Origin of the sequence: Vibrio sp. 10N.247.311.13, from assembly GCF_041467595.1 — a bacterium.
In the GTDB taxonomy this organism is placed as follows: Bacteria; Pseudomonadota; Gammaproteobacteria; order Enterobacterales; family Vibrionaceae; genus Vibrio; species Vibrio crassostreae_C.
On record NZ_JBFSUX010000013.1, the window covers coordinates 1 to 57,671 of the forward strand.

The 57,671-nt window shown below is 44.8% G+C and carries 41 protein-coding genes and 1 riboswitch; of the genes, 31 read left to right on the plus strand and 10 right to left on the minus strand.

What is annotated here, in order from left to right:
- Positions 1-92: 92 nt before the first annotated feature.
- Complete coding sequence (locus tag AB6E52_RS07840) at positions 93-1,373, minus strand: sodium:proton antiporter (RefSeq protein ID WP_102321228.1); 1,281 nt, start codon at positions 1,371-1,373, stop codon at positions 93-95.
- 168 nt (positions 1,374-1,541) lie between these two features.
- On the opposite strand from AB6E52_RS07840, the gene metH reads away from it, so the two are divergent.
- Positions 1,542-5,219 (plus strand): methionine synthase, encoded by a 3,678-nt coding sequence (gene metH / locus AB6E52_RS07845; RefSeq protein WP_372134454.1) that lies wholly within the window; start codon positions 1,542-1,544, stop codon positions 5,217-5,219.
- A 111-nt stretch (positions 5,220-5,330) separates the two neighbouring features.
- On the opposite strand, the gene lysC is transcribed toward metH, so the two are convergent.
- A complete protein-coding gene (gene lysC, locus AB6E52_RS07850) occupies positions 5,331-6,698 on the minus strand; it encodes a lysine-sensitive aspartokinase 3 (RefSeq protein ID WP_102321226.1) in 1,368 nt (455 codons plus the stop codon).
- Between the two features lie 108 nt (positions 6,699-6,806).
- Positions 6,807-6,984, minus strand: a riboswitch (Lysine riboswitch).
- A 176-nt stretch (positions 6,985-7,160) separates the two neighbouring features.
- On the opposite strand from lysC, the gene AB6E52_RS07855 reads away from it, so the two are divergent.
- Positions 7,161-8,300: an alanine--glyoxylate aminotransferase family protein gene (locus tag AB6E52_RS07855; protein ID WP_102321225.1), complete on the plus strand. Its 1,140-nt coding sequence runs from the start codon at positions 7,161-7,163 to the stop codon at positions 8,298-8,300.
- Positions 8,301-8,412: 112 nt separating this feature from the next.
- Here the strand turns inward: AB6E52_RS07855 and AB6E52_RS07860 are convergent, their stop codons facing one another.
- The 4 genes from AB6E52_RS07860 to AB6E52_RS07875 form a co-directional block, all read right to left on the minus strand.
- Positions 8,413-10,176, minus strand: coding sequence for a PglL family O-oligosaccharyltransferase (locus AB6E52_RS07860; RefSeq protein ID WP_017061338.1), 1,764 nt, complete (start codon positions 10,174-10,176; stop codon positions 8,413-8,415).
- A 96-nt stretch (positions 10,177-10,272) separates the two neighbouring features.
- Positions 10,273-13,104: an excinuclease ABC subunit UvrA gene (gene uvrA / locus AB6E52_RS07865; RefSeq protein WP_102321224.1), complete on the minus strand. Its 2,832-nt coding sequence runs from the start codon at positions 13,102-13,104 to the stop codon at positions 10,273-10,275.
- Positions 13,105-13,253: 149 nt separating this feature from the next.
- Positions 13,254-14,126 (minus strand): UTP--glucose-1-phosphate uridylyltransferase GalU, encoded by an 873-nt coding sequence (galU, locus tag AB6E52_RS07870; protein ID WP_102321223.1) that lies wholly within the window; start codon positions 14,124-14,126, stop codon positions 13,254-13,256.
- 157 nt (positions 14,127-14,283) lie between these two features.
- Positions 14,284-14,931, minus strand: a complete 648-nt coding sequence (locus AB6E52_RS07875) for a LuxR C-terminal-related transcriptional regulator (RefSeq protein WP_029235590.1) — start codon at positions 14,929-14,931, stop codon at positions 14,284-14,286.
- Between the two features lie 278 nt (positions 14,932-15,209).
- On the opposite strand from AB6E52_RS07875, the gene AB6E52_RS07880 reads away from it, so the two are divergent.
- The 26 genes from AB6E52_RS07880 (at position 15,210) to tldD (ending at position 46,261) form a co-directional block, all read left to right on the plus strand.
- Complete coding sequence (locus AB6E52_RS07880) at positions 15,210-15,767, plus strand: single-stranded DNA-binding protein (protein WP_017061342.1); 558 nt, start codon at positions 15,210-15,212, stop codon at positions 15,765-15,767.
- 161 nt (positions 15,768-15,928) lie between these two features.
- Complete coding sequence (csrD, locus tag AB6E52_RS07885) at positions 15,929-17,944, plus strand: RNase E specificity factor CsrD (protein ID WP_017062969.1); 2,016 nt, start codon at positions 15,929-15,931, stop codon at positions 17,942-17,944.
- A 2-nt stretch (positions 17,945-17,946) separates the two neighbouring features.
- The gene (locus AB6E52_RS07890) at positions 17,947-19,389 is read left to right on the plus strand and encodes an MSHA biogenesis protein MshI (RefSeq protein WP_017061344.1); all 1,443 of its coding nucleotides are present in this window, start codon (positions 17,947-17,949) and stop codon (positions 19,387-19,389) included.
- Positions 19,389-20,036 carry a type 4a pilus biogenesis protein PilO gene (pilO, locus tag AB6E52_RS07895; protein WP_102321222.1) on the plus strand — a complete coding sequence of 216 codons (648 nt, stop codon included), beginning with the start codon at positions 19,389-19,391 and terminating at the stop codon, positions 20,034-20,036. The genes AB6E52_RS07890 and pilO overlap by 1 nt, the downstream gene beginning before the upstream one ends.
- Positions 20,029-20,361 carry a hypothetical protein gene (locus tag AB6E52_RS07900; RefSeq protein ID WP_017061346.1) on the plus strand — a complete coding sequence of 111 codons (333 nt, stop codon included), beginning with the start codon at positions 20,029-20,031 and terminating at the stop codon, positions 20,359-20,361. The genes pilO and AB6E52_RS07900 overlap by 8 nt, the downstream gene beginning before the upstream one ends.
- Positions 20,362-20,376: 15 nt before the next feature.
- Positions 20,377-22,014, plus strand: coding sequence for a pilus (MSHA type) biogenesis protein MshL (gene mshL, locus AB6E52_RS07905; RefSeq protein WP_102321221.1), 1,638 nt, complete (start codon positions 20,377-20,379; stop codon positions 22,012-22,014).
- Between the two features lie 53 nt (positions 22,015-22,067).
- The gene (locus AB6E52_RS07910; RefSeq protein WP_017061348.1) at positions 22,068-22,907 is read left to right on the plus strand and encodes an ExeA family protein; all 840 of its coding nucleotides are present in this window, start codon (positions 22,068-22,070) and stop codon (positions 22,905-22,907) included.
- A 2-nt stretch (positions 22,908-22,909) separates the two neighbouring features.
- The gene (locus AB6E52_RS07915) at positions 22,910-24,085 is read left to right on the plus strand and encodes a lipopolysaccharide assembly protein LapB (protein ID WP_102321220.1); all 1,176 of its coding nucleotides are present in this window, start codon (positions 22,910-22,912) and stop codon (positions 24,083-24,085) included.
- Complete coding sequence (locus AB6E52_RS07920) at positions 24,075-25,799, plus strand: GspE/PulE family protein (RefSeq protein ID WP_017061350.1); 1,725 nt, start codon at positions 24,075-24,077, stop codon at positions 25,797-25,799. The genes AB6E52_RS07915 and AB6E52_RS07920 overlap by 11 nt, the downstream gene beginning before the upstream one ends.
- Before the next feature lie 12 nt (positions 25,800-25,811).
- Positions 25,812-27,035, plus strand: coding sequence for a type II secretion system F family protein (locus tag AB6E52_RS07925; RefSeq protein WP_017061351.1), 1,224 nt, complete (start codon positions 25,812-25,814; stop codon positions 27,033-27,035).
- A gap of 3 nt (positions 27,036-27,038) precedes the next feature.
- Positions 27,039-27,494 (plus strand): MSHA biogenesis protein MshF, encoded by a 456-nt coding sequence (locus AB6E52_RS07930; RefSeq protein WP_102321219.1) that lies wholly within the window; start codon positions 27,039-27,041, stop codon positions 27,492-27,494.
- A gap of 79 nt (positions 27,495-27,573) precedes the next feature.
- Positions 27,574-28,149, plus strand: coding sequence for a prepilin-type N-terminal cleavage/methylation domain-containing protein (locus AB6E52_RS07935; RefSeq protein WP_048618134.1), 576 nt, complete (start codon positions 27,574-27,576; stop codon positions 28,147-28,149).
- 35 nt (positions 28,150-28,184) lie between these two features.
- Entirely contained in the window at positions 28,185-28,676 is a 492-nt protein-coding gene (locus AB6E52_RS07940) for a type II secretion system protein (RefSeq protein ID WP_102321218.1), read from the plus strand.
- A gap of 122 nt (positions 28,677-28,798) precedes the next feature.
- Positions 28,799-29,296 carry a Tfp pilus assembly protein FimT/FimU gene (locus AB6E52_RS07945; RefSeq protein ID WP_102321217.1) on the plus strand — a complete coding sequence of 166 codons (498 nt, stop codon included), beginning with the start codon at positions 28,799-28,801 and terminating at the stop codon, positions 29,294-29,296.
- A complete protein-coding gene (locus AB6E52_RS07950) occupies positions 29,293-29,655 on the plus strand; it encodes a prepilin-type N-terminal cleavage/methylation domain-containing protein (RefSeq protein WP_102321216.1) in 363 nt (120 codons plus the stop codon). The genes AB6E52_RS07945 and AB6E52_RS07950 overlap by 4 nt, the downstream gene beginning before the upstream one ends.
- Positions 29,655-30,377 (plus strand): PilW family protein, encoded by a 723-nt coding sequence (locus AB6E52_RS07955; RefSeq protein ID WP_102321215.1) that lies wholly within the window; start codon positions 29,655-29,657, stop codon positions 30,375-30,377. Before AB6E52_RS07950 ends, AB6E52_RS07955 begins: the two co-directional genes overlap by 1 nt.
- On the plus strand, positions 30,367-30,828 hold the full coding sequence (locus AB6E52_RS07960; RefSeq protein ID WP_017068732.1) for a hypothetical protein: 462 nt from the start codon (positions 30,367-30,369) through the stop codon (positions 30,826-30,828). Before AB6E52_RS07955 ends, AB6E52_RS07960 begins: the two co-directional genes overlap by 11 nt.
- The gene (locus AB6E52_RS07965; protein ID WP_241910599.1) at positions 30,825-35,228 is read left to right on the plus strand and encodes a DUF6701 domain-containing protein; all 4,404 of its coding nucleotides are present in this window, start codon (positions 30,825-30,827) and stop codon (positions 35,226-35,228) included. Before AB6E52_RS07960 ends, AB6E52_RS07965 begins: the two co-directional genes overlap by 4 nt.
- 150 nt (positions 35,229-35,378) lie before the next feature.
- On the plus strand, positions 35,379-36,422 hold the full coding sequence (locus AB6E52_RS07970) for a rod shape-determining protein (RefSeq protein WP_017062957.1): 1,044 nt from the start codon (positions 35,379-35,381) through the stop codon (positions 36,420-36,422).
- 94 nt (positions 36,423-36,516) lie between these two features.
- Positions 36,517-37,404, plus strand: a complete 888-nt coding sequence (gene mreC, locus AB6E52_RS07975; RefSeq protein ID WP_004735927.1) for a rod shape-determining protein MreC — start codon at positions 36,517-36,519, stop codon at positions 37,402-37,404.
- Positions 37,394-37,882, plus strand: coding sequence for a rod shape-determining protein MreD (gene mreD, locus AB6E52_RS07980; protein WP_017061361.1), 489 nt, complete (start codon positions 37,394-37,396; stop codon positions 37,880-37,882). The genes mreC and mreD overlap by 11 nt, the downstream gene beginning before the upstream one ends.
- Before the next feature lie 7 nt (positions 37,883-37,889).
- A complete protein-coding gene (locus tag AB6E52_RS07985) occupies positions 37,890-38,513 on the plus strand; it encodes a nucleoside triphosphate pyrophosphatase (RefSeq protein WP_017066953.1) in 624 nt (207 codons plus the stop codon).
- A gap of 20 nt (positions 38,514-38,533) precedes the next feature.
- Positions 38,534-40,003 (plus strand): ribonuclease G, encoded by a 1,470-nt coding sequence (gene rng / locus AB6E52_RS07990; RefSeq protein WP_102321214.1) that lies wholly within the window; start codon positions 38,534-38,536, stop codon positions 40,001-40,003.
- Positions 40,004-40,013: 10 nt separating this feature from the next.
- On the plus strand, positions 40,014-43,889 hold the full coding sequence (locus AB6E52_RS07995; protein ID WP_102321213.1) for a YhdP family protein: 3,876 nt from the start codon (positions 40,014-40,016) through the stop codon (positions 43,887-43,889).
- 94 nt (positions 43,890-43,983) lie between these two features.
- The gene (locus tag AB6E52_RS08000) at positions 43,984-44,796 is read left to right on the plus strand and encodes a carbon-nitrogen hydrolase family protein (protein WP_017061365.1); all 813 of its coding nucleotides are present in this window, start codon (positions 43,984-43,986) and stop codon (positions 44,794-44,796) included.
- A 19-nt stretch (positions 44,797-44,815) separates the two neighbouring features.
- Positions 44,816-46,261 carry a metalloprotease TldD gene (gene tldD / locus AB6E52_RS08005; protein ID WP_017061366.1) on the plus strand — a complete coding sequence of 482 codons (1,446 nt, stop codon included), beginning with the start codon at positions 44,816-44,818 and terminating at the stop codon, positions 46,259-46,261.
- Positions 46,262-46,369: 108 nt separating this feature from the next.
- Here the strand turns inward: tldD and AB6E52_RS08010 are convergent, their stop codons facing one another.
- Positions 46,370-47,749 carry a PhoH family protein gene (locus AB6E52_RS08010; protein WP_102321212.1) on the minus strand — a complete coding sequence of 460 codons (1,380 nt, stop codon included), beginning with the start codon at positions 47,747-47,749 and terminating at the stop codon, positions 46,370-46,372.
- Positions 47,750-48,215: 466 nt separating this feature from the next.
- On the opposite strand from AB6E52_RS08010, the gene rapA reads away from it, so the two are divergent.
- Positions 48,216-51,125 carry an RNA polymerase-associated protein RapA gene (gene rapA, locus AB6E52_RS08015; protein WP_102321211.1) on the plus strand — a complete coding sequence of 970 codons (2,910 nt, stop codon included), beginning with the start codon at positions 48,216-48,218 and terminating at the stop codon, positions 51,123-51,125.
- A 92-nt stretch (positions 51,126-51,217) separates the two neighbouring features.
- Here rapA and AB6E52_RS08020 read toward each other — a convergent pair whose 3' ends face one another.
- A complete protein-coding gene (locus AB6E52_RS08020) occupies positions 51,218-52,495 on the minus strand; it encodes an NRAMP family divalent metal transporter (RefSeq protein ID WP_017071550.1) in 1,278 nt (425 codons plus the stop codon).
- Positions 52,496-52,653: 158 nt separating this feature from the next.
- Between AB6E52_RS08020 and AB6E52_RS08025 the strand changes: the two genes are divergently transcribed.
- Positions 52,654-53,388: a pseudouridine synthase gene (locus AB6E52_RS08025; protein WP_102321210.1), complete on the plus strand. Its 735-nt coding sequence runs from the start codon at positions 52,654-52,656 to the stop codon at positions 53,386-53,388.
- Between the two features lie 36 nt (positions 53,389-53,424).
- Positions 53,425-54,387: a D-2-hydroxyacid dehydrogenase gene (locus AB6E52_RS08030; RefSeq protein WP_102321209.1), complete on the plus strand. Its 963-nt coding sequence runs from the start codon at positions 53,425-53,427 to the stop codon at positions 54,385-54,387.
- Between the two features lie 84 nt (positions 54,388-54,471).
- Here AB6E52_RS08030 and AB6E52_RS08035 read toward each other — a convergent pair whose 3' ends face one another.
- Positions 54,472-54,909: a universal stress protein gene (locus tag AB6E52_RS08035; protein ID WP_004740830.1), complete on the minus strand. Its 438-nt coding sequence runs from the start codon at positions 54,907-54,909 to the stop codon at positions 54,472-54,474.
- A gap of 104 nt (positions 54,910-55,013) precedes the next feature.
- On the minus strand, positions 55,014-57,593 hold the full coding sequence (locus AB6E52_RS08040) for a TRAP transporter permease (protein ID WP_065584689.1): 2,580 nt from the start codon (positions 57,591-57,593) through the stop codon (positions 55,014-55,016).
- Between the last annotated feature and the right edge of the window lie 78 nt (positions 57,594-57,671).

A 57,671-nucleotide genomic window follows, 5' to 3' on the forward strand; every position in this document is an offset into this window, starting at 1 on the left:
TTCCAGCTAAATATCCGTTTAGATTCAAACAGTAATGCTTATCCGAACGGCATTGACCTAAAGTAGGCGGCCTTGGTTGATCTATTTAGATATTAATCTAGCTCTTTCTCTGCTTGTTTTGCTTTCTCTATCATAGGAGTGATTGTTGAGCCTTGAACTAGAATAGAGAACACAACAACGGCGTATGTCATGACAAGGATTATCTCTTTAACATCGATTGCTTTGTCTTCAATTACCCAGATACCTGAAGGGATTGAAAGTGCCATGGCTAGTGCTAAGCCACCGCGTAAACCACCCCAAGTTAGAATCTTAATCGACCACGGGTTGTAAGTTCTAAAGCGTTTAAATCCGATGTAAGACAAGAAAACACTCAAGTAACGTGCACTCAATACTAGAGGGACTGCGAAAGCCATTAAGATCCAATCTTCTTGGTGGAATTTGAATAACAGCATCGACATACCAATTAGTAGGAATAATACGCCGTTTAAGAATTCATCTATCAATTCCCAGAAATGATCTAAGTGATCTTCACTCTCTTTTGAGAATCCGATAAAGCGAGTCCAGTTACCAATCATGATACCTGAGACCACCATCGCTAATGGTCCTGATACATGTAGAACTTCAGCAAACGCATAACCAGCAGTTGGAATGCCGATGGTTAATAGCAACTCCATCGAGTGGTCGTCGGTGTTGCTGATTAGGTAATGGAATACAAGACCTAAAACAAAACCGTAGACGATGCCGCCAATTGCCTCTTGAACGAATAGCATGGTCACACTACCGACGGTTGGCGCTTCTGTGCCGAATGCGATAGTAAATAGGGTTACGAAGATAACTAAGCCAAAACCATCGTTGAATAGAGATTCTCCCTCGATTTGAGTAGAGATTCTTCTGGGAGCGTCGAGTTTCTTTACTATTGCTAGCACGGCGATGGGATCGGTTGGTGAGATAAGAGAACCGAACAGTAAGCAGTAAATGAGATCGAATTGGATGCCGATGAACTGACAGAATCCATAAAGAACAAAACCAATAAAGAAGGTCGAGAATAGAGTCGCACCGAGTGCAAGTACTGTGATTTCCCATTTTTGGTCTTTAAGGTTTGGGAGTTTGATCCCTAAGCCGCCAGCAAATAGTAGGAAGCCTAATATCCCTTTAAGTAGGAAGTCTTCAAAATTAATACTGGCAACCGTTTCAGAAGCAATGTCGGCTAATTGAAACCAGTTGTTTTGGCCCGCAATGATAATTAAAAGAGACAGCATCATTGAGCCTGCTGTGATGGCGATGGTTGTTTGCATTTTACCAATTTTGCTATTAACAAAGGCAATGAGCATGGCTGCAGCAGACAAGAAGCATAAGGTGTAATAGACCGACATTGGGGTACCAACATGTAACAAAGTATGAATATGAATTTTCGTTGTCTCATGCTCAAATAGCAAACACTTTTTGTCAGGACTCGGTAATCAATTTCCTCTTTTAGACGTCTAGACTCCTTTTTAATGTGTGATAGGATGGAAGCATAATTAAAGGAATGAGGTTGTACCGTGGGAAGTAATGTAAGGCAAAAGATTGATGCTCTGTTGAAGCAACGAATTTTACTGATTGATGGTGGCATGGGCACCATGATTCAGGACTATAAATTGGAAGAGCAAGACTATCGTGGTGAACGCTTTGCGGATTGGCATAGTGACTTAAAGGGTAACAATGACCTTTTGGTACTTACACAACCTAAGCTTATCAAAGATATCCATATGGAGTATTTGGAAGCTGGGGCTGACATCCTCGAAACCAATACCTTTAACGCTACAACCATCGCTATGGCCGACTATGATATGGAAAGCCTTAGTGAAGAGATTAACTTTGCTGCTGCCAAGCTTGCTCGTGAAGCAGCTGATGAATGGACTGCAAAGACCCCAGATAAACCTCGCTTCGTCGCGGGTGTATTAGGTCCAACCAACCGAACTTGTTCTATCTCGCCTGATGTAAACGATCCAGGTTACCGTAATGTTAGCTTTGACGAACTGGTTGAAGCCTATTCTGAATCGACTCGCGCGCTCATTAAGGGCGGTTCAGATTTAATTCTTATTGAAACTATCTTTGATACGTTAAACGCGAAAGCGTGTGCCTTTGCCGTTGAATCTGTTTTTGAAGAGGTGGGTATTGCTCTTCCAGTGATGATTTCCGGTACCATCACTGATGCATCAGGTCGTACCCTTTCAGGACAGACGACAGAAGCATTCTACAACGCCCTTCGTCATGTAAAACCAATCTCATTTGGATTGAACTGTGCATTGGGCCCTGATGAACTGCGTGAGTATGTCGGTGAGATGTCTCGTATCTCAGAGTGCAATGTTTCTGCTCACCCTAATGCGGGTTTGCCTAATGCATTTGGCGAGTATGACCTTTCTCCTGAGGATATGGCTGAACATGTTAAAGAGTGGGCTGAAAGTGGCTTCTTGAACCTAATTGGTGGGTGTTGTGGTACTACTCCAGAGCATATCCGTGAAATGGCTGAGGCCGTTGAAGGTGTAACGCCGCGTCAATTGCCAGACTTACCAGTTTCTTGTCGTCTTTCGGGACTAGAGCCACTGACGATAGCTAAAGAATCTTTGTTCGTGAATGTAGGTGAGCGGACCAATGTCACTGGTTCTGCGCGTTTCAAGCGTTTGATCAAAGAAGAGCTTTACGACGAAGCATTGAGTGTTGCTCGCGAGCAAGTCGAAAATGGCGCTCAGATTATCGATATCAACATGGATGAAGGGATGCTAGACGCCGAGGCGTGTATGGTTAAATTCCTGAATCTATGTGCTTCAGAACCTGAAATCTCGAAAGTACCTGTTATGGTCGATTCTTCTAAGTGGGAAGTTATCGAAGCTGGCCTAAAGTGTATTCAAGGCAAAGGCATCGTTAACTCAATCTCTCTAAAAGAAGGCAAAGAGAAGTTTGTTGAGCAAGCCAAATTAGTTCGTCGTTATGGTGCTGCTGTCATCGTGATGGCGTTTGATGAAGTCGGGCAGGCTGATACTCGAGAGCGTAAAGTCGAAATCTGTACCAATGCCTACAACATTCTTGTTGATGAAGTCGGTTTCCCACCAGAAGATATTATTTTTGACCCGAATATTTTCGCAGTGGCTACTGGTATCGATGAGCATAATAACTATGCGGTTGATTTCATTGAAGCAGTAGGAGACATCAAACGCGATCTCCCGCATGCGATGATCTCTGGCGGTGTGTCGAATGTTTCATTCTCATTCCGTGGTAATAACTACGTCCGTGAGGCTATTCACGCGGTATTCCTATATCACTGTTTTAAAAACGGTATGGATATGGGCATTGTAAACGCTGGTCAGTTGGAAATTTACGATAATGTTCCAGAAGATCTGCGTGATGCTGTTGAAGATGTCGTACTAAACCGTCGTGATGATTCGACTGAAAGATTGCTGGATATGGCGACCGAATACCTAGAGCGTGCTGTTGGTAAGGTTGAAGATAAATCTGCATTAGAGTGGCGAACTTGGCCTGTAGAGAAGCGTTTGGAGCACTCTTTGGTAAAAGGTATCACCGACTTTATTGTTGAAGATACCGAAGAAGCTCGTGTTAATGCCTCTCGTCCTATTGAAGTGATTGAAGGTCCTCTAATGGACGGAATGAACGTTGTTGGTGACCTGTTTGGTGAAGGTAAGATGTTCTTACCACAGGTTGTAAAGTCTGCGCGTGTGATGAAACAGGCGGTTGCCCATTTAGAACCATTCATTAATGCATCCAAAGAAGTGGGCGCAACTAACGGTAAGATTTTGTTAGCGACCGTTAAAGGTGACGTTCACGATATCGGTAAAAATATCGTTGGTGTGGTTTTACAGTGTAATAACTACGAAATTATCGACTTAGGTGTGATGGTTTCTTGCGAGAAGATTCTCAAGGTAGCGAAAGAAGAGAATGTCGACATTATTGGCCTGTCTGGGCTGATTACACCGTCTCTTGATGAAATGGTACATGTTGCTAAAGAAATGGAGAGACAGGGTTTCAAGCTGCCTCTTCTGATTGGCGGCGCAACCACATCTAAAGCTCACACAGCAGTTAAGATTGAGCAGAATTATTCAGAACCTGTTGTATACGTAAATAATGCCTCGCGTGCAGTGGGTGTTTGTACTTCACTACTTTCTGATGAATTGAAACCCGCTTTCGTTGAGAAGCTGGATATCGATTACGATCGCGTTCGAGATCAGCACAATCGTAAGAAGCCTCGTACCAAGCCTGTCACGCTTGAAAGAGCTCGTGCCAATAAAGTTGCTATCGATTGGGATGCGTATACGCCACCGGCACCCGCTAAGCCGGGAGTTCACATTTTCAATGATTTTGATGTAGCTACTCTGCGTCAGTACATCGATTGGACTCCATTCTTCATGACATGGTCATTGGTTGGTAAGTACCCTGCGATCCTTGATCATGAAGAAGTGGGTGAAGAAGCAAAACGTTTATTCAAAGATGCCAATGATTTACTGGATCGCGTAGAGAAAGAGAAGCTGCTTGAAGCGCGTGGTATGTGTGCCATGTTCCCAGCGAACAGTGTTGGTGATGATATTGAAGTGTATACCGATGAATCTCGTACCGAAGTTCTAAAAGTTCTACACAACCTTCGTCAACAAACAGAGAAACCAAAAGGCTTTAACTATTGCCTGTCAGATTACATTGCGCCAAAAGAAAGCGGTAAAGCGGATTGGATTGGTGGCTTTGCGGTAACCGGTGGTATTGGTGAGCGAGAACTGGCTGATGAATACAAAGCGAAAGGTGATGACTACAACGCAATCATGATTCAAGCGGTTGCTGACCGATTGGCTGAAGCGTTCGCGGAGTATCTGCATAAAGAAGTGAGAAAGGATATTTGGGGCTACTCGCCAGATGAGGACTTGTCTAACGACGATTTGATTCGAGAGAAATACCAAGGTATCCGTCCTGCTCCAGGTTATCCTGCTTGTCCAGAGCACACAGAGAAAGGCACGTTGTGGGAGTTGATGGACGTTGAGAAGGCTATCGATATGTCACTGACGTCTAGCTACGCGATGTGGCCTGGTGCTTCAGTATCAGGGATGTACTTCTCACACCCTGATGCTCGGTACTTTGCGATAGCCCAGATTCAACAGGATCAAGTAGATAGCTATGCCGACCGTAAAGGCTGGGATATGTTGGAAGCTGAGAAGTGGTTAGGGCCAAATATCAACTAACTCTGGAATCAGTGAGTTGTTCGTAAAGCTAGAAAGAGAAAGGGTTGCTTAATCGCAACCCTTTTTGTATTTGTGATTTGGTTAACTCAACCCTATCTATTAATTGACTTCTTATTCAAAAAGCTCTTGATGCAGTTTTTGAATTGCTAACTTAGATACAGGTTCATCCAACAAGAAGCACAGATTGTGTGGGCTTGCTCCGTAACAAATCATACGTAGGTTGAAATCTTCTAGAGTGCCGAATACCTGCTTTGCATAGCCTTTGCTTTCGCTCATGTTGTTACCAATAAGAGCAACCAGGCATAGGTCATGCTCAATATCGACAGAACACAGCTCTTCAAGCTCAAGGCGAGCGGCTTCAGGTAACTGAGGAGCACCACCTGATGTGTCTGTTTGATCCAGCGTAAGTGACACACTGATCTCTGAGGTAGTGATAAGATCGACAGAGATCTTATGTTTAGCAAGGATCTCGAACACTTTTGCCAAGAAGCCATAGGCATGGAACATGTTAGCACTGCGTAGCGTAACCATGGTTTGGTTGCAGCGTAGGGCAAGCGCTCTAAATAGAGGAGAGCTCTCAACTTCTTGACGAATCCAAGTACCACCTAACTCTGGCGCTTTAGAAGAGCCGACAAATACCGGTATTTGGTGGCGTAGTGCAGGTACTAGAGTCGATGGGTGCAAGATCTTCGCACCAAAGTTTGCCATTTCCGATGCTTCACTAAAGCTGATCTCTGGGATAGGAGAAGCTTTAGGTGCAATACGAGGGTCAGTGGTGTAGATACCCGGAACATCCGTCCAGATTTCTAGACCAATCGCCTGTACAGATTCGGCAATCAGTGCTGCTGAGTAATCACTGCCACCGCGGCCTAAAGTCGTGGTGTTACCTTCGCTATCAGCGCCGATAAAACCTTGGGTAACGACAACTTGTTGTTGGCAAAGTGGAATCAGTTTCTCTTGCGCTAGAGCGGCAATATCTTCTAGTTGAGGTTCGGCTTTACCAAAATCATCATTAGTACGCATCACATCTCTGATATCAAAGCGAACAGCAGGAGTGCCTCGTTCAGAGATGATCTGAGCCAAGATGTGTGTCGACATCAACTCGCCACATGCGACAAGGTGATCCGTCAGTTTAGTACTTGTTTGGAATGATGCGGCCTCTGCAGCGCTCGCAATGTCATCAAGAATGCTGTGGACTTCTTTTTCGATGCTGATTGGATCTGCGAGTTGGTCAAGAATTGCGTTGTGAATGTCCGCTAATTGCGCCATTAGTTCCTGACGACGAGCTTTGTCTTGAACACCATTTGCTAGTTCAACCAGCAAGTTAGTGACACCAGAGCATGCACTACTCACGACCAGTTTCGTGTTTGAGTTGTTTTCAATAATGGCAGCACAACGGCTCATTGCTTCAAAGTTGGCAACACTTGTTCCACCAAACTTAGCGACATTAAAAGAACCAGCTACATTAGATGCACTCACGATATATCTCCCACGACTTCCTAAAATAAAATTACGGTTGGGTAATCCAACGTCCGATGTTTTTCGAAGAGAGTTTTAGAGCAAAAAGAGAGGAATTATTAGAATAGTAACCTCAGAAGCTCTTCACCATATAGAAATGGCGACAGTTGAAGGGATTCAGCCCGCTCAACCGATAATAAAGGTCCTGCATCCTTTTATTATCTCGGCACTGCTCCCCATAAATGTTTTGTATTGGAAATGCGGTTCCACAAAACATCTGCCTGGGCAGTGCTCCTCTTCTGCTAGATAGCCGTTTCATTGAACGTTTTTGTGGTAACAATGTCAATCCGTAACTTGAGATAATTGAAAAATAATTTTAACAATTATGTGACAGTGGTTTGACCTCAATACTTATGGCTAATTGCTGAGGTAATCAATTTGCTTTAGGGTGGATTGTTCACAACATTAACGTAAGGGATGTACATGTCTAATTTACCACTCACTACTGCTATCGATAGCTTTTATCCACCACACCGAACGTTAATGGGACCTGGTCCTTCAGATATCTCACCTCAAGTGTTACAGGCTTTGAGCCGTCCAACCATAGGTCACTTAGATCCGCTGTTTATTGCGATGATGGACGAGCTTAAACAGCTTCTTAAATACGCTTTTCAGACTGAAAACGAATTTACGATTGCCGTTTCTGCACCGGGTAGTGCGGGTATGGAGACCTGTTTTGTTAACTTGATTGAGCCTGGTGAAAAGGTGATTGTTTGTCGTAACGGTGTCTTCGGTGAGCGTATGCGAGAAAACGTGGTGCGTTGTGGTGGCGAAGCCATCCTTGTTGATGACGAATGGGGCAAGCCCGTTTCAGTTGAAAAGGTAGAACAAGCATTGGCAGAAAACCCCGATGCCGTTGCTGTTGCATTTGTGCATGCAGAGACATCAACCGGAGCGTTATCTGATGCTCAAGCTATCTCTGCTGTCGCTCGTCAGTTTGATGCGTTAACGATTGTTGATGCAGTGACATCATTAGGTGGTGTTCCATTGCTGGTTGATGAGTGGCAGCTTGATGCGGTTTATTCTGGCAGCCAAAAGTGTCTGTCTTGTGTGCCAGGGCTATCTCCAGTGACTTTCTCTCAGCGTGCGGTTGATAAAATGAAAGCCCGTAAAGCACCAGTGCAAAGCTGGTTTTTGGATCAAAGTTTAGTATTAGGTTACTGGAGTGGAGAAGGTAAGCGTAGCTACCACCATACCGCACCCGTGAACAGCCTTTATGCTCTGCATGAGTCGCTGGTTTTGTTGAAAAATGAAGGCTTAGATAATGCGTGGTCTCGCCATCACGCAATGCACCAAGAGTTGAAAGAAGGCGTAGAAGCTCTAGGGTTAAAGTTTGTGGTTGATGAAGAGAGCCGCCTGCCGCAGCTTAATGCACTTTATTTCCCAGAAGGAATTGATGAGGCTAAGATCAGAACGCAGCTTTTAGAAGAATATAATATTGAAATCGGTGCTGGGCTTGGCTCTTTGGCTGGTAAGGCATGGCGTATCGGCCTAATGGGTTACGGTGCTCGTAAAGAGAATGTCGCGTTGTGCCTAAAAGCGCTAAAAGATGTTTTGAAGTAGCTGCATGAACTGAAATTAAAAAGAAAAGCGCACGAGAGATCGTGCGCTTTTTTGTATCTACCCCAAGCTCCTACTGCCTACTAAGTGAAGCTTGCGTTGCGAATTCTTAACATTATTCTGCAGACGAAACGTTATCTTCTGCTTGTGACACTTTCTTATACTGAACCTTTGAAAAGTCTCTGTTAGGGAATAAAAAGTTCGCTTCGCTACGAATTTGCTCTGCTTTACTTTCTTCTCCTAGGCCTTGATACGCCAGAATCAGATTGCTGTAGAAAGCCGGTCTTGGTTTGCTCTTAATGATCTCCAGTGACCAATCGATGTAAGGCTGTATAAGGCTCGGGTCGGCTTTGTAGAGGCCGATATTAAGGTAAGTGCTGTATATATCCCAATCGTAGCGATCTTTCCACACCACTGGGTTCGTTACCTGCTTAAGAATGTCCGGATTTTTCGGCTTAGACAGTTCAAACTTAGTCAGTACATAGTTGGTGTGCAGGGCGCTCAACATATAAAAACTGACCAAAATAGGGAGCACTAAGCTCAACACTCTAAATAGGGTCTTGCTGATGATACTGAACGACTGTTGATAATGTCGGGAAGAGCGCTGATCTACCCAGTAAATCAATATAATGAATGTTATCCAGTGAATCGCCGAGTGGTAAAAAGGATACTCAAGTTGAGAGTGCAAAAGGATTGGGATAAATAACGCGAGCAGGGCTAGACGTGTTCCCTTTGCTGAACTTGTTATGCGTGACATCACCAATATTGCAGCAATCAAGATTCCGATGATTGGTACAATCCCCCCTTCAACTCCCCAAAACAGGAACTCATTGTGCGGGTGATCCATTGAAGGAAGACCTGGATGATAGTTCGAGTTGAGTTGATGTTGGCGAGCTGTATATAGCGTGTATTCAGACTCAAATTTCCCGTAACCATAACCTGTAAATGGCTTTTCGATCATCATATCTAAAGCTTGCGGGAACGTATAAGCGCGCGGGCTTTCTAGGTTCGCTTTCTTGCTAGCGAGGCTATCAGTCGCACTTAGGCTGATCACCGAAAAAGCGACGACGACACCGACGAGCACTGATGCGCACCATCCGTAGAAGCGTTTCTTGGTCGAGAACTTGTATAGATAGGGCAGAATGCAGATAAACCCAATGACAGCGGCCAACCATCCGGTACGTGATGCAATGATGATCAGCAAGGGCACGGTTAAGGTTGGAGTTAAATACAGTAGGAATGATTCGCTGATCTTATGGTTATATTTAGCCGGCTGCCTTGCTAAAAGGTAAGCGGACAGCACAAAACCAGTAGCAAGAAAGCTTGCCATTACATTCGGTTGTTGAAATATCCCATATGGTCGGTTTGCAGCAGTGTTGTAGCCAAATAGGTTGCCAGGTTCTAATAAGAAATATTGCACATAGCCAAATAGTGCTTGTATAACAACAGCAAGTACAATGAACCACAACATACGTTGCTTGTGTTTATTGCTGAACTTAAATTGCTGCAGCACCACAAATAAGGCAAAGCCCGCCCACAATCCAAGCAAGCGTCCTGACGCTCCTTGAGGTGCAGCATTGCTGTATAAAATGGGTAGCGTGAGTATGATGCAGCTAATCAACAAGCCAATTGTTAATTTGGAATACTTGAGTACTCGATTGGTCGCGAGTTGGTAAAAGCCAATCGCTAGCGTGAAGCTTAGCGCTAGCCAAGTGGTAGGGTTAAAGGATAGAGCAAGGCCCGAACCACCAGGATTCGGCATAAAAAAATGCATAGCTAACAAGAATACAACAGCTAAAGAAGCCAGAAATGCTTTGTTGAGTGGTAGCTGAGTGACCTGATTTTCTAGCTGAGTACCGCTAGTGTGTATTGTTGCCATAAATCCCTAACCTTATAAAAACAGAGCTTGTTCCTTCTGAAACAAGCTCTGTTACTTTAACATTTTTCTGTCTGCCCGCAGGGCGCTATTTTACACCTACTTCAAATTTAACATAGGCTTAAGGAAGCGAGCAGTGTGTGAACCTTCGACTAACGCCACATCTTCAGGTGTACCCTCTGCAACAATCTCACCACCACCTTGCCCACCTTCTGGGCCAAGATCTAGGATCCAGTCTGCTGTTTTAACGACATCTAGGTTGTGCTCAATCACGACAACTGTATTACCGTGATCACGCAGTCTATGTAATACCGTCAGTAGCTGCTGGATATCGTGGAAATGAAGGCCTGTTGTTGGCTCATCGAGAATGTATAAGGTTTTTCCCGTGTCTCGTTTAGACAGTTCACGCGCTAATTTAACACGCTGAGCTTCACCACCAGATAAGGTTGTAGCTGCTTGCCCTAAGCGAATGTAAGAGAGGCCAACGTCCATTAAAGTTTGCAGTTTACGAGCGATAACAGGTACCGGGTTGAAGTATTCACGAGCATCTTCCACAGTCATCTCTAGAACTTCGTCAATGGTTTTACCTTTGTAGCGGACCTCTAGAGTCTCACGGTTATAGCGCTTACCTTTACACACATCACAAGGCACATACACATCGGGTAAGAAGTGCATCTCTACCTTGATTACGCCGTCTCCCTGACAAGCCTCACAACGACCACCACGAACGTTAAAGCTGAATCGACCTGGCTTGTAACCACGAGAACGTGATTCCTGAGTGCCCGCGAATAGTTCACGAATAGGGGTGAAAATCCCTGTGTAGGTCGCAGGGTTTGATCTTGGTGTACGACCGATAGGGCTTTGATCTATGTCGATTACCTTATCAAAATGTTCTAACCCTTTAATCTTTTTGTGCTTTGCTGGAACTGCAGTCGTGGCACCGTTTAATTGAGTGTGGGCGACTTTAAAGAAGGTATCGTTGATAAGCGTTGATTTACCCGAACCTGATACGCCCGTAATACAACTGAACAAGCCAACAGGAATTGTCGCGGTCACATTCTTTAGGTTGTTCCCCGTTGCGCCAACGATCTCGACGACCTTTTTCTTGTCGATAGGCGTTCTCTTTTCAGGCACTGCAATTTCTTTAGCACCGCTCAGGTATTGGCCTGTCAAAGAGTTCAGGTTTTCGATGATGTCTTGCATGGTACCTTCTGCCACCACGTGACCACCGTGCACCCCTGCTCCTGGACCGATATCGATAACATGGTCAGCACAACGAATTGCATCTTCGTCATGTTCCACAACAAGTACCGTATTACCTAAGTCTCTCAGGTGAATTAAGGTTTGCAATAGACGTTCATTATCGCGCTGGTGGAGACCAATTGATGGCTCATCAAGTACATACATAACGCCAACTAAACCGGCACCGATTTGGCTCGCCAAACGAATACGTTGCGCCTCACCACCAGACAGCGTTTCAGCACTGCGTGATAGGTTAAGGTAGTTCAAACCAACGTTGACTAAGAAATGCAGACGATCATTGATCTCTTTCATCACTTTATCTGCGATCTGCCCACGTTGACCGTCTAGCTTCAATTCTTGGAAAAATTGTAGTGCGTCAGCAATGCTAAGTTCAACGATTTCCGGAAGTGTTGTATCACCAATGAAAACATTGCGAGCTTCTAATCTCAGGCGAGTGCCATCACAGCTAGAGCACGATTTGGTTGAGATGTATTTAGCAAGATCTTCACGCACTGCGCTCGATTCAGTATCACGGTAACGGCGCTCCAAGGTATTTAAAATGCCCTCAAATGGATGACGCTTAACCCGAATATCACCTCGGTCATTGATGTACTTGAATTCCACTTCAGTACGACCTGATCCTTTTAGAATGATCTCTTGAGTCTTTTTCGGTAGAGAATTAAATGGCGCATACAGATCAAAACCATAATGTTCTGACAGCGACGTTAGCATTTGGAAATAGTAGTAGTTCTTTTGATCCCAACCTTTTATCGCACCTTCAGCAATGCTTAGGTTCTCATCTAAAATCACTCGGCTTGGATCAAAATACTGTTGAACACCAAGACCATCACACGTACCACATGCTCCTGCCGGGTTATTAAATGAGAACAGGCGAGGCTCAAGCTCTTGCATGCTGTAACCACATTTAGGACAAGCGAAGTTAGCAGAGAATACGATCTCTTCTTGATCCGTTTCGTCCATCCAGCCGACGACAGCGATACCGCCAGAGAGCTCTAATGTGGTCTCGAATGACTCGGCTAAACGCTGTTGAAGATCAGGACGAACCTTGAATCTGTCTACCACAACTTCAATGGTGTGCTTCTTATGAAGTTCAAGTGCTGGTGGATCGGATAGATCACAGGTTTCACCATCAATTCGGGCTCGGATAAAGCCTTGCGCAGCTAAGTTTTCCAGTGTTTTAACATGCTCACCTTTGCGCTCTTTGACAATCGGTGCCATCAACATCATCTTTGAGCCTTGAGGCAGTTCTAAGACCTTATCGACCATTTGACTGATGGTTTGTGCTGCTAGAGGGATGTTGTGGTCTGGACAGCGAGGTTCGCCTACTCGCGCATACAATAATCTGAGGTAATCATAGACTTCGGTAATGGTACCGACGGTTGAGCGAGGGTTATGTGAAGTCGATTTTTGTTCTATTGAGATAGCTGGAGACAGACCTTCAATATGATCGACATCAGGCTTTTCCATAAGAGATAGAAATTGACGAGCGTAAGCAGACAGAGATTCAACATAACGACGCTGACCTTCTGCGTAGAGTGTGTCAAACGCAAGTGACGACTTTCCTGACCCCGATAATCCGGTGATGACAGTCAGTTTGTCACGTGGAATGGTTAGGTTGACGTCTTTGAGGTTATGCGTACGAGCGCCTCTAATTTCTATTTTATCCATCTCAATAGACCATGTAATTTTAAGTGGCTAAAGTATTACATAGAGTGAGATTTGTGCAAAGTTTTACTGGATAAAAAAACAGTAAACAAAAAGGGCGACTCAAAGAGTCGCCCTTTCTAAAATCAGTAACGTTAGTGATTAACCAGTCGTTATGCTTCTTTCTTGGTCGAGTGTTTACCTAGCTCGATTTGCTGCTGGTCTTTCTTGTATAGGTTTTCGAAGCAGTAGTTTGTTGCTTCGATATAGCCTTCAACACTACCACAGTCAAAACGTTGGCCTTTAAATTTGTAAGCCAATACACAGCCTGCTTTTGCCTGTTTTAGCAATGCATCAGTGATCTGGATTTCGCCGCCTTTACCTGGTTCTGTCTGCTCGATTAATTCAAAGATATCTGGAGTCAGAATATAACGACCAATGATCGCTAGGTTGCTTGGTGCTGTACCTTGCTCTGGCTTCTCTACCATGTCATCAACTCGGAAAAGGTCATCTTTGATCATTTCGCCAGAGATAACACCGTACTTGTGAGTATCTTCTTCTGGAACTTCTTGTACAGCAACAATAGAACAGCGGAACTGTTTGTATAGCGCAACCATCTGAGCTAGCACGCCTTGTTGCTCGTTCACACAAAGGTCATCAGCAAGTACTACTGCGAACGGTTCATCGCCTACAAGTTCGCGACCCGTTAAAATAGCATGGCCAAGGCCTTTCATCTCACGTTGACGAATGTAGGTGAAGTTTGCCGCTTCAATCGTTTCACGGATATTAACCAATAGGTCTTCTTTATTGGTGCCGCTAATCTGGTGCTCAAGCTCGTAGTTTTTATCAAAGTGATCCATGATCGAGTGCTTACCACGTCCAGTAACGATGCACATTCCATCCATACCAGCTTCGATAGCTTCCTCTACACCGTATTCAATCAGAGGTTTGTTTACTACAGGCATCATTTCTTTAGGCATTGACTTGGTTGCAGGTAAAAAACGTGTACCGTAGCCAGCTGCCGGGAAAAGGCACTTTTTGATCATGATAAGACCCTTTATCTATAATAATTATTGATTCAACCTGAGTGGTTGATATTTCTGAGGGCAACTCTAGCATAAGTTATGTCGAAAATTCAGCAACAATAGCCATGGTTTACTAGAGCTTCCCTCAAAATTATCGTCAGACTAAGAGGTGGGTCGATTATGCAAGCAGGTTCTGGTTTGCCCATGCTATCGCTTGAACTCTATTTTTTACCGCAAGCTTACGGAATATTTGATAGAGGTGAGATTTAACCGTGAACTCACTAATAAACAAGTCATCGGCGATTTGTGTGTTTGAAGACCCGGATTGAAGACAGCGAATCACCTGGATCTCACGAATGGTTAAATCAACATTGGTTGGTGTGGTGTTGGTATTGACCATATTGCGATAATAAAACAACAGTTGATTGGTTACCTTCCTTGGCAGCCAGTTATCGCCATCAATGACTTCTTGAAGACCACGAGCAATCTTGTCCTTTTGTTCAGTGTTGTAAAAGAGTCCTTTTAGTACCCCATAGGTAAGAAGCTCTGAGGTTGGAAGTTGCTGGGGGACATTGAATAAAATGATTTCGTGATTTTTCCACATAACAGTCAGGTTAGGACAAATAATCAGTAGTTGTGGTACCTCTCTGTAATCGACGAGCAAGATCCGGTTACTCTGCTTTCTATCAACTAGCATTAATTCGTCGGGTGTCATTTTGTAGAGAACAATAGATAAATGCTTTTCTATCTCTTTTACATGTAGATAGGTATCGTTTGGGTCGATGCACAGAAAGTGTAAAGTGCGAGCGTATCTTGATTTTCTCATTGAAACGTCCTGTTTGAGTGGGATTAGATTCCACGTTGTCATGTAGGCTTTAGCTTCTCTAGCGCCTTGATAGTGACTTGCGTTGAATATCAATTATCAAAGTAAATGAGTGGTTTGTAAGTGGAGAAAAAAGCAACATCGCTCTGAATATCATGATTTGTTACGTTTTTATTCTTTGTAGTGAGGAGAGAATAGGAATGCGATTTATCACTGCAGAAAAGCATGCTATTCTTGTGCGCTAAAATTTTCTGAGACTATGAATTTAGACGGAGCAAATCATGGCTAGCCGTGGAGTTAACAAAGTTATATTAGTGGGTAACCTAGGTAATGACCCTGAAATTCGTTACATGCCAAATGGCGGCGCAGTAGCGAACATTACCATTGCAACGTCAGAGTCATGGCGTGATAAAGCAACTGGCGAGCAGCGTGAAAAAACAGAATGGCACCGTGTTGCTCTGTTTGGCAAGCTTGCGGAAGTTGCTGGTGAGTACCTACGTAAAGGTTCTCAAGTTTACATTGAAGGTCAACTTCAAACACGTAAATGGCAAGATCAAAGCGGTCAAGATCGCTACACAACTGAAGTGGTTGTTCAAGGCTTCAATGGTGTAATGCAAATGCTTGGCGGCCGTGCTCAAGGTGGTGCTCCTGCTCAAGGTGGCATGGGTAACAACCAACAGCAAGGTGGTTGGGGTCAGCCACAGCAGCCACAACAACAGCAACAACAATACAGTGCTCCCGCTCAACAGCAGCCAAAAGCACCTCAACAAGCTCCTCAGCAGGCTCAACCTCAATATAATGAGCCGCCAATGGATTTTGATGATGACATCCCATTTTGATCCCTGTTTTTAATATATTATAAAGACAGTATTAAATTGGAAAAAGCCGCGTTCATCGCGGCTTTTTGTTACCTACAATTCTTAACGCTTTATTTACAACGTCAATTTATAGTATAAGTAGCAATACGGTATAATGTGAGTTGAAAAGGATTTCGTTATTCATGAGATATACCCCGACACTAAAATTGAGCACTCGATTGGTCGCATTTGTCACCGTGATAGTGATCAGCGCGATGTTCATTCTTTTTATTGGTGGCACACTTTCCTTTAAGCGTATTGGACAGGAATATTTAGACCATTATTTGGTTGGCATTGTCGACGTTGTAGATAAAGAGATGGAAGACCCTGACGCCGCGTATTCAATGCAGCGTTGGATGCCTAAGATGTTGCAGGCGAGCAATATTGTTGAGATGAAACTCTCGAACAAGACCGGCATCGTTTATCGTTTCAAAGATACCTCCCCACAAATTGATCCCAATCGTCTTTATGAGAAAAGCTTCATTTTAGAGCGTAATGAAGGCTACCGAATCGAATTTAAAGCACTTCCTCCTTATATTGGCTACAACTACTCAATGGAAGCGATGTGGTCAATTACTTTGGCTGTCGCATTGGTTCTGTTCTGTCTTGCTCGCGGTGTTCGTTGGTTGAAAGAACAACTCATGGGTTCTGAAATCTTGGAAGAGCGAGGAAGAATGATCTTGGCCGGTCAGGTTGAAGCTCATGCAAAGGGAGATGAGCGAGAGTGGCCTTATACCGCAAGCGAAGCCTTAGATGTATTGATTGAAGAGCTACAAGATGCTCGTCAAGAACGAAGTCGCTTTGATACCTTTATTCGTACCCATACTTTCCTAGATAAACTCACGGGAACGGCAAACCGAGTTTTATTCGATAATAAGCTGGAATCGGCACTGCATGAAAGTGGTGCTCGAGGCGGTGTGTTACTGATACGTATCGACGAATGGGAGCAAGTTAGTGATGCTAACGATAAGCAAACCACAGACGGCTTTATTATTGAAGTCGGTGAAGTACTGTCGAATATCGTTCAACGCTATCCCGATGTCATTTTTTCTCGCTATTACGAAGCGGACTTTGCTGTATTTATCCCTCATCAGGGCGCAAAAGATATTGCGACCTTGGCTGCTCAGTGTTTAAGGCAGTTAGATAAGCTAACTCCGCCAGAGCCTTTAGAGTCGGATAACTGGTGTCATATTGGTGTGACCATGTATACCGAAGGTGAGCGTCATAGCCAGATCATGGATGAAACGGAAACGGCACTAAAGAGTGCTCAGTTAGAGCGTATTAATAACTGGAGCCGTTACCCGAAAGAGAATAAGAATGAGCTTGATAGAGGTAGTGTTCGTTGGAGAACATTACTTGATAAAGCGCTGCTTCCTGAAAATTTAGTAATCTTTGCTCAGCGGTGTTATCTTATGCCGGAATCTGGTCAAGTTAATGAATTGCATAGAGAAATATTTACTAGAATTCAGGATCCTGACAAAGGTTTATTGAAATCGTCTCGATTTATGCCTGCGGTAGAGCAAGTGGGTTATCAAGCTCAAATGGACCAATCGGTTCTAAAGGTTGTGTTGAAATCGTTGAAAGAATCAACTCAACCTATCAACTATTCAGTGAATCTGAATGTTACCCCGTTTGCTAATAAACAGCACTTTAAGTGGTTTAGGAGTGAGTTGTTACAGCTCTCTGCTCAACACCGCTCTCAGCTTGCGTTTGAGTTTCCAGAAGGGCACTTGATTGCTCATCTTGATTATATGAGACCGGTGGCAAAGATGTTGCGAGGTTTAGGGTGTAAAGTTGTGGTTGGCCAAGCTGGGCGAACCATTGTTAGCACTCACTATATAAAGGATTTGAAGGTTAATTATATTAAGCTTCATCGAAGCCTAATAAAGAAAATCGACCAAAGGCATGAGAACCAACTGTTTGTTCGCAGCTTAATTGGGGCGTGTGGTGATTCTCCAACTCAAGTTATTGCCGTTGGAGTCGAGACAAAACAAGAAAAGAATACCTTGATAGAGTTAGGCATTAACGGCTATCAAGGGAGATATTTCGACGAAGAACAACAAATTATCCCTTTGCCTAATCAAGCAGAAAAAGCCGCGAAAGCGGAATCTGTTGTCAAAGTTGGACGAAGAAATCGATGGCGTAAGAGTAGTAGTTAAGAATGAATTTTAAAGCGATTTTAGACAAAATAAAGCCAACGAATAATAAAGGTAGCTCGCAAGTTGTCTTGCTGGGCAATGACGCCATTTATATTTCATCGACAGAACAAGATCCTCAAGTAGCCAGCATTCCCGTGGTTAATGGGGACTGGGAGAGTGCGCTAAAAAAATCGCTTAGCAGTGAGGCGTTTACCAGTAATAGCGTCCAACTGATTGTCTGTGCTAACTACTACCAAACCTACCAAATTGATAAACCGGACATTCCAGAGAGTGAATGGTCGGTAGCACTGCCTTTTTTACTCAAAGATCTTGTTTCAGAAAGAGTCACGGAAATTACTGCGAGTGCGGTCGCGTTACCAACGTCGAACAAGCTGCAAGTATATGTCCTGCCTAAAAAGCTGTTGGACAAGCTTTTGAATATCACTAATTCGGCTCAGGTTGAATTAATAGGTGTTGCTCCTGAAGATGAAATCTGGGGTTACAGTGCAGGCGAACTGTCTAATTTCATTCTTTTACAACGTAGCGTCAATTCACACTTTAAATTGGGTGCGTTTGTCGAAAATACCGTTTGTTTTCAAAGAACCATCCGCAGTGTTGTGCCACCTTTAACGGGTGTTGCGTCAAGTGCTCTGCAGTTAGATGGCCTCGCTTTAGAGCTTCAACGCTCGATTGATTACCTTTCTTCTCAAATTAAAGGCACCCAGCTTCACCAGCTTAAAATCTGTTGTGACGAAGAAGATGAAGCAGAGTTACAAAGTGCCTTAAACAGTACATTGAGCTCGACAGTTTCACTGTTGGTTGAAGGTGAGCGTGATAATTCAGAGAGTTTGTTGCTTAAACTTGCAGCTGAAAAAGAGACGTTTAAGGTCAATCTTTACCCTGAACACCTTAAGCCTAAAAAAGAATATTTTACGCTGACCAATGTTGTTGCGAGCTGGGGAGTAATTTGTGTTTTGATGCTTGGTGGTTACTTCGCAATGCAGTATCAAGTTTCTAATCTAGATAAAGAGCTAACAGCCCTGCAACAAGACTCGAATCAACTTAACAAGCAAGTTAACCAATTGAATAGTAAGTTAACTCAGCATAAACCGTCTCCAGAGAAAGTCGCGGCGGTTGCGCGTCTCAAACGTGAGACTGAGGCTAAAAAAGAGGCTTTGAAGGCTGTTGGACAATACGACGAATCCCAACAAGTCGGGTATTCTGGCGTCATGAATTCCTTAGCTAAATTAGGCCGAAATGACATTTCTCTTTCGCACATCTACATGACCCACGATACTTTAGATCTTAGTGGCTTGGCTCGTAACGCAAATGTCGTTCCGAACTGGATTGGTCAGTTTAAAAGTGAGCTTAATTTAGTCGGACGCACTTTTGAAAAACTAAAAATTGGCCGTAATGATCAGGATGTGGTGACGTTTGAGCTAAGTACTCGTCGGGAGAGTAAATAATGCAGCAGTGGAACCAGCTGAGCGATAAGTTTCTTGCATTAAGTCAAAGAGAAAAATGGCTACTTTTTGTGTGTGGTTTTGTTGGCCTATCGATGTTGTTGTTCACCTTATTGGTTGAGCCAGCGTATCTCGACCTACAAGCTAAAAATGCCAAGGCGACCAGCCTGACTCAATCGAATCAAAGGCAGCAAGGTGAGTTACTTGTTCTGCAAGCTAAGTTAAACAAAGACCCAGACAAAGACATTAATCGAGAGTACAAAAAGCTGCTGGTGGAGAGCCAAGATCTCTCACTTCAGCTTTCGCAGATTGTCGATGGATTAATCACACCTTCTCAAATGTCGCAGTTACTGGAGAGCGTTCTTAACGCCGGTACTGGGCTAAAGCTTGAGTCGCTAGAGTCATTAAAACCAGAAGCGATTTCGAACAATAAAGAGACCAGCGAATATTCAGGCTACTTTCTTCACCCTGTAAGAATGGAGCTAACCGGCAGTTACTTTGATATCTCAGCATACCTTCAAGCACTTGAGTCTCTACCTGTGAGCTACTACTGGCGCACATTTGAATACTCAGTAGAAGAATATCCTAAAGCTCGACTGGTGTTCGAGGTTTACACATTAGGTACTAGACAGGAGTTTATCGGTGGTTAGAACTCTTTTGTTGTCCTTGCTATTTAGTAGCTCTTTTGTGTGGGCTGAGCAAGATCCCACGGCGCCATTAGGCTGGCTTTCACCTCAACAGAAAACGGCGCCTGCTAAGAAAGCACCAACTCGTTATCGCTTGCCTTCTTTAGAAAGCATCGTGTGTAAGGGAGATACGCCTTGCTATGCGATTATGAATGGTCAGATTCTCGGACAAGGGGAAACGATCAGAGGGTACCGAGTTAAGAACATAGATCCAGAATACGTCACTCTGCAGAGAAGCTCTAAGCAGTGGAAATTAGAGATGTTCTCTTTAGATGTTAAGAATAATTAAGGTTAGAGTGAAGACATGCGTAAACTTGTAGTAGCAATCCTAGTGTCATCTTTAGTCGGCTGTTCGATGGGGCATAGAGATCCTGTTGAGATTAAAGAGTCTTTAAACGAATCAATTAATGAAGCCAATAGCAGAGCGCTTCATGAGCTGCCTTCGTCGGTTCAAGATGACCTTATGCCTCAGCTTAATTCTGACTCGATGTCTCCGGGGATGGAAACGGTTAAGCGTTTTCGTATTCAGGCAAAAGGCGTTGAAGCGAGAACTTTTTTTGCCAGCTTAGTGAAAGGTACGGAATATAGTGCGGCTATTCACCCAAGTGTGTCTGGAAACCTTACGCTTAATCTAACGGACGTGACGTTAGATGAGGTACTGGCTGTTGCTCAAGATATGTATGGCTACGATATTGAAAAGCGTGGCAAAGTGATTCAAGTTTATCCTGCCGGTCTTCGCACCGTAACGATCCCTGTCGATTACTTACAAGTTAAGCGTTCTGGTCGCTCACTAACGACGATCACCACCGGCACGATCTCTAACTCAGATTCGAATTCATCGAGCTCTTCAAGCTCGAACTCAAACTCGTCAAATTCATCCAACTCTTCTAACTCATCGAATTCGACATCGAATGGCGGAACAGAGATTGAAACGACCTCTGAAAGTGATTTCTGGCCACAGCTTGAAGCGGCAGTTGCTCACCTCATTGGTTCTGGTGATGGGCAAAGCGTAGTGGTAACCCCGCAAGCCAGTGTGATTACGGTTCGTGCTTACCCTGACGAAATTCGTGAGGTTCGAGAGTTCTTAGGTATTTCTCAGAAGCGTTTGCAGCGCCAAGTTATCTTGGAAGCCAAAATCATGGAAGTGACCTTGAGTGACGGCTACCAACAGGGAATTAGCTGGTCGAATTTGTCTAAGTCGATTGGCAGCGGTGGCGTTGTAATTGATCGTCCGGCAAGTACTTTACCGCCGTTAGATGCAATCAGCTCTTTGTTAGGCGGACAAACTAACGTAACGATTTCAGATGGCAGCTTTGAAGCAGTTTTGAGCTTTATGGACACTCAAGGTGACCTTAATGTTCTATCGAGCCCGCGAGTCACGGCGGCAAATAACCAGAAAGCGGTTATCAAAGTGGGTACCGACGAATACTACGTAACAGATTTATCAAGTTCGGTCGGTAGTGGTGATGACGCGAATGTCGCACCTGAAGTTGAATTAACTCCGTTCTTCTCTGGTATCTCTTTAGATGTTACCCCTCAGATAGACGATAAAGGTAGCGTGTTCTTACATGTACACCCAGCCGTTATTGAGGTAGAGGAAGAAGTGAAAGAGCTCAACCTAGGTTCCACGACGGGCTTGGTGCAACTTCCTTTGGCGAAAAGCTCTATTCGTGAGTCTGATTCAGTGATTCGCGCCAAAGATGGAGATGTTGTGGTTATTGGTGGGTTAATGAAATCAAATACCAGTGATGTGACCTCTAAAGTTCCATTCCTCGGTGATATTCCAGCCTTAGGTCATTTGTTCCGTAACACCAATCAGTTAACGCAAAAAACTGAACTCGTGATCTTGCTTAAGCCAACGATCGTGGGTGTGAATACTTGGCAAAATGAGTTGGAGCGTTCACGTGATCTTCTTCAGCAGTGGTTCCCTGATGAAGAGTAATTGCTTATTTTCTCTATATAGAGTGGCAGTGTCTCACTAAGCTAGGTCGTCGTATGTATCAAGCTCACTTTGGTTTTGAACAACTGCCATTTACCTTAACGCCGAATACCGATTTCTTCTATGGTTTAGCGCCTCATTTCGAAGCGATTCAGACGGTAATCTCGGCGTTGGAAATGGGCGAGGGCGTGATTAAGGTGACCGGAGAGGTAGGCACTGGAAAAACCATGGTTTGCCGGATGTTGGTCAATCACCTACATGACTGTACAGCTCTGATCTACTTACCAAACCCTGTGTTATCAGGGGCAGACTTGCGCCAGGCGGTTGCAACAGAGCTTGGTTTAGCTGTCGATAATGAAGCAACCTTGGTTGATAACATTCAGCATAAGCTCATTGAATTGCACAATTCTGGTTTAAGAGTGGTGGCTATTCTTGATGAAGCTCAGGCTCTATCGGATGAAGCGCTCGAAACATTAAGGTTGTTTGGTAACCTTGAAACGGAAGATAAAAAACTGCTGCAGATTGTCTTATTAGGTCAGCCAGAATTGGATGCTCGATTAGAGGCGTACCACCTAAGGCAGTTTCGCCAAAGAATCACATTTAGTTCGACACTGAGACCGCTGAATCTCGATGAAACGGTGGCTTATATTGATAATCGAATCGCTAAATCTGGTGGTAGCCCTGAGCTATTCAGCTTGAATCAAAAAAAGGCGATCTGTCGTTCGTCGTTAGGTATCCCTAGATTGATAAACCAACTTTGCCATAAGGCTCTATTGCTTTCGTTCAGTGAAGATAAGAAAAGTATCGACAACCAACATCTTTTTTCAGCTATGCATGAAACGTACGATGTGTGTAAGCCTAAATTTAAAACGCCAATACTGTGGGGTTGGAATTAATTATGAGCGTCATTAACAACGCCTTGTCTGAATTGGCAAAGAAAAAGTCAGCGACTTCGATTGAAGCGGCAGTCGTACCTAAAGTAAAAACGCGTTCCCCCCTAGTTTGGGTTGTTGCAGGTTTTACTTTGAGCTTAGCGATGGGCGGTTGGGCGATATCGCAAGGCCCTGTGATTGATCAGTCTATTGTTGAGCAGTCAATCTCAACTCGAGATTTACAGGTTCAAGTCTCTGTCGTTGATGATTCAAATGGCATCCAGGAAGCCGCTCAACCTATCTCATCGCCAACTAAGAAATTGGTGACACTAGACTCTGCGATCCTTTCAACAGAAAACACTGCGATGGCAAAAAGCGCTCAATCTAAGCCTAGTGTTTCCGAATCAGTTGTTATGTCTGCCCCAAAAGCGACAAAACAACAAACACCGGCTAAACCTCTAAGCACGCCTAAAACGATTAGGACTGACATCCCCCAACCAGTTTACGTTGCTAGTGTGGCCAAAAAAGATCCTGCGTCTATCTCTAATGAGCCTATAACCTCTGGTGGTTCAGAAAATAGCGGAATGTTGATCGAACAGGTTGAGTTAACTCCGGAACAGCTATCTGTGAATGCACAAGGTCGAGCTCAGAAAGCGCTTGATGCGAACGATCTTACTGGTGCGTTGAAGGGCTACACTGAAGCTCTACGCTACACGCCACGAAATGAAGATGTCCGTCAGAAACTTGCGATTCTCTATTTTGGTAAAGGCGATACTCGCAAAGCCTATGAGCTTTATCAGTCTGGAATTAAGCTCAACATCAACAGTGAAAAATTGCGATTAGGGTTATCTAAACTGCTGGTTAAAGCGAATCAATCAGAAGCGGCGCTGAGCCCTTTAGTACACATGCCTCCGCATCCAACTCAAGAGTATCTAGCAATGCGTGCGGCGTTGAGCCAAAAATCACAGCAAGAAGAAATCGCACTCGAGAGTTATCAAAAGTTGGTTGAAGTCGATTCAGATAACGCTCGCTGGTGGTTAGGCTTAGCGATTCAGCAAGAACGTCAACTCGATTTCACAGCTGCTAAAGCGTCATACCAAGGTGCGTTAACCAGAGTCGGTATCTCATCTCAATCACAAAGCTTTGTGCGTGACCGGTTAAAAATACTCAATGCTTTAGAGGAGAGCGGCGATGCAAATTAGATTAAGAAAAAGACTTGGTGATTTGCTTGTCGAAGAAGGCATTATCACTGAGGCTCAAGTTGAACAAGCACTGGCCGCTCAGAAAAGTACTGGGCGTAAGCTGGGTGATGCGCTAATTGAGCTTGGCTTCTTGTCAGAACAGCAAATGCTGAGCTTTTTGTCGCAGCAGTTAGCGATTCCTCTTATTGATTTAAGCCGAGCCGTTGTCGATGTTGAAGCAGTACAGCTTTTACCCGAAGTACATGCTCGTCGCCTTCGTGCATTGGTTATTGGACGCCAAGGTGACACTTTGCGTGTTGCAATGAGCGACCCAGCCGATCTGTTTGCCCAAGAGTCTTTGCTTGGTCAGCTCGGCGATTACGCGCTGGAATTCGTTGTTGCTCAAGAGAGGCAATTGGTTGATGGCTTCGATCGCTATTATCGAAGAACCAAAGAGATTGCCTCGTTTGCAGAGCAACTTCACGCTGAACACCAAGTTAATGATGCTTTTGATTTCGATATCGCTGAAGAAGACAGTGATGAAGTTACCGTCGTTAAGCTGATCAACTCACTATTTGAAGATGCTATTCAGGTTGGTGCTTCGGATATCCATATCGAGCCAGATTCAAACGTATTGCGTCTTCGTCAGCGTATTGATGGTGTGCTGCATGAAACATTGCTGAATGAAGTGAATATTGCTTCAGCACTTGTACTGCGCTTGAAGCTGATGGCAAACCTCGATATTTCAGAGAAACGTCTTCCTCAAGACGGCCGATTTAATATCCGAGCTAAAGGTCAGTCGGTTGATATTCGTATGTCGACCATGCCGGTACAGCACGGTGAATCAGTGGTTATGCGTCTTCTTAACCAATCAGCGGGCCTACGTAAACTAGAAGAGTCGGGCATACCGAGTGATCTGTTGGTTCGTCTGCGTCAACAATTGCGCCGTCCACATGGCATGATTTTGGTTACCGGCCCAACCGGCTCAGGTAAAACAACAACCTTATACGGCGCGTTAAGTGAATTAAACGAACCGGGTAAAAAGATCATTACTGCGGAAGACCCGGTGGAATACCGCCTACCTCGTGTGAATCAAGTTCAGGTAAACCCTAAGATCAATCTCGATTTCTCTACTATCTTGAGAACCTTTCTACGTCAGGATCCCGATATTATTCTTATCGGTGAGATGCGTGACCACGAAACCGTTGAGATAGGCTTGAGAGCTGCACTGACCGGCCACTTAGTATTAAGTACGTTACATACCAATGATGCGGTAGACAGCGCGTTGCGTATGATGGATATGGGTGCTCCGGGTTACTTGGTCGCGAGCGCTGTTCGAGCAGTAGTCGCACAGCGATTAGTTCGTAAAGTGTGTACAGATTGTAAGGTTGAGGATGAGTTAGATGAACCTCGCAAGCAATGGCTGAGCGTCCGTTTCCCTAACCAAGTAGGTGTGCCGTTTATGAAAGGCCGTGGTTGCCAGAACTGTAACTTAACGGGTTACCGCGGGCGAATTGGTGTATTTGAAATGTTGGAGCTAGAGCAAAACATGATGGATGCACTGAGAGCTAATGATGCGGTAGGTTTTGCTCAAAAGGCGAGACAGTCTGAAAACTATAAACCGTTATTGGCTTCTGCGATGGAATTGGCTCTGCAAGGTGTCGTGAGTCTTGATGAGATAATGCATCTTGGCGAAGGTGATGCGTCCGGTGCCACTGACCCAATTTATCTGTAGGGGTAGAATGATATGCCAACGTATCGTTATGTAGGTCGCAGCTCTGATGGTAGTCAAGTAAGTGGGCAATTAGACGCGAATAACGAAGATCTTGCTGCTGAAAGCTTGATGAGTAAAGGGATCATTCCAACCTCTATCAAACTGGGCAAAAGTGGTGGTTCAGTCTTAGATATGGATGTATCGAGTCTGTTCTTTCCGAGTGTACCGTTAGAGGTGTTGGTTCTGTTTTGTCGACAGTTATACAGCCTAACCAAAGCGGGTGTACCACTATTAAGATCGATGAAAGGCCTCACTCAAAACTGCGAAAATAAGCAGCTGAAAGCCGCCTTGGAAGAGGTGGTTGCTGAGCTAACCAATGGTCGCGGCTTAGCGGCGTCAATGCAGATGCACCCAAAGGTATTCAGTCCGTTGTTTGTCTCGATGATTGGCGTTGGTGAAAACACAGGCCGTCTAGATCAGGCTTTACTGCAATTAGCTGGATATTACGAACAAGAAGTTGAGACTCGCAAACGAATTAAGACTGCGATGCGTTACCCAACATTCGTGATCAGTTTTATCTTGATTGCAATGTTCATTCTTAACATCAAGGTTATTCCACAGTTCTCAAGCATGTTTGCGCGCTTTGGTGTCGACTTGCCGCTGCCTACTCGTATCTTGATTGGTATGTCTGAGTTCTTTGTGAATTACTGGGGCTTAATGCTTGGAGTGATCTTTGGTCTTATCTTCGCTTTTAAAGCTTGGGTGAAGACAGACAAAGGCTTGGAAAAGTGGGATCGATTACGCTTAAAAATGCCGGTCATTGGCGGGGTAGTGAATCGAGCACTGTTGTCACGCTTCTCGCGTACTTTTGCTTTGATGCTTAAAGCGGGTGTTCCACTGAACCAGTCGCTAGCGCTTTCGGCGGAAGCTTTAGATAACCGTTTTCTAGAGTTGCGAGTTCAAGCCATGAAATCGGCCATTGAAGCCGGTAGTACGGTTTCGTCGACCGCGATTAACAGCGAAATTTTCACACCGCTCGTGATACAAATGATCTCCGTCGGTGAAGAGACGGGTCGTATTGATGAGCTATTACTTGAAGTGGCTGATTTTTATGACCGCGAAGTCGATTACGATCTGAAAACCTTAACCGCCAGAATTGAACCCATTTTGTTAACCATCGTTGCAGGCATGGTGCTGATTTTGGCGCTAGGTATCTTCTTGCCGATGTGGGGAATGTTGGATGCGATCAAAGGCTAGGGAATGCTAAATAACCTACAACGCTCACGTTTTGTTATTTGGACAGTGGTTATTCTTTTTCTTATTGTCGGTGTGCTTTCGGCATTCAAAACGGTAGAAGAAGAAGCGACTAACACGGCATTTATCGTCGCGAGCAAGCGGATTTTAGAGCAAGCCAATTTGTTCAAACAGCAGTATTTGTTATCGGGTGCTGGGCAAGAAGAAGGCTCGGAACCCCCAAAGATCTACAGCAGAACTGGGTGGGTAATGCCTATCCAAGGTACGGAGCGAGACTGTAATTATTGGCTGGATCAATTATATCCTCAAGGGAGCATTTTAGGGCTAAGCTCTCCAAGAGTTGAAGATAAAAGTGACAACATACACTTTCACTGTAGTTATCATTATTCTGATAAATATCAGATAGATGTATTGCTTGAAAGCGAAAGGTTTAGTGTAAAAGCCAATATTTTGGCTTTGTGAGAATATTGACACTGTTTTTATGGTTTTATACGTGTGCAAATGTATAATGCGCGTTAGTAATTAGATGAGTAGGTAGAAAATGCTTAAAAATCAAAAGGGTTTCTCCCTTGTCGAATTAGTCATAGTGATTGTAGTCGTTGGTTTATTGGCGGTTGCAGCCCTACCTCGCTTCTTAGATGTGACAGATGAGGCTAAAAAATCCAGTATTGAAGGTGTTGCTGGCGGTTTTGCGACAGCAGTACTGTCGGCAAGAGCACAGTGGGAAGCAGAGGCTAGGCCATCAGAGAAGATAGGTGTTGAAACATACAATACTGTAAACTATGATGGTGTTGATTTTTGGTTAACAAGATCAAAAAACAGTAACAACGTCGAGACCGACTTTCGTGATGGCTATCCGTGGACTCTGAACAATAATTCGAGCACTGCTCCACAAGATATTTCAGATGAAACATGTTCTGAGTTGATGGAAAACTTGCTGCAAAATCCACCTAAAGTAGGTGCGGTTTCAGATGTCGCTAATGACTCAAATTACAAATATTCAGCGCAAGCGAATTCAGGTGATGCAACCTGTACTTACGTTCAATTAGAAGGTAGTACAGAACATGAATTTGTTTACGAAATTAAAACTGGTCGTGTGACCGTAACTTTGCAGTAAGTCTGCGTAAAATTAAACATAGAGAGAGCTTAACTATGAAAAGACAAGGCGGTTTCACCCTAATCGAACTAGTGGTTGTAATTGTTATTCTAGGTATTCTTGCTGTAACTGCGGCACCGCGTTTCCTAAACCTGCAAGATGATGCTCGTGAGTCTTCACTTCAAGGTCTAAAAGGTGCAATTGATAGTGCTGCAGGTATCGTTTATGGCAAAGCTGCTGTAGAGGGCGTTGAGTCTCAAGAGTACACTGCAACGCCAGCTCCAGAAGTAGAGGGCATTACAACTTCTTTTGGTTACCCAACAGCGGATGCTGATGGTATTGGTGCAGCAGTTGTTGGCTTGTCTACAGATTGGTCTGTAACTGCTAGTGTTGCAAATACCAGTATTACATACTCATTCTCAGGCACTGCTGCTAACGCAGCGGCATGTATCGTTACTTATACGCAAGCTACTGGTACAACAGCGGCAAGTGCTGCAACTACTACTGTAAATTTAGGCACTGCAGCTGATGGCTGTGGTGGTAACTAGATTTTTGTTCTAGACCAGCTTCGGCTGGTCTTTTTTTGTATTTAATATGTTTAAACTGCTACTTTATCCTTCCATACAGTAATTTATAATCTAGATAGTCAAATTAACCAATTAAGGCTTATATGAATACAAAGCCAAACAAAGGTTTCACTCTAGTAGAATTAATTGTGGTGATTCTTTTACTTGCGATTATCTCTGTGACAGCTGCCAGCCGATTTGGTGGTCGCCAAATTTATGAATTATATGCTCTTCAAGAGCAGGTTTCTTCTGTTGTTCGACAGATTCAGCTCAATAGAATGCAATCCAATATGGATATGTCTGTGTCTGGGGCTGAAAGCTTACGTTTGGTGGCAGCTAATGGTTGTCTTGGCTCTCAATCGGGCTGTGACAATCTAGCCGAAACTAGAAGTGATGTTATTTCTAGTGATGATTACACGTTTTCATCTCAACCTCTCTCTACGACCTCTTCCCCAATAGAATTCAACTTATTGGGTAACCCTGAGAGTGCCGCTTCAGCTGGCGTTCAAATTACCATTTCACCAAGAAATAGTTCAGACAGGGCTTGGGTTTGTATCAATTCTCAAGGTTTTGTTTATCCAAGTAATCAGGTATGCCCATGAAGTACGTAAATAATGGCTTTACGCTTATCGAGTCGATCATTGTTATTGTGCTACTTGGGTTTGCAATGCTCGCATTTTCTACTTTTCTTGCACCACAATCCGCACTTTCAGGGCAAGTGAATTATTCCAACCGAGCTTCAGCATTAGGTCAAAGTATTATGACAGATCTTTTAGCTCGAGATTACGGCTCGGTGAGCTCTGGTACTCCAATTGAACTTGGCAGCACTTATACTAATTTTAATGTGGATTTGGTTGTTGCCAACGATACGCCAACTGCTTCGATGCAGAAATTTACCTTAACAATTACCGCCAGCAATAACTCTCCTATCACTTTAGTCGCTTATAAAGGGGAGTATTAATGAAAGGGAAAGGGTTTACGCTTATAGAGATGATTTTAGCTATTGTCATCTCAAGTATTGTCTTGCTTGGTGTCGCGAATTTTACTGAACTTGGAGTGAGAGGCTATTTTGGCTCTGTAGAGCGCTTTCGACTACAAACTGAAGCTAGATTTGTACTGGAAAAGCTTTCGCGTGAAGTGAGGCATGCTGTACCTAATCTGTTTCCTGCTTCTGTAAGTAGCGGATGTGTCTCATTTTATCCCATTGTTGACTCGGGCTTCTACGCGATCTCCGGTGCGGATATTAATTTTCTAGTGAGTGACAGCGGAGCGACAAGCAGTTCATTACAATCTATGTCACTGGTTATAAACCCGACTAGACCACATACTGATATCAGCAACCTAAATAATATATACACCCTCAATAATGTAGTTCCTCCAAGTGCATCCGCTGCATACTTTTCAATTCCAAACGGAGCTAACACTCTTGTCAGTGAATCTGTAGGTAAAAGGCACTACATTTTTGACTCAAATAACCTTGTGGAGTATTGCCTTGCGAATAGTAATTTACTAACTCGTAATGGTGTCACAATAAGCGATCGAGTTATGAGTGAGAATAGCACTCTGAGTTATCAACCTGCGGATGTTCAGAGTAACGGTGTTGTTGAGTTGATTCTCGAGTTTGCAGAAAATAATGAGTCCACAGTGTTTGAGCTAGATATACAGGTGATTAATGTCCCGTAAATCAACCCAAAAAGGTAGTGCGTTAGTCATTGTCATCTTTGTTATCGTGGTGCTTGGTTTCTTAGCGACAAGTTTGAGTCGAACGAGTTGGTCTGATAATGATTCAAACACTCGAGTTGTACTTGGCACACAAGCTTGGTTGCTCAGTCACTCTGTTAATGAGTATGTTATGACTCAGTTTTATCCGGATCCTGATCCTCAGGCTTCTTCTGCTGTTGCTAGTGTTTGTAGCAGCAATGATCTCCAACCCGGAGGTGGGATTTTTACGGTAGCAAGCTCTATGGTTGATACGGCTTCGGTGAATTGCTCTCTTGAGCGAGTGCAGTGTTCCAATCGAGGAGAGCTTGATGGCTTTGTTTTCTATGTTCTAGAGTCTTCGGTAATTTGCGGTTCTGGTGTGAGCCAAGTGCAACGTAATCAAGAAGTGTGGGTGAAGGAGTCAATACGATGAAAGCATGTAGATATATTTTAGTTGCCTGTTTCTGCCTATTCCCTTTGATCGCGACAGCGTCGACTTGTAACGTAGATCCGAGCGGTGAATTTAAAATATCATTTAATATCAATTCCGCCCAGCTTGTTGAATCTGTGTTTGCAGAGCAAGAGCCCGGAAATAACCGCCCGGAATACACCATCTGGACCAATGATATTAATGAGCCTACGGTGGGAGATACGCCCTTTATTCGCGATCCTCGTTACATGGTTGGTGGGGGAGACTATAGTGTTCAACTGATTTATCAGCCGGGAGCGGGAAATGATGCCGGAACCGCAGACTACTACGTTGACGATGGGCAGGGTTTTACTTTTTTAGGCAATTACCCCGCAGACTTTAAAGGTATTCACCCGCAAAGCGTCGATATTAATAGTGGGGACAGTACTGAACTAGAATGTGACAGCTCGGATATCGAGCCACCGCCGGTTTATTCAAACGATGCTCAGTATGAATTTGGTATCGTTCAGTGCTCTGGTGGAGAATGTAAGATCCCACTGACTCAGTCTTATACCAACACTCCACTGGTGTTTGTGATGCCAACCATTGATTCAAGTGCCCCTGACGCGGATGCTCCTGCAACGTTAATGGTTACCGAGGTAAGCAAAACCGAAGCGACCATCAAGCAGATTAAGGCGCCAAAGAATGGCGGTGGTTCAGATTTAGATAGCCAACCGATAACAGAAGTCAGTTACCTTGCGATTGAGCCCGGTGTGGCCGATTTTAATGGCCATGAAGTCATAGCGGGTTATTTGAACACCGATGCAGCCAGTGCTAAATCAGGCTCAAATAGTAATGATAGAGTCCTTTATAGCGATTTTGGCGGAGCTGGCTTTTCTTCTAATCCGGTGGTATTGCATCAAATTCAAACTCGAAATAACAATGATAAATGGATGACCTCTGGCAAGGTTAGGCGAACCGATGAAACGTCATACATTGATTTGTTTTTGGAGCTAAGTGCTTCTCACCGCAGTAACGATGATTATGACGATGAGAAGATCGCGTTTTTAGCGACGTTAGCTACCAATACTAACCTTGATGTTGATGGTTTTAAGGTTCAATTTGCAAGAGGGTATGATACGCCAAGTCAAAGCGGTAATGACCCAATGTTGGATGGCTGTGAGGATAAGTATGCTACCACCTCTCTAACGAATATTGACGGGATCATAGCTAATAAACAAGAGAGGGCTGGTGGACACGGAGGCTGGCTACGTCGATGTAACATTAACACGAACCAAGTTAGCTTTGTTGTAGATGAGGACTTTAGAGACCGCACGCATATTCCGGAAGAAGTGGGTTACTTTGCGTTTGAGTTACCTGAGGTGGTTCCTGTTGCCAACGTGTGTAACTTGTTTCCCGAGCCCATTCAGAGTTGGACTGGTGTGAATAGCTCATTGACGGTTACCAGCCAGCAAACAAAATTTAGCGGCTGGTCTAATAACTATATTAATCAATCTTTAAAAAAGGTCTCTGAAGGCTATGAGCTCTTTAATGATAAATGGACAACAAAAGATGACTTTTTATTATTGGGTTTTGATGATGCGAGTGAGTTTTATCATATTTATAATTTTCCAGTGTGTGATGAACATCAATGTGATGTTGGTAATAATGATAGCCAACTTGAATTAAGAAAGATTAAAGGCAGTTACGTAACCTCTATTGCAGAAAAAAATCCATCAGAAAGTTTAACCATTACGGGCAAGGCTTCGGATATTTTGCAGAGCTGCGGAGCGGACTCAGAGATATGTTCTTACCAAATTAACGGTGAAACAATAGATGTTTTCATTGAGAGTAACTTGTCTAAGCTCGTTATCAACAAGCAGGGGAATGATTATAATCTAGTTCGAGTCGTCTTAGATGAAGACAGTTATATCTCAGATGTTAAAGTTAGTGGAGGGGCGGGTGTAGAACTGGTTTTTCCTGATAATTCCACGGTGACCTTTGATAATTATGAGCATGATGCAGGAGATTTGGTATATGCCTTTGAGGGCAACTCTCAAATAAATGTGATAACACGTATGAAGTTTAACTTGGCAGTTGATATACAATCTGACTTCGCTTATCCCATTATATACGCTCCTAAAGGTGAGGTCATATTTGACGTTGGGAACTCTACTTTCAAAGGATTTATTCTCGCAGATACTGTAGATTTAAATCAGACAGCTATTCATGGTGCCGTGACAGCGAGAGTCGCCGTGCTTGATAATGGTGTAACGATAATCAAACCTGATTATTCTTGTGAACCCCCAGTACAGCAAGGATTATTGGTTGTAGAACCTCAACAATTATATAGCCTAACCTGTGAGCGAATTCCGGTTGAGTTTCGCCTAGAAGAGAATGGCGAATTGGTCGACTCTAATGAGCAGTTTGAAGCGACGGTAACCCCAACGGGAACGCGATGGTGTACGGGTGAAGCTAACAATGCGTGTGAAACTCCGGATTATACGTTTGATGGTGGCATTCGAACCTTGTATTTAGACTCTGATACGGTTGGTAGTTTCAGTGTTGGGGGAGTCTACGATTCAGAGCCCGCAACATCGACACAAGTTTTTTATGTGCCCTATAAGTTTGATACAAGCCCAAGCCAAATACATATGAATGCAGCTCAAGACTCTCAAGAGTTAGTGGTAGAGGTGACGGCTCAAGCTTGTGATCAAGGCGTTGTTAGCCCAGTAAATGGCTATACTAAAAACTTATCATTTGATGCTTCTAAAGATTACTTTCTTGAAATGCCTACCCCTGAAGATGGATCACTTGATGACTTCTCAGTTACAGATCTAAATTTTGATAATGGTGGTGCTACAACTGAAGTAAATTGGAGCAATGTTGGGCAAGTTAATGTAGTTATCAATGATCCTAGCTTTGATTGTTCTGAAATTGAAGGGTGTCCTATTTATGAACAGCCTGATTCCGCAAGTTCGGGGTTGGTTGGTAGCTTTGTTGTCAAATCTAAACCTTATGAGTTTGCTGTATGTACTGATAGCGATTCAAGTGGAACGAGTACAGAATCCAGTAGTAGTGGCTTTGTTGCAGCGGGGGAGAGCTTTGATGTGGACGTGAAACCCATGATTACCGGAGCTAATGTAAATTCCGTATGTTCAAATAATGTAGGTGTTCCTTCGAATTATTTTGTGTCTCAAGCTTCGATCAGTGTTTCCCATTATTTAGACACACCAAGTGAGGGTGTACTTGGCTATTTGATGCCCGACACGATATCTCCGAGTATTTCAATTAGTGATCAGTCAAATGGTGGGTACCAACTTGATGGGTTAACCTACTCAGAGGTAGGAAGTTTTGAATTGGTTGCAATTGAAACGGGTAACTTTTATAGCACCATTGCCCCTCCAAATGGTGATTCAGGTGTCACTGGGTCTAAAACTATCGGCCGTTTTTACCCCAAATACTTCATGCAAGGTGACCCTGAGTGGAATGTTACAAATCAAAATAATATTGCGTACCTAAGTCAACCTTATGACTCAACCGTTCATCAGGTATACCCAATGGCATCAGGTGAAAGCAGTGTTGGTAACGCGCTTAACAACTATCAATTCTTTGCCCCGAGCCTACAAGCCAGTTTTGGTATTCTGGATGATACAGCTGTCGATAATGGGTTCTTGCTGGATACTGAGGCAGGCACTTGGTCTACTGATCGTAAGCATTGGTTGTTGAACGATAGTGCCGCTGTTCTTCAGCGAGTTACGGATTTGTATGACGTTAGCCGCAGAGATGCACCGTTTAATACTTCAGATGCTAACTCCACTATTACCCACTTTGGCTTGACTGTTGCAGGAGTTGATCCTGTTTCATTTACTGACTCTGATATTTTGACTGATTCTGTCGAGTTTCCGGTCCAGCCTCCAGCTCGTTATGGTCGAATGGTGCTAGATGATATTGGTGGCAATTCTGATACTACTCTAACTATTCCATTGCGCGCTGAGTTCTGGGATGGCAGCGAGTTTATTGTTAACGAGGATGATGACCGCAGTACCTTCAATGGGGCTAATACTTGTAAACAAGTTATTTGGCACAGTGAAGGGGCGGCAACCACTTTAGTTTCACTTAACGGTAATGGAAATGTGGATGATGGAGAAGAAGAGGTCACAGCAAATCAAAATACGCCAACGGGAACAGATACGCCGCGTGAGCAAGTTCGTCTGTGGTTGAGAATGGATGCCTCTGCGCCAACGGCTAATACTGGTGAAAACCCTGTTGTTTGTTCAGGTAGCGATCAAGATCAACCATGGTTGCGCTACAACTGGCGCCAACTCGGTGATGAAGATCCATCCACCGTCGTCACATTTGGTATCTACCGTGGTAACGATCGTGTGATCTACCGAGGTGAAAGTGGCTTAACAGGTCAGTAATAATATAATTTTTGCCCCTTAAGTTAGGAATCTGTAAGAAATTGCGGGTTTCAGTCCATGTTTGTACTTCAATGCCTTGCCGTAACAGCAAGGCATTGGTACATTTAGTGCAATTTTTGTCTTCTAATTCTTGCAGGATGAGCGAAGAATATGTTTAAAAAACTTCGTGGCATGTTTTCAAACGACCTATCGATTGATTTAGGTACAGCCAATACCCTTATTTATGTAAAAGGCCAAGGCATTGTTCTTGATGAGCCTTCAGTTGTAGCTATTCGCCAAGATCGTGCGGGTTCTGCAAAGAGTGTCGCTGCTGTTGGCCACGCTGCTAAGCAAATGCTTGGTCGTACGCCTGGTAACATTTCAGCGATCCGTCCAATGAAAGATGGCGTAATTGCTGATTTCTACGTAACGGAAAAAATGCTTCAGCACTTCATCAAACAAGTGCATGACAACAGTGTGCTTAAACCAAGTCCTCGTGTTTTGGTTTGTGTACCTTGTGGTTCAACACAGGTTGAGCGTCGTGCTATCCGTGAATCAGCGCTGGGTGCTGGTGCTCGTGAGGTTTACCTAATCGATGAGCCTATGGCTGCAGCGATCGGTGCTGGCTTACGTGTATCTGAACCAACAGGTTCAATGGTTGTTGATATCGGTGGAGGTACTACTGAAGTTGCGGTTATCTCACTGAACGGTGTGGTTTACTCGTCTTCTGTTCGCATTGGTGGTGACCGTTTTGATGAAGCGATCATCAACTACGTTCGTCGTAACTACGGCAGCTTGATCGGTGAAGCGACAGCAGAGAAGATCAAACACGAAATCGGTTCAGCTTACCCTGGCGATGAAGTCGAAGAGATCGAAGTACGTGGTCGTAACCTTGCTGAAGGTGTGCCTCGTAGCTTTAGCCTAAACTCAAACGAAATCCTTGAAGCACTTCAAGAACCTCTATCTGGCATCGTATCTGCAGTCATGGTTGCACTTGAACAGTGTCCACCAGAGCTGGCTTCTGATATCTCAGAAAACGGTATGGTACTAACAGGTGGTGGTGCACTGCTTAAAGACCTTGATCGCCTGTTAACAGAAGAAACAGGTATCCCTGTTGTTGTTGCAGAAGAGCCATTAACGTGTGTTGCTCTAGGTGGCGGTAAAGCTCTAGAGATGATCGACATGCACGGCGGCGATCTGTTCAGCGAAGAATAATATCTAGTGTTAGGCTCTTTTCTTATCTAGTTTTATGTAAAGAGCCTAGGACCTTGTCTATAGGATCAAATGTAGCTCTAGGACCAAATATAGAATGAAGCCAATTTTTGGTAGAGGTCCCTCTCTACAATTGCGCCTGTTTTTTGCTGTAATTTTATCAGCCAGCCTTATGCTGGCTGATAGTCGTTTAGATGCTTTCTCAAATGTTCGCTATCTATTAAACAGCATGGTTGCGCCTATTCAATATGCAGCCAACTTGCCTCGCACTATGTTCGATGGTGTTTACGACCGTTTTAGCACTCGCAAAGGGTTAATTGAATCTAACCATAATATTAAACGAGAAGTCTTGCGTCTGAAGAGCGAGCTGATTCTGCTTGAGCAATATCAAGAAGAAAACAAGCGCCTTCGTAAGCTGTTAGGCTCGCCGTTTATCCGTGATGAGAAGAAAGTCGTCACAGAAGTTATGGCGGTAGACACTTCACCATATCGCCATCAAGTCGTGATCGACAAAGGTCAGATTGATGGGGTGTATGAAGGTCAGCCGGTGATCAACGAAAAAGGCATTGTCGGCCAAGTCACTTTCGTTGCTGCTCATAATAGTCGTGTATTACTACTCACTGATGCAAACAATGCGATTCCTGTTCAGGTTATTCGTAATGACATCCGTGTGATTGCTTCGGGCAATGGCATGATTGATGAGATCCAGCTAGAGCACATTCCAACCAGTACCGATATACAAGAAGAAGATCTGTTGGTGACATCAGGTCTTGGTGGGGTATATCCAGAAGGTTATCCAGTCGCCTATGTTACGGCCGTTGATTACGACCCGAAACGTGAGTTCGCTGTGATTAAAGCAGAGCCTGTGGTTGAGTTCGATAAGCTCAGATACCTGCTGCTTGTATGGCCTGATGAAAACAAACAGATGCAAGCGGATCAATCGAGCATAGAACAAGCATTGTTAGAGGGCGAAGATGGCCAATAGCGTTTTGAGAAGCAAGGTAGTAATTTTCTGCTCATTTTTAATAGCACTGATTCTGCAGACGATCCCTTGGCCTGGTAGCTTAGATTTATTTAGACCATCTTGGTTACTGCTGGTTACGTGTTACTGGGTTTTGGCTCTACCGCATCGTGTTAACGTGGGTAGTGCTTTGATTTTAGGCTTATTGTGGGACCTTTTGATCGGCTCTACTCTGGGTATTCGAGGCATGATGATGGCAATAGTGATGTACATTATTGCGATGAACTTCCTCGTCATTCGTAACATGGCGTTATGGCAGCAAGCGATGATCATTGCCGCGTTAACGGTCTTGTTTGAGGTGTTGATCTTCTTTGGTGAATATTTGATCCAAGATGTTGTTTTCAATCCGTTATCGTTATGGAGCGCATTGATAAACTGTATACTTTGGCCTTGGATGTTTTTATTAATGAGACGCGTGCGTCGCCATTGGCATGTGAGGTAGCGTGACGATGGAAAAGAAACATTTAGTTTTGGCATCCGGCTCTCCACGCCGCAAAGAATTGCTATCTCAACTCGGTTATGAGTTTTCTGTCCTCGTAACCGATGTTGAAGAGTGTAAACACGCTCAAGAAACCGCCGAAGAATATGTTAAGCGACTATCTTTAGATAAAGCTTTAGCTGCGTTGTCTTTATTGAAAGATAACCCTTCTGAAAGGCAGCATGTCGTTCCTAGTTCTGATACTGTAGATCATGGCTCTGATATAGTCGTTCTTGGTTCTGACACAGTCGTCGTAAGCCAAGGGCAAGTGCTTGAGAAACCGACCGATTTTGCTGACTCTAAGCGCATGCTTACTCAGTTAGCGAATGAACGTCACCAAGTGATGACGGCGGTTTCTGTGGTTTCAGAAGAAAAACAAAGAACAGAAATCATTATTACCGACGTATGGTTTAAACCCCTCAGTGAAAAAGAAATAGAACAATACTGGCAAACAGGGGAGCCATGCGATAAAGCCGGTAGCTATGGGATCCAAGGTTTGGGCGGACGCTTTGTCACCCGAATCGAAGGTAGTTATTACGCCGTTGTCGGCTTACCTTTATTTGAAACGGACCAGCTACTGCAAGAATTCTTATAATTACTAACCTGAGGTGCACCATGAGTGCTGAATTGTTGCTGAACGTGACCCCGAGTGAAACTCGTGTGGCCATGATTGAAGGGGGGGCTCTTCAAGAGATCCATGTCGAACGAGATGCTCGACGCGGTATCGTAGGAAATATCTATAAAGGACGTGTAAGCCGTGTTCTTCCGGGAATGCAGGCGGCTTTTGTGGATATAGGCCTTGAGAAAGCAGCTTTTTTACACGCCTCTGATATTGTCCCACACACTGAATGTGTCGCTGAAAACGAAAAGAAGCAATTTCAGGTTCGTGATATTTCGGAGCTTGTTCGCCAAGGGCAAGACATTGTGGTGCAAGTGGTCAAAGACCCTCTTGGTACTAAAGGTGCCCGCTTAACCACTGATATCACTCTACCGTCTCGTTATCTGGTATTTATGCCGGGCGCAAGTCATGTTGGTGTATCTCAACGTATCGACAGCGAGTCTGAACGTAACCGTCTTAAAAAAGTCGTGTCTCGTTACTGTGACGAACACGGTGGCTTCATCATCCGCACAGCAGCAGAAGGTGCAGATTCAAATGAGTTGGCACAAGATGCCGCATTCTTGAAGCGATTATGGCTAAAAGTATTAGAGCGTCGTGGTAAGCACAAGGCGCGTACTCGTTTGTATGGTGAGCTTTGCTTAAGCCAACGTATCTTACGTGACTTCGTCGGTACTGAGCTGAGCAAGATTCAGGTCGATTCTCGTCTAGAATATGAAAACCTAAAAGAGTTTACCTCTGAATACGTGCCTGAGCTGACAGACAAGCTTGAGCTGTATGAAGGTGATAAGCCTATCTTTGATATGTACGATACCGAGAACGAAATTCAGCGTTCATTGGATCGTAAAGTCGAATTAAAGTCTGGTGGATATCTGATTATCGACCAAACTGAAGCGATGACCACGGTTGATATCAACACTGGCGCGTTTGTTGGTCGTCGTAATCTAGAAGAGACGATTTTCAACACCAACGTAGAAGCGACTCAAGCGATTGCTCGCCAGCTACGTCTGCGTAACCTAGGTGGCATCATCATTATCGACTTTATTGATATGTTGTCAGAGGAACATCGTAAGCGAGTACTAACTTCTTTAGAGGCTGCGCTCGACAAAGACCGTGTGAAAACCAATATTAATGGCTTCACGCAGCTTGGGTTGGTTGAGATGACTCGTAAACGTACTCGTGAAAGTATTGAGCATATCCTATGTTCGAGCTGTCCTGCTTGTGAAGGCCGCGGCAGTGTGAAGACAGTTGAAACCGTTTGTTATGAAATTCTTCGAGAGATCACGCGAGTGAATCGTGCGTACGACGCCGATAAATTTGTGGTCTATGCGGCAGCTGCCGTAGCTGAGGCGTTAGAGGGCGATGAATCTCATGCGCTTGCGGAGCTTGAAGTCTTTATTGGTAAGCTAGTTAAAATCCAGGCTGAGCCTCTGTACATACAAGAGCAGTTTGATGTTGTTATGATGTAATGGAAATTTTGTGAGCTCAAGCGTTACTCTGATTCTACGTGCATGTTTATGGTTAGTGGTTACTCTCTTAGTAACGCTAGCCATTGCCGTTACTACACTGCGTGTAGCCTTGCCCAATTTAAACAAGTATCAATCTGAAATTGAGCTTTGGGTAAACCAACACTCCGGTTTTGATTTTTCGATTCAAGATGTGGGCGGTTTTTGGCGTAACACTCACCCCTCTATTGCTCTGCAAGGCGTTAAAGCTAGCCTCCCCAATGCAGAAGATGTGACCTTCTCTGTTGAGCGTGTTGAAGTCGAGTTTGACTTGATTCAATCGCTCGTGCAGATGCGCCCGGTTGTGGCCGATCTAGTCATGAATCAAATGTATCTTGATATCCGCTCAATTGATCTGTTTGCCGGACAAAATGGCAAAGACGAACCTACAGATCCCGAGTCTTCCAAGCGAGTGATACAAGAGCTCGATAATTTACTGCTAAAAACACTCGTCGATGTAACTGCAAAAGATTCTTCTATTCTTTATCACTCTGTTTCGGGTGAAGAACGTCAGCTCGATATAGAAACCTTAAAATGGCAAAATTCAGACAAACATCACCTTGCTGAAGGTGTGGTGAGTATCAAAGATGCCAATCTAAACTCTCTGTCAGTGAGTGCTAACTTTATTGATGGTGGGTCACTGACTGATGTGACTGGTGAGTTTTATGTCAGTGCCGACAGCATTTCTGTTAAGCCATGGCTTACGCATTATATGCAGGCGGAATCCGGCATTGAAACGGGTACTGTGAGCTTGAATAGCTGGCTTACGCTGCGAAATAGCAAGCCAGTGAGCGCTTATGTTGAGGTTTTACCCTCAGAACTGGCGTGGAACGAAGATGGCGAGCATGACCTCATGCTTGAGTCCGGTGTCTTTAAGTTGTCGCCGACTGATGATGGTTGGCAAGTAAATGGTCACTCACTAAACCTTAGAACGGATGACACACCTTGGCCGGAACTCGACGTAGCGTTCAAGTGGAATCAAGGTCCATGGCAACTCAACATTTCTGAGCTGGATATTGCGACTATTACTCCGTTGATTAAGCTGCTGCCTGACTCTGAACAATCAACCAAAATGATTAACGTATTGGCGCCGGGCGGCTCTGTTTCTGATATCCGTGTTTCCATGGGTTCGGGAATTGACAGTTTACGTTATTCAGCCAGTTTTTCTGATCTTGCTATCGAGCAGTGGGAACTAGTCCCAGGCTTTAGCCAAGTGTCTGGTAGTGTGTTTGGTTCGGCCTCGGAAGCGAAAGCTAGCCTGCATGTTATTGACGATGTGTTCCCTTATGGTGACGTATTCCAAGCGCCTTTGAATATCAAACAAGGTCAGGTTGATATTGTTTGGCAGCAAGATGAAAACGGCTGGAAGCTGTGGTCAGACAAAATCACAGCTGCCACCCCCGATTTACAAGTACTAGGCGCATTCCGCTTAGACTTCCCAAAAGATGCGAGCCCGTTTTTATCGTTCTACGGCGAAGCGGACGCTTACAATGTCGGTGAAACATGGCGCTACTTACCTACATTGGCTCTTGGGCAAGATCTAACAGACTACCTTTCAACTGCGATTCAAGCCGGTAAAGCGGATACCGTAAAACTGTTGTGGCATGGTGATTTGTCTCAATACCCATACACTAACCACGATGGTATTTTCCAGGTTTGGGTTGGCTTAGAAGATGCGAAATTCAGCTTTGATACCGCGTGGCCACTGATTACTGATCTTCAGCTTGATCTGTTGTTTGAAAATGATGCGATGCATCTGGATTCTCGCTCAGCTCAACTGATGGATGTGACGGCAGATCGAATCACAGGACGCATTCCTTATTTAGGGGAAGGCGGCCATATTGAAATTGAAGCTAAAGCGACGGCGTCTGGCAACGCAGTACGCGATTACATGACGTCTTCGCCACTGGTGGGCTCGGTAGGCGCAGCCTTAACCGCACTTCAAGTGAGTGGTGATGTCTCTTCTGAGTTCCAGCTGAATATTCCGTTTGATTCTGAAAAAGAAGCAAGAGCATGGGGTTACGCCGACTTAAGTGGCAACCATGTTGAGATTGAAGCGCCGCCAATGGTGCTCGAGAACACCACGGGTCGAATTGAATTTGATAATGACGTAGTGACGGCAAATGGCCTCGCTGCGGATCTCCTTAACCAAGGTATCTCGCTTGATTTTAAGGGCCTTAATGATGGTCCTGGCTATGCAGTTGATATTGATGTGTTAGGTGATTGGGACGTCAAGCCTCTAGAACCTTACATCGGTGAGCAATGGTTAAGCCGCTTATCAGGTCATGCGCAATGGCAAAGCCAGATTGATATCCAGCTGAATGATATCGGCTTTACCTACCAACTAGACTTACAGTCAGACCTAAAATACTTGGCGAGTGATTACCCATATCCATTGGCGAAAAAATCACTAGAAAGTGGCTCTGCAAGGCTACAGGCATCGGGTAACCAAGAGACGATTACCGCGCGCCTGCAATTGCCAAACACCAAGTACCAAGCTGAGATTGATATCACAGGCGACGTGCCTGAGTTAACGGCGACCAACTTAGTGCTTGGTCGCGGTGGCTACAAAATTAGCCCGGTGGTGGGCCATCACGCCCTGATTCGTACAGACAAATTCAATGCCGATGATTGGTTATCGGTTGTAATGGAACCGGTAAAGCCTTCAACGGCTGTACTTAGTCAAATGAACACGCCAACCATACCTGCGCCAAGCCGTATTACCTTTGAGAGTAAAGAGCTGATCTTGGGTGGTATCTCTTGGAATGACGTCGATTTTAGTGCTAGTAAGAACAAACAGGCGTGGCAAATGGAAGTGTCTAGCCAAGAGCTAGAAGGGGATATTAACTACCTGCCTCCTTATGATTTGACAGTTTCACTGGATCGTCTGCATCTGTTTGTTCCTGAGTGGAATGATAAGAACAGCCAAGATCAGCAACTGTTGCAACGTAAAGAACAAGCTGCGCCATTGATATCCAAATTGGATAGAGAGATCCACGATGCGATGCCAAACCTGACCCTGACGCTGAACGACTTTTGGCTGCAAGGCTACAAGGTGGGTAAGGTCGATGTTGAAATGACGAGGAACGAAGATCGTATCGAGTGGAACAAAATCCAGGTGCGAAGCGGCGGTAACAAAGCGGATGTGAGTGGCTGGTGGGAACTGCAAGGTGACAAGAGTCATTCATCGTTAACCGTTGATGTTGAAGGTGAAAACAACAGCGAGCTCATGGAGCGCTTTGGTATTACTTCCGGGATTCAAAAAGCGCCATTCGCGTTGGAAGGTCAACTAAATTGGGATGGTTCGCCTTGGGGAATCAAAATGGATACCCTTGATGGCAACGTTAAAACCAAGTTTGGTAAAGGCATTATCTCGGATGTGAGCGGCGCAGCTCGATTACTTGGCCTGTTTAGCCTAGATTCGATCATCCGTAAGATGCAGCTCGATTTCTCAGATGTGTTTGATAAAGGTATGGCCTTCAACAGCATCACCGGAACGGGCGAGATTCAAAATGGTATCTTCCTGACCAATGATCTGAACATGGATGCGGTCGCAGGTGAGATGAAAATCAAAGGTATCGCTAACCTCAACACGCGTCAGGTTGATGCTGAGGTGAACTTTACCCCAGATATTACCTCGGGTATTCCCGTATTAACGGCCTTTGCGGTAACCCCTCAAACGGCGCTGTACGTATTGGCGGTGACCACGGTTATCTCGCCAGTTGTGGAAGTCTTTACCCAAGTAAATTATTCGGTGAAAGGACCATTGGATTCACCAACGGTGAGCGAACTTTCTCGTAGCTCTGGCGAGTTTCATCTGCCAGAGAAGCTGAGAAAATTAGCCGAATAGGCCTTAAATTAGCCGAAAAGACCTTATGCCCGAGTCAGCGAATATACGGTGAAATGCTGATTTCTGAATCATAATGAATGGAGGAGCGATACACATGGATTGTGTTGGGTTGATTCAAATGACATCTGGCCCCAGCCCTGAATTGAACTTTGAGTACCTTGCTCAAGAAGTTGCAAAGTGCAAAGAGTTGGGGGCTAAGTGGGTTGTTTGCCCTGAAAACGCGTTAGTTTTTGGCAGTAAAGCCGACTATCACCAGTGTGCTGAGCCTTTTAATGATGGCCCACTGCAAAAGAAAATCTCTGAGCTAGCAAAGCTTCACAGAATTTGGATCGTCATTGGCAGTATGCCGATAAGCACAACTAACGGAGTGACGACCACCACCTTGGTGATTGATGATTTTGGTTGCCTCGTTGCTCATTACGACAAGCTACACATGTTTGATGTGGATGTCGCTGACGCCCATAAGTGCTATCGAGAGTCGGATATTTTCACTCCGGGCAACCAAGTTGTGACAGCGGAAACGCCTTTTGGTCGCTTAGGTTTGAGTATTTGTTATGATGTGCGCTTTCCACACTTGTATTCAGAGTTACGTAAGCAAGGGGCACAAATCATTGTGGTGCCTGCGGCTTTTACAGCGGTAACGGGTCAAGCGCACTGGGAAGTACTATTAAGATGCCGCGCGGTTGAAACACAGTCGTGGATTGTCGCGGTAGGTCAAGGCGGAAAACACCCTTGCCAAAGAGAGACATGGGGACACTCAATGGTGGTTGATCCATGGGGACGAGTGGTCGCACAGTTAGACCAAGATCCTAAAAGTATGGTGGTTGAGATAGACACATCCAGTTGCGAGTCCATTAGGCAAAATATGCCCATCGCGCAACACTCTCGATTTACCAATCAATTTTAATTACAAACAAGAGCCATCTATGAGCATTAATCAAATTGAAGAAGCGCTACTGAACCCGACAGGGCTTACGGAGCAAAATATCGCAGATACATTGGCGAGTATTGCTACCCGCCAAATTGATTATGCTGATATCTACTTTCAGTCAAGCTGGCACGAATCTTTAGTGCTAGAAGACAGCATTATTAAAGACGGCTCTTTCAATATCGATTGCGGTGTTGGCGTTCGTGCAGTATCTGGTGAAAAGACTGGTTTTGCTTACTCTGACCAAATCCAATTGGATGGTCTTAAGCAGAGCGCAATTGCGGCTCGTGGTATTGCTAAACAAGGTCAAAACGGCAAGGTTCAAGCGTTCAAACGCAACTCTAATCAAGCTTACTATGATGCAGTTAACCCGCTTGCGAGTTGGGAAAAACAGCAGAAAACAGAATTACTAAAATCATTAGATGCTTACATTCGCACTAAAGAGCCGATGGTGACTGAAGTATCGGTGAGTTTAAGTGGTGTGCATGAGCAGATGCTGGTTGCTGCGACTGATGGCACTTACGCTGGTGATATTCGTCCGCTGGTTCGCTTGTCTATTAGCGTACTTGCACAGAAGGGTGATCGTCGTGAGCGTGGTAGCGCTGGTGGTGGTGGCCGTTTTGGTTACGACTTCTTCTTAAGTGATGACAAAGGCACTCAAGTTGCTTACCAATTTGCGGATGAAGCGATTCGCCAAGCATTAGTTAACCTTGAAGCGGTTGCAGCGCCTGCTGGTGCCATGCCTGTGGTTCTTGGTTCTGGTTGGCCGGGCGTTCTGCTGCATGAAGCGGTAGGCCACGGTTTAGAAGGCGACTTCAACCGTAAAGAGTCGTCAGTATTCTCTGGCAAAGTTGGTGAGCAAGTAACTTCAAGCCTATGTACGATTGTCGATGACGGTACATTAACGGATCTACGCGGTTCATTGAACGTCGATGATGAAGGTGTTAACGGTCAGTACAATACGTTAATCGAAAACGGCATCCTAAAAGGTTACATGCAAGATAAGCTGAACGCTCGTCTTATGGGTGTAGCACCGACAGGTAATGGTCGTCGTGAGTCATACGCGCATCTTCCAATGCCACGTATGACGAATACATACATGCTACCGGGCGAACACACACCGGAAGAGATCATCGCGACGGTTGAGAAAGGTATCTACGCACCGAACTTCGGTGGCGGTCAGGTCGATATCACATCAGGTAAGTTTGTATTCTCAGCGTCTGAAGCGTACATGATTGAAAACGGTAAGATCACTCACCCAGTGAAAGGCGCGACGCTAATCGGTTCTGGTATCGAAGCGATGCAGCAGGTGTCTATGGTGGGTAACGACCTAAGCATCGACCGTGGTGTGGGTGTGTGTGGTAAGGCTGGTCAAAGTGTGCCAGTGGGTGTTGGTCAACCAACATTGAAACTAGACTCGCTAACCGTTGGTGGTACTGAGTAATTCAGACTAACCTCTGCCGACTTACTTCAAAATATTAAATTGAAAAGCGCCTCCAATGTGAGGCGCTTTTTGTTTTTAGATTACTGATTCAGTGAGCGTATAGAGTCACTACATGTTCTCTTCCGCAAACTCAGCTAGTCGGCTACGCACCACACCATTGAGGTGGATGTTGGCACTGCCTTCGAAGTTTTTAAAACGCTCAACCATGTAGGTTAAGCCTGAAGTCACAGGGGTTAGGTAAGAAGAATCTATCTGCGCTAAGTTACCTGAGCAGACGATCTTAGTACCTTCACCACAACGGGTGATGATGGTTTTTATCTGTGAAGCGGTGAGGTTCTGACACTCATCCAAAAGCACAAAGGCATTTTGAATCGAGCGGCCACGCATGAAGTTGATTGATTTGAACTGGATATTGGCTTTGTCACAGATGTACTTCATCGAGCCTTCTGTGCAGTGGTCGTTCTTGTGCAGCGCTTCCAGTGTATCGGTCACTGCGGCTAACCAAGGCAACATTTTCTCTTCCTCTGTACCCGGAAGGAAACCTATCGATTCACCAATATCAGGGGTGTTGCGGGTTACGATGACCTTATCGAATTGCTTACGTTCAATGGTTTGTTCAAGTGCAGCAGCCATAGCAAGCAGTGTCTTACCACTACCTGCCGCACCAGTGAGAATCACCAGATCAATATCAGGGTCGAGCAGCGCATCAATCGCCATTCCTTGATAAATGTTTTTTGGCGTGATGTCCCAAGCTCTTCTGTTCATTAAGCGTTCACGGCTTAAGTCCCTGAGTGTGATGGTTTCGGTATCAATCTCTTCAACTCTTGCTGCAAAGTCACTCTCTTCATCAATCACATATTGGTTGAGGAAGGTTGGCTCGAACGGCGCTCTTGCTAAGGTGTGCAGTGTCTTTCCACCTAAACTTCTGCTCTCGACATTGTCGATACCATCCCAAAATGAGCCTTCGAGCTGTTGAAAGCCTTTGGTGAGATATTGGATATCATCAATCAGTTGGTCAGTTTGATAGTCTTCAACAAAACGTACACCGGCGCCTTTTGCTCGTAAACGCATATTGATGTCTTTGGTGATGAGAACCACTTCGCGTGGTGCGCGTTTATTTTGAAGATAGAGGACAGCGTTGAGGATTCGGTTATCGCCCGCCTTGTCATCGGCAAAGGCTTTGATGCTTTCTTGAAGTTCGTAGTCAGCGAGTATTGAAATACTGCCAGATGCATTTATGTCTTTAGAAAAAGGGATGCCTTCCGATATTTGGTCTGGTGTGGCTTCCCTGAACAGGTCTTCGAGCGTTCGAATCGCAATTCTCGCATCTCGAGCAACGTCTCTTTTACTGTCTTTGATTCTGTCGAGTTCTTCTAGCACTGTCATGGGGATAACGACATCGTGCTCTTGGAAAGAAAATATAGCGAAGGGTTCGTGAAGTAGGATATTGGTGTCTAAAACAAATAGCTTCCGGTTGGTCTCGCCCATAGCATCTCCTTGCCGACGTGCGGCTTGCCTTGCATTCATTGAACGTAGATAAAGCTCATATAAAGATTAGTATCTGATTCTGGTGATAGTCAACTACTCACCTAAACTTCATCTAGAGGAACAGCACCATATCGTTACGAGTGAATATGGTGTATTCGTTTGAGAGCAGCAATCTGCTACCTATAGATTAACCATGAATTTTTGACAGTTTGATTGCACTGGCGAAAACAGAAAAAAAGCATGAAATCATCTCCTTTAGGCGTGACCTAAATCACAGCATCGAGTAAGATTAGCGACCTTTTTCTGCACCATTTTCTCGAGATATTTATTATTGAGAGCGCACTTAAAAAGTGGCTGCAAACTAGACATTTTTGGCTATATTTTTAGTTCAGGAGCGATAATGTTCTTGTTTAAAACTGCAGTTAAGAAGACCAAATTCCAACTATAAGATTGAGGTAGTCGATTCATGACATTTGCTTTGGGGCAACGCTGGATAAGCGATACGGAGAGCGATTTAGGTTTAGGTACCGTTGTAGCAATGGATGCTCGCACAGTGACACTAATGTTTGCAGCGTCAGAAGAAAACCGTGTTTATGCACGTACTGATGCTCCCGTAACCCGAGTAACGTTTAATGTAGGCGATGTCATCGAATGCCAAGAAGGTTGGTCTCTGTCTGTCGAAGAAGTTATCGAAGACAAAGGGCTGCTAACCTACTTAGGTACTCGCGAAGATACCCAAGAAACAGAAGTCACTCTGCGTGAAATCTTCTTAAGCAACCAGATCCGCTTTAACAAGCCACAAGATAAGCTATACGCAGGTCAAATCGACCGTATGGATAACTTTGTGTTGCGTTACCGTGCGCTAAGCAACCAGTACCAACAACACAAGAGCCCGATGCGTGGCTTGTGTGGTATGCGTGCTGGCTTGATCCCTCATCAGCTATACATCGCTCATGAAGTGGGTCGTCGTCACGCTCCGCGCGTTTTACTGGCTGATGAAGTGGGCCTAGGTAAAACCATCGAAGCGGGCATGATCATCCACCAACAGGTGCTGTCTGGCCGTGCTGAACGCATTCTGATTGTGGTTCCTGAAACTCTACAACACCAATGGTTAGTAGAGATGATGCGCCGTTTCAACCTGCATTTTTCTATCTTCGATGAAGAGCGTTGTATTGAAGCGTTTGCTGAATCAGACAACCCGTTTGATACCCAGCAGTACGTTCTGTGTTCTTTGGACTTCCTACGTAAGAGCCGTAAGCGCTACGAGCAAGCACTTGAAGGCGAGTGGGACTTGTTGGTTGTCGATGAAGCGCACCACCTTGAGTGGAGCCAAGACAAACCAAGCCGTGAATACCAAGTGGTTGAAGGCTTAGCGGAAAATACGTCTGGTGTGCTACTACTAACAGCAACGCCTGAACAGCTTGGTCGTGAGAGCCACTTTGCACGTCTGCGTCTGCTTGATCCTGATCGCTTCTACGATTACGAAGCATTCGTTGAAGAAGAAGACCAATACGCACCGGTTGCTGATGCAGTAACGGCTCTGTTCTCTGGAGTGAAGCTTGAAAACAGCGCGAAGAACCAGATTACGGAACTGCTTTCTGAGCAAGATGTTGAGCCTCTATTCCGCGTTATCGAAGGTGATAGCAGCGAAGAAGAGCAAGCGTTAGCTCGCCAAGAATTGATTGATAACCTTATGGATCGCCATGGTACTGGCCGTGTTCTTTTCAGAAACACACGTGCTGCAATCAAAGGCTTCCCTAAGCGTAATGTAAACCTACTGCCGATGGAGATTCCAACGCAGTACACAACCTCAATGCGTGTATCTGGCATGATCGGTGGCAAAATGGCTCCCGAAGCTCGTGCAATGAAGATGCTGTATCCAGAAGAGATCTTCCAAGAGTTTGAAGGTGAAGATTCAAGCTGGTGGCAGTTCGACTCACGCGTTAACTGGTTGATTGAAAAGATCCAAGACAAGCGCAGCGAGAAAATCCTAGTGATCGCCTCTCGTGCAAGTACGGCGCTTCAATTAGAGCAAGCACTGCGTGAGCGTGAAGGTGTGCGTGCAACCGTATTCCACGAAGGCATGTCGATCCTTGAACGTGATAAAGCTGCGGCTTACTTTGCTCAAGAAGAGGGCGGCGCTCAGGTTCTTATCTGTAGTGAAATCGGCTCTGAAGGTCGTAACTTCCAGTTCGCTAACCAACTTGTGATGTTCGATCTTCCATTCAACCCAGACTTGCTTGAGCAACGTATTGGCCGTTTGGACCGTATCGGTCAGCTGCGTGATATCGACATTCATGTTCCTTACCTAAAAGGCACATCACAGGCGATCCTTGCGCGTTGGTTCGATGAAGGTCTGAATGCATTTGCGGAAACTTGTCCAACGGGTCGCACGGTTTACGATAAGTACTCAGATGTTCTTATCGAGATGCTGGCTTCTGGTAACACTGAGCAACTTGATGACGTGATTGAAGAGTCTGCCAAGCTAAATCAAAGCCTGAAATCAGATCTAGAAAAAGGCCGTGATCGCCTATTAGAAATGCACTCAAACGGCGGCGACAAAGCGCATGAAATTGCAGAGAAGATTGCCTCGACTGACGGCGACACTAACCTAGTAACGTTTGCACTAAGCCTGTTCGATACGATTGGCTTGAACCAAGACGACAAGGGTGAGAATGCTCTGGTTGTAACGCCGTCTGAGCACATGATGGTGCCAAGCTACCCAGGCTTACCATACGAAGGCGCAACCATCACGTTTGATCGTGATACTGCGCTTTCTCGTGAAGACATGAATTTCATTAGCTGGGAACACCCAATGATTCAGGGCGGTATCGATCTGCTACTGAGTGAAGGTGTTGGTGCATCAGCGGTATCACTACTGAAAAACAAAGCGCTGCCAGTGGGTACTATCCTGCTTGAGCTGGTTTACCTTGTGGATGCGCAAGCGCCGAAACGCAGCGGTATCAGCCAGTTCTTGCCTAAGACGCCAATTCGTTTGATGATGGATGGCCGTGGTAATGACTTATCAGCTCAGGTTGAGTTCGACAGCTTTAACCGTCAATTAAGCCCTGTAAACCGTCACCTAGCGAGCAAGCTAGTTAACTCGGTACAAGGTGAAATTCACAAGCTAATCGAAGCGGGTGAGACGCACGTACTTCCTAAAGTGGAAGAAGTGCGTGAACAAGCTCAACGAGATATGCAGACTAACCTGAACGGTGAATTAGAGCGTCTACAAGCGCTTAAAGCCGTGAATCCTAATATTCGTGATGAAGAGCTAGAGGTAATCGAAGCTCAAATCAATGAACTGACCGGTTACATCAGCAAAGCTCAGGTTCAGCTAGATTCATTACGCTTGATTGTGGTTTCTCACAACTAGTTTTGAATTAGCGAAATGCTTCAACGAAATAAGGCCTTCATTATGAAGGCCTTATTTGTATCTGTAGCTTAATTAACAATTCAAGTAACTGGTTACATTAACCACTTCCACCAAACAAATACCGCTAGGAAACCAAATAGGTAAACAAGACCTGCTACAGACAACCATTTTAGTTTGCTGCCAATGGCTAGCGCTTCTGGAAGCTTAGCTTTGTTGACCAAGATGAAATTAAGCAGAGCGAAGAATGGCGTTGTTGCAAACGCGAGTACCATTGCGAAATCGAGCATAGGCATCAGTGCTGCGCTAAAGAACATCACAATCGCGAGTGCCGCGATAGAGACAATGATTATCCAGCCTTGCAGCATTCTTGGGCTTGAATCTTTTTTGAATAATAGACGTTGTGATTCAGCAAGCACGCGTGAGTAGCCATCGATAACGGTAATGGTGCTACCAAAGATACAGAAGAAAGCGATAAGAGCGATTAACGGGCGAGACCATTCACCAATTGTCGAAGCGTAGATGCCGACCAATTGATGAGTAAAGCCAACACCGGAGCGAGACAGTTCAACTCCCGAACCGTGAAGTACTAGCGCGCCTAACGCAACGAATACTAAAGCAAGCAGCGCCGTACCAATGTAGCCAACGTTAAAGTCGAACAGCGCTGATTGTGCGGTCACTTCCTGCTTCTCTTTTTGGCTTTTTAGCCACATAGAGGTGATGCTTGATATTTCGATAGGCGCAGGCATCCAACCCATGGTCACCACGATAAAACCAATAGCAGCCAATGACCAAGGCGACGGTGGAACAAAAGCAGCATCAGGTTCGACTGGAGAGCCGATAGCAATGGCGACTGCAGCTAAGGTTGTGATGGTTAAGATCGCCATGATCGCTTTAGATAGTGTATCTAGAGCACGATAATGGCCAGCAAACAGAATGATCAAACAGGTCGCTAAAACGATCATGCACAAGGTGCTAGTGGCTAAATCGAAAGGAACAAAGTAACTGAGTAGGCTTGCACTGAATAATAGCAGGGCAGCGGTATTCACGACCGCAGATATGGCACTCAAGATCGAAAAGATCACAAGGTATGGGCGGCCTAGGTTAGAGTAACCTTCCACCAAGCTTTGACCCGTTCCTAGCGTGTATTGGATGCCGGCTCTGAAGAATGGATATTTAAATACGTTAACGAGGATAATGAGAGCGGCAAGCTGCCAACCATAAATCGCACCCGCCTTGGTTGAGGCGACTAAGTGAGAACCACCTACAGCCGCTGCGGCCATCATAATGCCTGGGCCAAGAGACTTGATTAAACTTGATAGGGGATCTGAGGTTGGTGTTTTTGTGTTGGTGGTTTTAACCGTACTGTCCATCGTTTTTCCTTTGATGCTGACTTCTTATTATCTGTTACCCTATCAATACCATGTTTTGTAAAGCCGTCAACTTTTATGTACGAAAATATTGAAAATTGTATTTATTTATAAACGAATCAACCGTGAATTATTTGTTCACTAGCAATTAAGAGGCTTCAATGGCGTTAGAACAGTACACACCACCACGTGAACCGTGGATTGATATTGTTTATCAAGATGACGATATTCTTGTGGTGAACAAGCCTGCAGGCCTGCTTTCTGTTCCGGGTAGGTTACCTGAGCATTACGACAGTATGTGGAGTCGCTTGGTTGTCGAATTTCCAGAGATTCAAGTCGTGCATCGATTAGACATGTCGACATCGGGCTTGATGTTGTTAGCTAAACATAAGCAGGCTGAGCGGCATTTGAAGAAGCAGTTCCAATATCGACTGACACATAAGCTCTATTACGCACGAGTGTGGGGGGCAGTAGAAGAAAAAGAAGGGCTTATTGATCTGCCACTCATCTGTGATTGGCCGAATCGCCCTAGGCAGAAAGTGTGTTTTGATGATGGCAAGCCATCACAGACTCGTTATATGGTAGAGCAAGAAGAGACTCAAACCACTTTGTTGAAGTTACTGCCGATTACCGGTCGCTCTCATCAGTTGCGTGTGCATTGTATGGAAATAGGGACGCCCATTGTTGGCGACGAGTTTTATGCAACGCCAGATGCATTTATCTATGGCGAGAGGTTAGCTCTGCACGCGTGTGAACTCAGTTTTTATCACCCGGCCAATGATCAGTTATTCAAAGCCTTTGTTCCGTGTGAGTTTTATCCTCAAGCATCGCCACAAATCGAACAGCACTTTGAAATTGTGCCTGAGCTTCCAGACTACAGTAAGCTAAAAGCTTAGAATGGACTGATTCATAGATCTAACCAAGGAAGAAGAATGCCAACGCTGAAAGTTGTGTTTCTCGATAGAGCGACTATCCCATCTCAAATTCATTTAAAGCCTCTGAGCTTTGAGCATGAATGGGTAGAGTATGATTTCACAGCTCCTGAGCAAGTATCAGAGCGAGTTGAAGAAGCTGATGTGGTGATCACTAACAAGGTAGTGCTCAATGAGTCGAATCTCGCTGGTGCGAAAAAACTCAAGTTGATCGCGGTTTCAGCGACCGGTGTCAATAATGTCGATGTGGAATACTGCAAATCTAAAAACATTGCAGTGACAAACGTACAAGGTTATGCGACTCAATCGGTTCCTGAACATGTCATCGCAATGCTGTTTGCACTTAAACGAAACCTTGTTGGTTATCACAAAGATATTGAGGCAGGTGAGTGGCAAAAGGACAAGCAGTTCTGCTTCTTTACTCATCCGATTCAAGATGTGGCTGGCAGCACACTGGGGTTGATGGGGAGTGGCAGCTTAGGTCAAGCCACCGCAATGTTAGCCAAAGCGATTGGTATGAAGGTGATGTTTGCCGAGCGAAAAGGAGCAGAGTCTTGTCGAGAAGGGTATCTACCTTTTGATACGGTATTGAAGCAAGCGGATGCGATCAGTCTACATTGCCCATTGACTGACGCGACCCAAAATCTGATTTCAGAGCGAGAGCTCACAATGATGAAATCGAGCGCGGTATTAATTAATGCCGGGCGCGGAGGTCTAGTAGATGAACAAGCCCTAGTTGAGGCTTTGAAAAAACATGAGATTGCAGGCGCTGGTATGGATGTGTTTACACAAGAGCCAGCCGACAACTCAAATCCACTATTGGCTAATAGCCACTTACCGAACTTATTACTCACTCCACATGTGGCGTGGGGCAGCGACAGCTCGATTCAAAAACTGTCTGATATCTTAATCGATAATATTGATGGGTTTGTTGAGGGTAATCCGCAGAACTTAGTGAGTTGATTAAAGAATTAAATTGCGTGAACGCAAAACAAAAAAGGTTGGCCTGTAGGCCAACCTTTTTAGATTGTGTGTCGATTAAATGACTTAACCTTGCGGTTTAACCACCAATACATTGATTGGTGAGTTCTGTACTACTTTGCTTGCAACCGAGCCAAGTACCACTTTGTCGATTTTTGAACGCTTATGGCTAGGCATCACGATAAGGTCGGCGCCAAGCTTTTCTGCGTAATCAAGAATCGTCGCGTAGGTTTTACCCTCAGCAACATGAACTTTGTAAACCACTTCATCGTCGATGTGTTTGTCGGCAAACTCTTTCAGCTGATTTTTAACATCAAGCTTCATTTGGTTCGCTGCATCTTTCGGGAAGTAAGACGCCACCATCGACATGTGAATGCCTGGTAGTACGTTCAGAATGTGGATTTCAGCATTGCTGTGTTTTGCGTGCCATACCGCCAGTTCGACTGCCTTATCAGAAAAGCCTTTGTCATTAAGATCAACAGGAACAAGGATTTGTTTATACATGTATTCGTCTCTTTTTAATCAGCGCTAAGCTTTCACTTAGCACTGTAATTATCCTTTCCATGTAATAAAGCCAAATAGCGCTAAGCACTACTCAGCCTTATCCATTACGCGCTAATCTCATCCTTACGAGCACGTCTTCTTTGGTTCATCGCTAAACCAATCAAAATGATCAGAGCTGGTAAGAATACCCACTCTTTCATTGGTCGATCTGCATCTTGGATAACGGATTTGATTTCCCAATCGAAATCAATACCAGCCGCTTCTGCTGGGCTACCGAACTCAACCATATCAACAATCATCTTGCCTTCTGATTCAGTCAGCATTAGACCCATAGAGGCAATACGATCTTCACTTGAGGTCGCAGAATCTTCAAACGGTAGGCGAACTGTCTTTTCAGAATAGTCACCTTCTAAGTTTTCGCCACCCACTCTAAGTTCAAGTGATTGTCCCACATCCAGCTTTTCTGTGATTTGAGCAATCTCAACTCCAGGCGAAAGAACTTTCTCTGGGTAAATCATGTCCCACCAGAAGCCAGGGCGGAAGAAAGTGAAGGTTAATGCAATAAGCAGCACCGTTTCCCACCACTTGTTCTTGGTGAACCACCAACCTTGTGTTGCAGCTGCGAAGATAAGTACCGCAGTCACAGATGAGAAAATCGTTAGTGCTAAGTGCCACCAAGAATCAATGCCCATCAGTAGTAGTTGAGTATTGAAGATGAACATGAAAGGTAGAATTGCGGTACGGATATCATAGGTGAAGCCTTGGATACCAGTACGAATCGGATCTGATTTCGCAATTGCCGCTGCTGCAAACGCCGCGAGACCTACCGGAGGTGTATCATCCGCAAGAATACCGAAGTAGAACACGAATAAGTGAACCGCAATCAATGGAATGATCAAGCCGTGCGCAGCGCCTAGGGTCACGATTACCGGAGCCATCAGCGTTGATACAACGATGTAGTTCGCCGTTGTTGGCAAGCCCATACCTAAGATCAAGCTGATTACTGCAGTGAATAGCAACATAAGAATGATGCTACCGCCTGAGATAAACTCAACGAAGTCCGTCATTACTAGACCGATACCCGTTAGAGTCACCACGCCTACAACCGTACCTGCAGCCGCTGTCGCGACACCGATACCAATCATGTTACGTGCGCCTGAAACCAAGCTCTCTGCGAGATCAACGAAGCCAGCTTTAGTTTGCTCTGCAAGATCGTCTGATTTGTTCATCAGAGTCATTAACGGACGCTGAGTGATCAGAATGAAGATCATGAACACGGTCGCCCAGAATGCCGACAGACCTGGAGAGAAACGTTCAACTGTTAAACACCAAACAAGCACCACGATAGGCAATAGGAAGTGCAGGCCAGACTTAATTGTTGGACCTGGATCCGGAACTTCTTTGAGATCCGCATCGATTTCCATGCCGCCTTCAGATGCGTATTTTGCTGATACACGAACCAGAGCGACATAAGCGACTAATAGAGCCACCGTTACGATTGGTGTTGCAGCATCGCCAAAGACATCTTTCGTCCAACCGACACCGTAGTAAACTGCGGCACTGATAACACACAGACCTAAAATGGTACCGGTGAAAGACAGTAGGCTTTGTACGATGGTTGGCGTGTGACGACGAGGTAGGCCAGTCATACCTGCTTTACATGCTTCTAGATGAACAATGTAAATCAGAGCGATGTAAGAGATCAGAGCGGGCAGTAGCGCGGCTTTGATTACTTCTACATACGAGATGCCCACATACTCAACCATCAAGAAGGCTGCTGCACCCATGATAGGTGGTGTTAATTGACCATTGGTTGAAGCCGCGACTTCTACTGCGCCTGCTTTAGTACCCGGGAAACCAACACGCTTCATTAGCGGGATAGTAAAGGTACCCGTGGTTACCACATTCGCGATAGATGAACCTGATACCAAACCAGACAGACCTGATGCGACAACGGCTGCTTTCGCTGGGCCGCCTTTCATGTGACCAAGCAGTGAGAATGCAACTTTAATAAAGTAAGCACCGGCGCCAGCACGTTCTAGCATTGCACCAAACAGTACAAACAAGAATACGAATGACGTTGATACGCCAAGTGCCACACCGAATACACCTTCAGTTGTTAGCCACAGATGCGACATTGCCTTGTTCAGGCTCGCACCTTTGTGGGCAATAACGTCCGGCATGTGAGGGCCGCCAAAGGTATAAAGTAGGAATACTGCTGCCACAACCATAAGAGGTGGACCCAAAGCGCGTCGTGTTGCTTCAAGCAGTAAAACCATACCGAATACAGCCGCAACAATATCGAATGTTGTTGGTGCGCCCGATCGCTCAGCGAGTTCAGTATAGAAAATATAGATATAAGAAGCTGAAAAGCTACCTACAAGCGCTAATATCCAATCGACTGCGGGGATGCGATCCCTAGGCGAATTCTTCATGGCTGGATAAGCGGTAAAGGCTAGGAAAATAGCAAACGTAAGGTGAATTGCTCGAGCTTCAGTGTCGTTTAAAATTGCGAAGTTAAAAATGAACGGCAGCGGAGATGCATACCAAAGTTGGAACAGTGACCAACATAGAGGCACAAACCATAAAATACGGCCTTGGATACCACGAGGGCTACGCGCACCAGTATCTGATTGTGCCACCATTTCTTGCACATCTGGAGACGGTGATGTTGTCTGCGTCATGTACTTTATCCTTATTATTGATGGTCTGCCTTTTCTTACGAACAACCAAACGTTATTTATTTCCTATCTAGTGTAGTG

Excerpts from the sequence above, each read along its gene's own strand:
- AB6E52_RS07920 (WP_017061350.1), top strand. The coding sequence starts at position 24,075 with ATGCAAATTAGATTAAGAAAAAGACTTGGTGATTTGCTTGTCGAAGAA.
- AB6E52_RS07985 (WP_017066953.1), top strand. The coding sequence starts at position 37,890 with ATGGAAAAGAAACATTTAGTTTTGGCATCCGGCTCTCCACGCCGCAAA.
- mreD (WP_017061361.1), top strand. The coding sequence starts at position 37,394 with ATGGCCAATAGCGTTTTGAGAAGCAAGGTAGTAATTTTCTGCTCATTT.
- AB6E52_RS07955 (WP_102321215.1), top strand. The coding sequence starts at position 29,655 with ATGAAAGGGAAAGGGTTTACGCTTATAGAGATGATTTTAGCTATTGTC.
- AB6E52_RS07910 (WP_017061348.1), top strand. The coding sequence starts at position 22,068 with ATGTATCAAGCTCACTTTGGTTTTGAACAACTGCCATTTACCTTAACG.
- AB6E52_RS07945 (WP_102321217.1), top strand. The coding sequence starts at position 28,799 with ATGAATACAAAGCCAAACAAAGGTTTCACTCTAGTAGAATTAATTGTG.
- AB6E52_RS08000 (WP_017061365.1), top strand. The coding sequence starts at position 43,984 with ATGGATTGTGTTGGGTTGATTCAAATGACATCTGGCCCCAGCCCTGAA.
- AB6E52_RS07855 (WP_102321225.1), top strand. The coding sequence starts at position 7,161 with ATGTCTAATTTACCACTCACTACTGCTATCGATAGCTTTTATCCACCA.
- csrD (WP_017062969.1), top strand. The coding sequence starts at position 15,929 with ATGAGATATACCCCGACACTAAAATTGAGCACTCGATTGGTCGCATTT.
- AB6E52_RS08020 (WP_017071550.1), bottom strand. The coding sequence starts at position 52,495 with ATGGACAGTACGGTTAAAACCACCAACACAAAAACACCAACCTCAGAT.
- AB6E52_RS08010 (WP_102321212.1), bottom strand. The coding sequence starts at position 47,749 with ATGGGCGAGACCAACCGGAAGCTATTTGTTTTAGACACCAATATCCTA.
- AB6E52_RS08040 (WP_065584689.1), bottom strand. The coding sequence starts at position 57,593 with ATGACGCAGACAACATCACCGTCTCCAGATGTGCAAGAAATGGTGGCA.
- uvrA (WP_102321224.1), bottom strand. The coding sequence starts at position 13,104 with ATGGATAAAATAGAAATTAGAGGCGCTCGTACGCATAACCTCAAAGAC.
- AB6E52_RS08035 (WP_004740830.1), bottom strand. The coding sequence starts at position 54,909 with ATGTATAAACAAATCCTTGTTCCTGTTGATCTTAATGACAAAGGCTTT.
- AB6E52_RS07940 (WP_102321218.1), top strand. The coding sequence starts at position 28,185 with ATGAAAAGACAAGGCGGTTTCACCCTAATCGAACTAGTGGTTGTAATT.
- rapA (WP_102321211.1), top strand. The coding sequence starts at position 48,216 with ATGACATTTGCTTTGGGGCAACGCTGGATAAGCGATACGGAGAGCGAT.
- AB6E52_RS08025 (WP_102321210.1), top strand. The coding sequence starts at position 52,654 with ATGGCGTTAGAACAGTACACACCACCACGTGAACCGTGGATTGATATT.
- mshL (WP_102321221.1), top strand. The coding sequence starts at position 20,377 with ATGCGTAAACTTGTAGTAGCAATCCTAGTGTCATCTTTAGTCGGCTGT.
- AB6E52_RS07950 (WP_102321216.1), top strand. The coding sequence starts at position 29,293 with ATGAAGTACGTAAATAATGGCTTTACGCTTATCGAGTCGATCATTGTT.
- AB6E52_RS07875 (WP_029235590.1), bottom strand. The coding sequence starts at position 14,931 with ATGAGAAAATCAAGATACGCTCGCACTTTACACTTTCTGTGCATCGAC.
- AB6E52_RS07965 (WP_241910599.1), top strand. The coding sequence starts at position 30,825 with ATGAAAGCATGTAGATATATTTTAGTTGCCTGTTTCTGCCTATTCCCT.
- AB6E52_RS07890 (WP_017061344.1), top strand. The coding sequence starts at position 17,947 with ATGAATTTTAAAGCGATTTTAGACAAAATAAAGCCAACGAATAATAAA.
- AB6E52_RS08030 (WP_102321209.1), top strand. The coding sequence starts at position 53,425 with ATGCCAACGCTGAAAGTTGTGTTTCTCGATAGAGCGACTATCCCATCT.
- rng (WP_102321214.1), top strand. The coding sequence starts at position 38,534 with ATGAGTGCTGAATTGTTGCTGAACGTGACCCCGAGTGAAACTCGTGTG.
- mreC (WP_004735927.1), top strand. The coding sequence starts at position 36,517 with ATGAAGCCAATTTTTGGTAGAGGTCCCTCTCTACAATTGCGCCTGTTT.
- AB6E52_RS07925 (WP_017061351.1), top strand. The coding sequence starts at position 25,812 with ATGCCAACGTATCGTTATGTAGGTCGCAGCTCTGATGGTAGTCAAGTA.
- AB6E52_RS07960 (WP_017068732.1), top strand. The coding sequence starts at position 30,367 with ATGTCCCGTAAATCAACCCAAAAAGGTAGTGCGTTAGTCATTGTCATC.
- AB6E52_RS07970 (WP_017062957.1), top strand. The coding sequence starts at position 35,379 with ATGTTTAAAAAACTTCGTGGCATGTTTTCAAACGACCTATCGATTGAT.
- AB6E52_RS07880 (WP_017061342.1), top strand. The coding sequence starts at position 15,210 with ATGGCTAGCCGTGGAGTTAACAAAGTTATATTAGTGGGTAACCTAGGT.
- galU (WP_102321223.1), bottom strand. The coding sequence starts at position 14,126 with ATGATCAAAAAGTGCCTTTTCCCGGCAGCTGGCTACGGTACACGTTTT.
- AB6E52_RS07935 (WP_048618134.1), top strand. The coding sequence starts at position 27,574 with ATGCTTAAAAATCAAAAGGGTTTCTCCCTTGTCGAATTAGTCATAGTG.
- AB6E52_RS07840 (WP_102321228.1), bottom strand. The coding sequence starts at position 1,373 with ATGTCGGTCTATTACACCTTATGCTTCTTGTCTGCTGCAGCCATGCTC.
- AB6E52_RS07915 (WP_102321220.1), top strand. The coding sequence starts at position 22,910 with ATGAGCGTCATTAACAACGCCTTGTCTGAATTGGCAAAGAAAAAGTCA.
- pilO (WP_102321222.1), top strand. The coding sequence starts at position 19,389 with ATGCAGCAGTGGAACCAGCTGAGCGATAAGTTTCTTGCATTAAGTCAA.
- tldD (WP_017061366.1), top strand. The coding sequence starts at position 44,816 with ATGAGCATTAATCAAATTGAAGAAGCGCTACTGAACCCGACAGGGCTT.
- AB6E52_RS07930 (WP_102321219.1), top strand. The coding sequence starts at position 27,039 with ATGCTAAATAACCTACAACGCTCACGTTTTGTTATTTGGACAGTGGTT.
- AB6E52_RS07860 (WP_017061338.1), bottom strand. The coding sequence starts at position 10,176 with ATGGCAACAATACACACTAGCGGTACTCAGCTAGAAAATCAGGTCACT.